Source organism: Pseudoalteromonas aurantia (genome assembly GCF_005886875.1).
Taxonomy (GTDB): Bacteria; Pseudomonadota; Gammaproteobacteria; order Enterobacterales; family Alteromonadaceae; genus Pseudoalteromonas; species Pseudoalteromonas aurantia_A.
Genome location: NZ_PNBY01000095.1, coordinates 1 through 45,433, shown reverse-complemented (window position 1 = coordinate 45,433; position 45,433 = coordinate 1). Strand labels below are relative to the sequence as shown.

Annotated in this window: 44 protein-coding genes; 16 read left to right on the top strand and 28 right to left on the bottom strand. The window is 41.2% G+C overall.

The genetic code is table 11. The features are described 5' to 3' along the window. Positions 1-95: 95 nt before the first annotated feature. The 3 genes from CWC18_RS17610 to CWC18_RS17600 all read right to left on the bottom strand — a co-directional run bounded on the left by CWC18_RS17610 (position 96) and on the right by CWC18_RS17600 (position 2,113). The gene (locus CWC18_RS17610) at positions 96-410 is read right to left on the bottom strand and encodes a hypothetical protein (protein ID WP_138675800.1); all 315 of its coding nucleotides are present in this window, start codon (positions 408-410) and stop codon (positions 96-98) included. 229 nt (positions 411-639) lie between these two features. After that, positions 640-1,302 carry a DUF2987 domain-containing protein gene (locus CWC18_RS17605; protein ID WP_138592042.1) on the bottom strand — a complete coding sequence of 221 codons (663 nt, stop codon included), beginning with the start codon at positions 1,300-1,302 and terminating at the stop codon, positions 640-642. Then, positions 1,292-2,113 (bottom strand): glucosaminidase domain-containing protein, encoded by an 822-nt coding sequence (locus tag CWC18_RS17600; RefSeq protein ID WP_138675799.1) that lies wholly within the window; start codon positions 2,111-2,113, stop codon positions 1,292-1,294. Before CWC18_RS17600 ends, CWC18_RS17605 begins: the two co-directional genes overlap by 11 nt. A gap of 226 nt (positions 2,114-2,339) precedes the next feature. On the opposite strand from CWC18_RS17600, the gene CWC18_RS17595 reads away from it, so the two are divergent. After that, on the top strand, positions 2,340-3,629 hold the full coding sequence (locus tag CWC18_RS17595; protein ID WP_138592044.1) for an anti-phage deoxyguanosine triphosphatase: 1,290 nt from the start codon (positions 2,340-2,342) through the stop codon (positions 3,627-3,629). A gap of 72 nt (positions 3,630-3,701) precedes the next feature. Here the strand turns inward: CWC18_RS17595 and CWC18_RS17590 are convergent, their stop codons facing one another. Then, on the bottom strand, positions 3,702-4,136 hold the full coding sequence (locus CWC18_RS17590; protein WP_249348222.1) for an exonuclease III: 435 nt from the start codon (positions 4,134-4,136) through the stop codon (positions 3,702-3,704). A gap of 262 nt (positions 4,137-4,398) precedes the next feature. On the opposite strand from CWC18_RS17590, the gene xthA reads away from it, so the two are divergent. From xthA to rlmA, 3 genes are read left to right on the top strand one after another with little or no spacing between them, the layout of a single operon-like run. Next, on the top strand, positions 4,399-5,208 hold the full coding sequence (xthA, locus tag CWC18_RS17585; RefSeq protein ID WP_119859738.1) for an exodeoxyribonuclease III: 810 nt from the start codon (positions 4,399-4,401) through the stop codon (positions 5,206-5,208). A 6-nt stretch (positions 5,209-5,214) separates the two neighbouring features. Next, positions 5,215-5,841, top strand: coding sequence for an energy-coupling factor ABC transporter permease (locus CWC18_RS17580; protein WP_138592046.1), 627 nt, complete (start codon positions 5,215-5,217; stop codon positions 5,839-5,841). Continuing rightward, a complete protein-coding gene (gene rlmA / locus CWC18_RS17575; RefSeq protein ID WP_138675798.1) occupies positions 5,838-6,650 on the top strand; it encodes a 23S rRNA (guanine(745)-N(1))-methyltransferase in 813 nt (270 codons plus the stop codon). Before CWC18_RS17580 ends, rlmA begins: the two co-directional genes overlap by 4 nt. 55 nt (positions 6,651-6,705) lie before the next feature. On the opposite strand, the gene yfbV is transcribed toward rlmA, so the two are convergent. Further along, positions 6,706-7,152, bottom strand: coding sequence for a terminus macrodomain insulation protein YfbV (gene yfbV / locus CWC18_RS17570; protein WP_138592081.1), 447 nt, complete (start codon positions 7,150-7,152; stop codon positions 6,706-6,708). A gap of 154 nt (positions 7,153-7,306) precedes the next feature. On the opposite strand from yfbV, the gene CWC18_RS17565 reads away from it, so the two are divergent. The 7 genes from CWC18_RS17565 to CWC18_RS17535 all read left to right on the top strand — a co-directional run bounded on the left by CWC18_RS17565 (position 7,307) and on the right by CWC18_RS17535 (position 13,841). Next, positions 7,307-8,503 (top strand): acetate kinase, encoded by a 1,197-nt coding sequence (locus CWC18_RS17565; protein WP_138675797.1) that lies wholly within the window; start codon positions 7,307-7,309, stop codon positions 8,501-8,503. Position 8,504: 1 nt separating this feature from the next. Then, on the top strand, positions 8,505-10,667 hold the full coding sequence (gene pta, locus CWC18_RS17560; RefSeq protein ID WP_138675796.1) for a phosphate acetyltransferase: 2,163 nt from the start codon (positions 8,505-8,507) through the stop codon (positions 10,665-10,667). Positions 10,668-10,754: 87 nt separating this feature from the next. Then, positions 10,755-11,135: an ACT domain-containing protein gene (locus CWC18_RS17555; protein ID WP_138592050.1), complete on the top strand. Its 381-nt coding sequence runs from the start codon at positions 10,755-10,757 to the stop codon at positions 11,133-11,135. 2 nt (positions 11,136-11,137) lie between these two features. Beyond that, complete coding sequence (locus tag CWC18_RS17550; RefSeq protein WP_138592051.1) at positions 11,138-11,641, top strand: PTS glucose transporter subunit IIA; 504 nt, start codon at positions 11,138-11,140, stop codon at positions 11,639-11,641. Positions 11,642-11,662: 21 nt separating this feature from the next. Then, entirely contained in the window at positions 11,663-12,010 is a 348-nt protein-coding gene (locus tag CWC18_RS17545) for an ArsC family reductase (RefSeq protein ID WP_138592052.1), read from the top strand. Beyond that, positions 12,007-13,149: a succinyl-diaminopimelate desuccinylase gene (gene dapE, locus CWC18_RS17540; RefSeq protein WP_138592053.1), complete on the top strand. Its 1,143-nt coding sequence runs from the start codon at positions 12,007-12,009 to the stop codon at positions 13,147-13,149. Before CWC18_RS17545 ends, dapE begins: the two co-directional genes overlap by 4 nt. Next, on the top strand, positions 13,149-13,841 hold the full coding sequence (locus tag CWC18_RS17535) for a M15 family metallopeptidase (RefSeq protein ID WP_138592054.1): 693 nt from the start codon (positions 13,149-13,151) through the stop codon (positions 13,839-13,841). Before dapE ends, CWC18_RS17535 begins: the two co-directional genes overlap by 1 nt. On the opposite strand, the gene CWC18_RS22000 is transcribed toward CWC18_RS17535, so the two are convergent. The 3 genes from CWC18_RS22000 to CWC18_RS17520 form a co-directional block, all read right to left on the bottom strand. Next, positions 13,789-14,211, bottom strand: a complete 423-nt coding sequence (locus CWC18_RS22000) for an EamA family transporter (RefSeq protein ID WP_434063443.1) — start codon at positions 14,209-14,211, stop codon at positions 13,789-13,791. The two genes, CWC18_RS17535 and CWC18_RS22000, sit on opposite strands and share 53 nt — an antisense overlap. A 674-nt stretch (positions 14,212-14,885) precedes the next feature. Further along, a complete protein-coding gene (locus CWC18_RS17525; protein ID WP_138592056.1) occupies positions 14,886-16,103 on the bottom strand; it encodes a pyridoxal phosphate-dependent aminotransferase in 1,218 nt (405 codons plus the stop codon). A 94-nt stretch (positions 16,104-16,197) separates the two neighbouring features. Then, on the bottom strand, positions 16,198-16,548 hold the full coding sequence (locus tag CWC18_RS17520; protein ID WP_138592057.1) for an Hpt domain-containing protein: 351 nt from the start codon (positions 16,546-16,548) through the stop codon (positions 16,198-16,200). A 113-nt stretch (positions 16,549-16,661) separates the two neighbouring features. Between CWC18_RS17520 and CWC18_RS17515 the strand changes: the two genes are divergently transcribed. Both CWC18_RS17515 and CWC18_RS17510 read left to right on the top strand, forming a co-directional pair. Next, positions 16,662-17,258 (top strand): tRNA-uridine aminocarboxypropyltransferase, encoded by a 597-nt coding sequence (locus tag CWC18_RS17515; RefSeq protein WP_138592058.1) that lies wholly within the window; start codon positions 16,662-16,664, stop codon positions 17,256-17,258. Beyond that, on the top strand, positions 17,255-18,046 hold the full coding sequence (locus tag CWC18_RS17510) for a CLCA_X family protein (RefSeq protein WP_138592059.1): 792 nt from the start codon (positions 17,255-17,257) through the stop codon (positions 18,044-18,046). The genes CWC18_RS17515 and CWC18_RS17510 overlap by 4 nt, the downstream gene beginning before the upstream one ends. Here the strand turns inward: CWC18_RS17510 and CWC18_RS17505 are convergent. The 3 genes from CWC18_RS17505 to CWC18_RS17495 form a co-directional block, all read right to left on the bottom strand. Then, the gene (locus CWC18_RS17505; RefSeq protein ID WP_138675795.1) at positions 18,006-20,483 is read right to left on the bottom strand and encodes a putative bifunctional diguanylate cyclase/phosphodiesterase; all 2,478 of its coding nucleotides are present in this window, start codon (positions 20,481-20,483) and stop codon (positions 18,006-18,008) included. The two genes, CWC18_RS17510 and CWC18_RS17505, sit on opposite strands and share 41 nt — an antisense overlap. 262 nt (positions 20,484-20,745) lie before the next feature. Continuing rightward, entirely contained in the window at positions 20,746-21,333 is a 588-nt protein-coding gene (gene dcd, locus CWC18_RS17500; RefSeq protein WP_138592061.1) for a dCTP deaminase, read from the bottom strand. A gap of 3 nt (positions 21,334-21,336) precedes the next feature. Further along, the gene (locus CWC18_RS17495) at positions 21,337-22,410 is read right to left on the bottom strand and encodes an Mrp/NBP35 family ATP-binding protein (protein WP_138592082.1); all 1,074 of its coding nucleotides are present in this window, start codon (positions 22,408-22,410) and stop codon (positions 21,337-21,339) included. Between the two features lie 170 nt (positions 22,411-22,580). Here CWC18_RS17495 and metG point away from each other — a divergent pair, with 170 nt between their 5' ends. Beyond that, the gene (gene metG / locus CWC18_RS17490) at positions 22,581-24,608 is read left to right on the top strand and encodes a methionine--tRNA ligase (RefSeq protein ID WP_138592062.1); all 2,028 of its coding nucleotides are present in this window, start codon (positions 22,581-22,583) and stop codon (positions 24,606-24,608) included. A 44-nt stretch (positions 24,609-24,652) separates the two neighbouring features. Here the strand turns inward: metG and CWC18_RS17485 are convergent, their stop codons facing one another. The 15 genes from CWC18_RS17485 to yceD all read right to left on the bottom strand — a co-directional run bounded on the left by CWC18_RS17485 (position 24,653) and on the right by yceD (position 39,995). Next, positions 24,653-28,300, bottom strand: a complete 3,648-nt coding sequence (locus CWC18_RS17485) for a sensor histidine kinase (protein ID WP_138592063.1) — start codon at positions 28,298-28,300, stop codon at positions 24,653-24,655. Between the two features lie 63 nt (positions 28,301-28,363). Beyond that, the gene (locus tag CWC18_RS17480; protein ID WP_138592064.1) at positions 28,364-30,226 is read right to left on the bottom strand and encodes an alkaline phosphatase D family protein; all 1,863 of its coding nucleotides are present in this window, start codon (positions 30,224-30,226) and stop codon (positions 28,364-28,366) included. Further along, the gene (locus tag CWC18_RS17475) at positions 30,219-31,004 is read right to left on the bottom strand and encodes a TatD family hydrolase (RefSeq protein WP_138592065.1); all 786 of its coding nucleotides are present in this window, start codon (positions 31,002-31,004) and stop codon (positions 30,219-30,221) included. The genes CWC18_RS17480 and CWC18_RS17475 overlap by 8 nt, the downstream gene beginning before the upstream one ends. 8 nt (positions 31,005-31,012) lie before the next feature. Beyond that, positions 31,013-31,339: a PilZ domain-containing protein gene (locus CWC18_RS17470; protein ID WP_138592066.1), complete on the bottom strand. Its 327-nt coding sequence runs from the start codon at positions 31,337-31,339 to the stop codon at positions 31,013-31,015. A gap of 11 nt (positions 31,340-31,350) precedes the next feature. After that, complete coding sequence (gene holB, locus CWC18_RS17465) at positions 31,351-32,250, bottom strand: DNA polymerase III subunit delta' (protein ID WP_138592067.1); 900 nt, start codon at positions 32,248-32,250, stop codon at positions 31,351-31,353. A 1-nt stretch (position 32,251) separates the two neighbouring features. Next, positions 32,252-32,881, bottom strand: a complete 630-nt coding sequence (gene tmk, locus CWC18_RS17460) for a dTMP kinase (RefSeq protein ID WP_138592068.1) — start codon at positions 32,879-32,881, stop codon at positions 32,252-32,254. Then, the gene (mltG, locus tag CWC18_RS17455; protein WP_138592069.1) at positions 32,871-33,857 is read right to left on the bottom strand and encodes an endolytic transglycosylase MltG; all 987 of its coding nucleotides are present in this window, start codon (positions 33,855-33,857) and stop codon (positions 32,871-32,873) included. Before mltG ends, tmk begins: the two co-directional genes overlap by 11 nt. Further along, the gene (gene pabC, locus CWC18_RS17450) at positions 33,854-34,642 is read right to left on the bottom strand and encodes an aminodeoxychorismate lyase (RefSeq protein ID WP_138592070.1); all 789 of its coding nucleotides are present in this window, start codon (positions 34,640-34,642) and stop codon (positions 33,854-33,856) included. The genes mltG and pabC overlap by 4 nt, the downstream gene beginning before the upstream one ends. 61 nt (positions 34,643-34,703) lie before the next feature. Then, a complete protein-coding gene (gene fabF, locus CWC18_RS17445) occupies positions 34,704-35,942 on the bottom strand; it encodes a beta-ketoacyl-ACP synthase II (protein WP_138592071.1) in 1,239 nt (412 codons plus the stop codon). Between the two features lie 85 nt (positions 35,943-36,027). Then, positions 36,028-36,264: an acyl carrier protein gene (gene acpP, locus CWC18_RS17440; protein ID WP_010364517.1), complete on the bottom strand. Its 237-nt coding sequence runs from the start codon at positions 36,262-36,264 to the stop codon at positions 36,028-36,030. A 219-nt stretch (positions 36,265-36,483) separates the two neighbouring features. Further along, positions 36,484-37,230: a 3-oxoacyl-ACP reductase FabG gene (fabG, locus tag CWC18_RS17435; RefSeq protein WP_138592072.1), complete on the bottom strand. Its 747-nt coding sequence runs from the start codon at positions 37,228-37,230 to the stop codon at positions 36,484-36,486. A gap of 13 nt (positions 37,231-37,243) precedes the next feature. Further along, entirely contained in the window at positions 37,244-38,170 is a 927-nt protein-coding gene (gene fabD / locus CWC18_RS17430; RefSeq protein ID WP_138675794.1) for an ACP S-malonyltransferase, read from the bottom strand. 55 nt (positions 38,171-38,225) lie between these two features. Further along, on the bottom strand, positions 38,226-39,278 hold the full coding sequence (plsX, locus tag CWC18_RS17425) for a phosphate acyltransferase PlsX (RefSeq protein WP_138592074.1): 1,053 nt from the start codon (positions 39,276-39,278) through the stop codon (positions 38,226-38,228). Between the two features lie 11 nt (positions 39,279-39,289). Further along, complete coding sequence (rpmF, locus tag CWC18_RS17420) at positions 39,290-39,460, bottom strand: 50S ribosomal protein L32 (RefSeq protein ID WP_010364512.1); 171 nt, start codon at positions 39,458-39,460, stop codon at positions 39,290-39,292. Positions 39,461-39,470: 10 nt separating this feature from the next. Continuing rightward, positions 39,471-39,995: a 23S rRNA accumulation protein YceD gene (yceD, locus tag CWC18_RS17415; RefSeq protein WP_138592075.1), complete on the bottom strand. Its 525-nt coding sequence runs from the start codon at positions 39,993-39,995 to the stop codon at positions 39,471-39,473. Positions 39,996-40,114: 119 nt separating this feature from the next. On the opposite strand from yceD, the gene CWC18_RS17410 reads away from it, so the two are divergent. Further along, positions 40,115-40,714, top strand: a complete 600-nt coding sequence (locus CWC18_RS17410) for a Maf family protein (protein ID WP_138675793.1) — start codon at positions 40,115-40,117, stop codon at positions 40,712-40,714. Here CWC18_RS17410 and CWC18_RS17405 read toward each other — a convergent pair. Together CWC18_RS17405 and rluC are read right to left on the bottom strand one after the other, a co-directional pair. Beyond that, positions 40,691-41,335 (bottom strand): HAD-IA family hydrolase, encoded by a 645-nt coding sequence (locus CWC18_RS17405; protein ID WP_138675792.1) that lies wholly within the window; start codon positions 41,333-41,335, stop codon positions 40,691-40,693. The genes CWC18_RS17410 and CWC18_RS17405 overlap by 24 nt on opposite strands. 4 nt (positions 41,336-41,339) lie before the next feature. Next, on the bottom strand, positions 41,340-42,290 hold the full coding sequence (rluC, locus tag CWC18_RS17400; protein WP_138675791.1) for a 23S rRNA pseudouridine(955/2504/2580) synthase RluC: 951 nt from the start codon (positions 42,288-42,290) through the stop codon (positions 41,340-41,342). 515 nt (positions 42,291-42,805) lie between these two features. On the opposite strand from rluC, the gene rne reads away from it, so the two are divergent. Then, on the top strand, positions 42,806-45,433 hold a 2,628-nt coding region (gene rne / locus CWC18_RS17395), incomplete at its 3' end, for a ribonuclease E (RefSeq protein ID WP_138675790.1).

The following is a 45,433-nucleotide window of genomic DNA, read 5'->3' as shown; positions in this document are numbered from 1 at the left end:
TCAAGTCTGAGCTAGTACATATTACAGGGTCTATTCGCGCTCTCACCCTGCATTTTTGCTTAACTTTCACACCAAAATCGCCACGGTGTATGGTCCTACTTAGCACCTCTGATAGCCTTGAACGTACAGTTGTCCATTGAAACACCTAACGTGCCATTTGAATTTATCGCGTATGTGGTTTGGATTTTACTAGAACCAATCTCAAGCATGCTAACAAACTCATTACCGACCAAAAGCTGGTGAATAATAATGCTGCTATTCTCGTCAATGGCGTAATGACCTTTTGTTTCATCTATCGTCAATAAATTATAATGACGGCTACTTTGTGACAGTGCGTTACCATAAGTTAGCACCCAAGACACTTCGCCGTTTTCTTGATTAGCAATTTCTAATGACACCGCAAAATTCAAGTAGGCTCAGCGTTGTAGTGAAATAAAGTCACATTCGCCTTTATAAAACCCAGCCTATCTATCAGGGATTGTTGAAGAAGCGTGAGCTGCGCCAGAACCAAATGCAATACTTGAAAATAATATTAGTAAAATTTTTATATAATGAGATCCTTATCTAATCAATTAAAAACAACAAGGGCCCTATATAAAAACAAAAATAAATAGGTCACAAGTGTTATAACTGTTTAACTTACTTTTCAATCCAAGGCTTTACAGTCACAATGGTTGCCCTATCATTACTGGATAATAATTTCGTCGTGCTCTCTTGCCACGTCGAGTCAATTGAAAACTTGCATACCGTATCTTCACACTGTATTTGTTCATGACTAAATGTAACCGGTTCGGAAAACTCAATCACAACGCCTTTTTGCTCCGGTAATAAAAAGTGCATTAATTTACTAACAAAAAAGCCTGATAAATCAGCTAGTAGCTCATCAAATTCAGTATGTAGCTGAAACAAATGTGTAGATGTTAAATGGGATGAGTCAAAATGTTCAGCTTCAATTTGAAATTTCAATTGGCAATTATGTTGTAAGTTTTTAGGCTCTAACACGACCACAGCTTTATCTTTATCTAACTGTTTATCGAAAGGTAACAACAATTTCGCTTGCTCTGTATACACAAGTGGGGCTTCAGTCTTCTCTGTAATTATCTTCCCAGACGCAATTGTACAAGGCGCTAACGTCGCAATATCCACAACGTAGAAGTTCACGCGAGCAAACTCAAACTCCCCTTTTTCAATGACTTTCAATCGGTCATAAAAGCCATCATAAGACACAACAAATTCTTTTGCTTGTGCAACATGACTAAACCCAAATGCGAAAAAAAACGCTACTAACCAATTAGTCTTCATCAAAATACGCCTTGTTATGTCTGATCATATCATTGAGTTCATTTACATATGCTTCACCGCGCTCTGAATAAGCAATTAACCCTGCGGTTAATTGTGTTGCGTCAATAGGCTGCTTATTTGCTCTTAGTTCAGCCCGCTTGGCCCTAAGTCCTGTATAAGCGTCATGTGTATTAATATTTCTGAAGTAAGACTTGACTGCCGCACGTACTGACTTAAACGCCGCAACTTCATGTTCGGCTTCATTATCTCGGCGTTTAGGCACCATGCCACAGCCTTTTTTGTAACACCATTGACCAAAAAAGTTCAACCCTATGCGTGCAAACCTAGACGTGCCCCATGCAGATTCATTCGCTGCTTGCATTAACGCCAACTCTTTTGGGATCACATCAACATGTGTCAATGCATTGCTTAGGCTCGCAACCGAATAGCGCTCCCCTTTTATGCGATAATGGGTATAAATTACATTTAATTTATCTGTTTGTGCAGGGGTCAGTGCTTCACCAAACTGCAACATCATAAGCGCAATCTCTATACTCGCGCGTTGCTGCATAATGTCTTTATTTTCTGCAATAATATGCGGTTTAATAAAGTCGAAAAATTGTTGCTTCTTTTTCGCGGTGCTTTTTATTTCTGAAAACCTAGGCAGAACCACCGTATGTAATGGTTGCTCTACTTTGACGGCAGGTTCTTTAATTACTACCGAACTCTCTTCTTTGAGCTCTATTACGGGCGCTTGCATAAACACAAACGGGTAAGCTAATGCCCACAGTGCCAGGACCCAAATCACTAATTTTACTAATTTGACTTGCATGTCTTTCCTCATCATTGAGCGTACCAGCCTCTATCCATAATTTGACTGTAAGTTACTGATATAACTTGCTACCATCAGTATTTGTGTACACTATTACATCGTTCTTTCATTTTAAAATAACGGCGTATTATACTTAAAGTAGCAATTAAACGCGAGTTTGTGCACACTCAACCATATATGAAAATGTACAACCTGCGTTACTATGCCATTTGATCATGGAGTCATTATGCATTCTGCTTGGCAGCAAAGACTATCTGAACAGCAAAAAAATCGGCCAAACGACAACCGCTCTGCATGGCAAGTAGATCGCTCTCGAATCATCCACGCAGCAGCTTTCAGGCGCTTACAAGCTAAAACTCAGATCATGAGTATAGGCGTCAATGATTTTTATCGTACCCGACTCACTCATTCACTTGAGGTCGCACAAATCGGCAGTGGAGTTTTACGGCACCTTCGTATTCAAAACCCCGACTTTACACACTTTCCTTCCACCAGCTTAATAGAAACGCTTTGTTTGGCGCATGACATTGGCCACCCGCCTTTTGGTCATGGAGGTGAAACTGCTCTAAATTATTTAATGCGAGAATACGGAGGGTTCGAAGGTAATGCACAAACACTCAGAATTGTTTCAAAACTAGAGCCTTATAGTAAAGGCTTTGGAATGAATCTAACCCGACGCACTCTGTTGGGGTTTATAAAATACCCCGCCATTATCGATACTCTATGGTTTAACATTCCTAAACATGATGCAAACCGGCCTTTTATAAAAGCCAAAGATTGGTTACCTGCAAAAGGCGTTTACCGCTGTGATTTAGATGTATTTAATTGGGTACTATCACCTTTTTCTGAATCTGATAGACACTTACTGCAAAAAAATAAGCCCTTTGACGGACATAAACGTAAGACACAATTTAAATCTTTAGACTGCGCTATCATGGAATTAGCAGATGACATTGCCTATGCGGTTCATGACTTAGAAGACGCTATTGCTACAGACACACTAAGTCTTGCCGATTGGCAGAACTATGCCCTACCACAATTAAAAGCCGTTCCTTCGAAATGGCTTACAAACAATTTAGACAGCTTAACTACCCGATTATTTTCTTGTGATGAATCACGCCGTAAAGATGCCATTGGCGAGCTTGTAAACCTATTTATCGTTAACAGTCATTTGGTTATACAAAGTGCTGAATTTGAATCACCACTTCTCAAATACTGCGTAGAAATTGATGCCGAATATGCAGCGATTTTACAAGTGCTCAAAACCTTTGTGTTTGAACGTTTAATTCGTGAACCAAAAATGCAGCAAATTGAATTCAGTGGGCAAAACTTGCTTATTGACTTATTTGAAGCACTCGCAAGCGACCCAATGCGATTACTCCCTTACACAACACAAGAACTTTATGTGCAAGCCAGCTCTAGGGCCGAACAAATGCGTGTATTAACGGATTATTTAGCAGGCATGACGGACGAGTATGCCAGAAGAACACATAAGCGGTTATTTAGCAGTGAATAAAAGACAAAAAAGCCAAGCTGTTGCTTGGCGTTTTATACAATAACTTTTCCCTCATCAAATTGAGGAAAACAATTAAATGGCAGTATTTGCGAACTGTCTAACAAACTCTCTTACAGGTACATCATTACAACGTAGACTACGCGCTTTATGGCCATATTTTGAAATACTTGATAAACCACTTTTAGCCGCTTTTATGCATAATTCAGTCGCTGATGTTGACGTCTTAGCATACAGCGCAACTTGTTTGGTACTGATATTTGTATCATTTGTAAGTTGCTTTGCAATATCACGAATATCTTCGCCATTACACAAGATGCTTTTTGAAAAGCGAGAAATATGAATACCATGTTGTGATGCAGCCAAACGTGCCGCACTCAACCCTTCTTGTGCAGCAACAACGCATACTTTTGATGCCGCAGATGCGTCACCTTGAGTATATTGTAGCGGTGTCGCGTTAACTGACAATGTAGCAGAAAGTGCAAAAACTAAAGAGATAGATTTAAACATAATATACTCACAAAAAATTAATTTATGCGCATTATATAGCCAATTAAAAGTTTGTAAATGCCTAAACAAGCCAAAATTGTGTATTTAATAGCTTATTTACATATTACTAAAGTGCTCTCTGTTCAACAGCAACAAATATATACATTTGCCTCATAAACGATCAAATATTAACCTTTATTTTTTATTCCTAACGATATGCCATAAACACATTTCAGTGGTAGAATATGTGTACCTTAGCGTATAACAATAAATGTTCCTAAATATGAAAGTCATTTCTTTTAATATCAATGGTTTGAGAGCAAGATTACATCAATTGCAGGCAATTATAGATAAACATCAGCCTGATGTTATCGGATTACAAGAAATAAAAGTCCATGATGAAGCGTTTCCCATTGAGGATGTTGAAGCCATGGGTTACAACGTGTATTTTCACGGACAAAAAGCTCACTACGGCGTAGCGCTTATGTCTAAAAAGCCAGCTAAGTCTATTCAAAAAGGTTTTGCGACAGACACTGAAGAATCACAAAAACGCATGATCAGCGGTACATTTGAAAATGCGGCAGGTGAAGACGTTGTGATAATGAATGGATACTTCCCGCAAGGTGATAATATTAGTCACGAAACAAAGTTCCCGTATAAGCGTCAATTTTACGCTGACTTAATGACTCACCTGCAAGCGCACTGCGACCCTAAACAGCACCTGATCGTTATGGGTGATATTAATATCTCTCCGACAGATTTAGACATTGGTATTGGTGAGCCAAACAAAAAACGCTGGTTAAAAACAGGTAAGTGTTCCTTTCAGCCAGAAGAGCGACAATGGTTAGCCACATTGCTTGATTGGGGTCTAAAAGACACCTTCAGAACCCTCACGCCTGACGCAACCGACCTGTATTCGTGGTTTGACTACCGCTCGAAGGGTTTTGTCGACAATAGAGGCTTAAGAATTGACGTTATTCTAGCCACAGAGTCTCTCTTACCCCGTTGTACCATTAGTGCAATAGACTATGAGTTACGTGGTATTGAAAAGCCATCTGATCATGCGCCTATTTGGGCTGATTTCAACGGCTAAGCAAACATGTTTGAAGCGTTTATTACAGGCATACTCTTACTACTAACTTTCAATAAGTCAGAGTGTTATGCCCTATTAACAAGCCCCGCTCGTCAAAGTGGGGTTTTCGCTTGCTCGTTGGTTTTAGCACTACTTTGGCAAATCAAAGCAGGGATATTACCCTATCTCAATATTCATATATTAGGAGTAACAGCCATCACATTGGTGATGGGATGGCGATTAGCCAGTCTTTGTGCGTTGCTCAGTACCAGCCTACTTTGGTATTTTACACCACTGTCGGCAAGCGAATTTGCTCCATTTTTACTGTTAACAGCACTGGCTCCTATCTATCTAAGCTATGGGTTATTTGTACTGTGTTACAATTTCTTACCTAGGCACTTTTTTGTTTACATTTTTGTATGCGCATTTATATGTGCAGGGCTCGTAGGCGCAGCAAAAATTATGCTCAACACTGGCTACTTCTGGTGGTCAGGTGTCTACCCATGGCAAACATTGTACGACAATTATTTGTTTTACTCTGTGCTCATTTGGTTTCCAGAAGCGATGCTTAACGGCATGGCCATAACCTTACTAATTACATACCGCCCTGAGTGGGTAAAAACTTTTTATGACCGGGAATATTTAGATAAATGACCTTGATGTATCGCTGTCCATTATGTGACGAACCTTTGCTTGATAATGACAAAAGCTTACAGTGTAAAAATCGCCACCAATTTGATTTTGCTAAAGAAGGTTATGTTAATTTATTACCTGTACAAAATAAAAATTCGAAACAACCCGGTGATAATTTAGAAATGGTACAAGCACGTCGTGCTTTTTTTGCAACAGAGCATTATGCGTTTCTAAGAGATGCCATTGCTGAGCGTATAACTATCACTGAGCCATCATCTGTCATTGATTTAGGCTGTGGGGAAGGTTTTTATACACAAGCTTTTGCTGAACAACTGCCCGATGAGACACAAGTTTATGGAGTCGATATTTCTAAGTCTGCCGTAAAGTATGCCGCAAAGCGCTATAAAAATGTCAATTTTAGCGTCGCGTCAATTAAACAAGCCCCCTTTGAAAACCATACAGCTGATGTATTAGTTAGTATTTTTGCTCCCATATTTGCCGACGAGCTTCACAGATTATGTCATGAAAATGGCGCCGTGATCATTGTTAGCCCAGGGCCGAAGCATTTATTTGAACTAAAAGCGCGTATTTACGATGAAGTGAATTTGCATGAACCCGTAACGTGTCCAGAAGGATTTGAGCTCAAAAAGCAAACCCATCTTGATCAATGTCAGTCTCTTCCAACCAGTGTGATTGAACACCTTATCATGATGACGCCGTTTGCATGGAAGTTTAAAGCTTCTCATTATCAAGACTTAAACCAAGCACCCGAGCACATGGTTACGCTGTCATTTTATATCAGTGAGTTTGTGCCGAAAAAGTGTAATTAAACGCAATAGTTAAGATAAATAGGCTATTAAAACAGCCTATTAGATCAATCTTCGCCTAAAACTGCTCTTTGGTGAAAGCTTTATCCATTTTGTTAAACATGTCAGTGAGCAATTTTGCCAATTGTCTATACTTCGGCTTCCTAGACGCCAGCGGCATATCATACCCATTAGCAACCATTTTATGGTACAGATCGTTATACCAAGAATTCAAAGACGGGTTTAACGACGTATCTGCGCGCTTTCCTAGCCATAAAAGCCCTTGAACTGGCAGAGATAAAAAGAATAAAGCAATTGCTATTGCTTGTGGTAAATATTCCATACCTAACTGACTGGTCTGAAAAAACACAGTAAAAATGGCCAACATCGGCATAACAGTCAGGCCAAACTCTGTGGCTTTGATCACTCTAAACTCGGCAAACATTGGGGCGAGTTCTTTTCGCATAGGCCATTCTTTGGCATATTGGCGTCCAAGCTGCACTTGTGAAATAAGACTTTTTTGCATCATGGCTCCTAGGTGCTAACTTTTAGGTAAATATTCAGGTAAAATCACTGTCTTAATTAAGTCAATTATACCTTGGTCTAACGTGTAGCTTTAGTGCAACTTCACTATAAGCTTAATACGCGTTTACTGTTCTTGTCAAAAACGGAAAGTCATTATGTCATCTTCGCATGTTCTGGTCCTAAACTGTGGTAGCTCTAGCCTAAAGTTTGCCATTATCGATATTAACTCTGGCGCTGAAGCCCTGTCGGGTTTAGCTGAGCGTCTTGCAGAGCAAGCTCCACTTATAAAATATAAATACAATGGCGCCAAACACAACATTGACTTAAGCTCGGGTGATGCTCACCAAGTCGCTATCGAAAAACTTGTTGAGCTCGTGAAGCAACTAAAATTGGATACCCACCTGATTGCGGTTGGCCACCGAGTAGTGCATGGCGGTGAGCATTTCACCAAATCGGTTCTCATCAATGATAACGTGATTGATGCCATCAAACAAACCAGTGCCCTAGCACCGCTTCATAATCCTGTAAACTTACTTGGCATTGAAGCGGCGAAAAAAGCATTTTCGCATCTGCCACAAGTTGCTGTATTTGATACCGCCTTCCACCAAACGATGGACAAGCAAGCTTTTTTATACGCTATTCCTCATGCATTATATACTGAACACGGCGTGAGACGTTATGGCTTTCATGGTACTAGCCACTATTATGTATCGACTCAAGCACACAAACTCTTAGCACTGCCTGAAAATAACTCTCGCATTATTAGTGCACATTTAGGCAATGGGTGCTCAGTAACAGCCATCAAAAATGGTCAGTCAGTCGATACGAGTATGGGCCTTACCCCACTTGAAGGACTCGTTATGGGAACTCGCAGTGGTGATGTCGATCCTGGTTTATTTTCATTCTTAGTCAATCAACTTAATTATTCTTCACAAAACGTTGATGAACTACTCAATAAGCAAAGTGGTTTGCTAGGTATTAGCGAGTTATCAAACGACTGTCGTACGATAGAAGAAGCCGCCGATGAGGGCCATGTGCAAGCAACATTAGCGCTAGATATTTTCTGTTACCGATTGGCCAAACAAATCGCGGCATTTATTGTGCCTCTTGGCGGTTTAGACGCGCTAATTTTCACTGGTGGAATAGGCGAAAACTCAGATGTGATCCGTGCAAAAGTCGTTTCTATGCTCGAATTTATGAACCTGAGCATTGATAAAGATAAAAACCTTGCGGCTCGATTTGGCAATCAAGGCATTATTACCAGCCAAAACACGCCATGCGCTATTGTGATCCCAACAAATGAAGAATGGGTAATTGCGTCTGACGCAGCCACCATCGCACAGGAGCAATAATATGGGCCGTCGTATTATGCTGATCCCTATCTCTACAGGCGTAGGGTTAACCTCTATATCTGTAGGTTTAGTGCGTGCACTGGAACAAAAAGCCGTTAAAGTTAATTTTTTTAAGCCGATTGCACAACCACGTAAAGAAGATGAAGGCCCTGAAAAGTCCACCGTTATTGTGCAACAGGGGTCGACTATACAACCACCCACACCATTTGCACTCAGCTACGCAGAACAAATGATTGGTGACGGTAAAGGCGACGATTTACTTGAAGAAATCGTCGAACGTTTTGAAAGCGCAATAAATGACGATGAAGTTGCCATTATTGAAGGGATGGTGCCTACCCGACTGCAACCCTATGCTGGGCGAGTAAACCGTGAAATAGCACAAACGCTCGGGGCGGATATTGTGTTTGTTCTCACCCCAGGTAACGACAATAACAGTCAATTAGAAGATAGGTTAGAAATTGCGTCTGGAAACTACGGCGGAGTCGACCATAGTCGTGTATTGGGCTGTATTTTTAACAAAGTAAATGCACCGCTTGATGAAGAAGGACGTGCACGTGCTGATCTTGTTGATCAACATAAGCCTGAAGAACTTGAGAACGAAATTAACCGTTTAGCTTCATTGCCTATTTTTCGTAAGCATCCGTTCAAATTACTGGCGACGATCCCTTGGGATTTTGATCTCGTTGCCCCTCGAGTCATTGATTTAAGTAATTACCTCAACGCCGAAGTAATGAATGAAGGCGATATGGCACATCGACGCCTACGTCGTGTGACCTTCTGCGCTAGAACAGTATCAAATATTCTTAACCACTTTACCCCAGGTGCACTGCTTGTTACACCTGGTGACCGTTCAGACATTTTAGTCGCTGCATGTTTATCAGCAATGAATGGCACAAAACTCGGCGCGATTTTACTCACTGGTGGCTTTAAGCCAGAGCCACGGATCATGAGTCTATGCGAACAAGCAATGGCAACGGGTTTGCCCATTCTTGCAACTGAAGCTGATACATGGCGTACCTCTTTGCTACTGCATAATTTTAATATGGAAGTACCCAGTGATGATGAACAGCGCATTGATAAAGTGAAGCAACACAACGCCAATCATATAGATTCAGACTGGTTAGATAGTTTAGCTCAAGGGGTCGCAAAAACACGTAAATTATCACCACCAGCATTTAGATACCTACTGACTGACTTGGCAAGAAAAGCGAATAAAACCATTGTACTGCCTGAAGGTAACGAGCCCAGAACAATCAAAGCAGCGGCAATATGTGGTGAACGTGGCATAGCTAAAACGGTTTTATTAGGTGAACGCGAAGAGATAGAACGTATTGCATTGCAGCAAGGGGTTGAACTGAATGAGAATGTGACCATTCTTGAACCTCATCAAGAAATTGAGAATTATATTGCGCCAATGGTTGAACTTAGGAAAAACAAAGGTTTAACAGAAGTTGTGGCCGAAGAGCAATTGCAAGACAATGTGGTACTTGGCACCATGATGTTAGCGCAGTCTCAAGTGGATGGGTTGGTTTCTGGCGCGGTCAACACAACAGCAAACACCATACGCCCTCCCCTACAGCTAATAAAAACAGCACCAGGCTCATCACTTGTCAGTTCAGTATTCTTTATGCTATTGCCAGATCAGGTACTGGTTTATGGGGACTGTGCTATTAATCCAGATCCGACAGCTGAGCAACTTGCTGACATCGCAATTCAATCAGCAGACTCAGCCGCAGCATTTGGTATTGAACCACGAGTTGCAATGATTAGTTACAGCACCGGCACGTCAGGACATGGTGCCGATGTTGAAAAAGTACGCCAAGCCACTGAGCTTGCTCAGCAAAAGCGTCCTGATTTAGACATCGATGGACCACTTCAATATGATGCAGCAATTATGGAAAATGTTGCGCAAAAGAAAGCCCCAAACAGTAAAGTGGCCGGTAAAGCGACCGTATTTGTGTTCCCTGACTTAAATACCGGTAATACCACTTATAAAGCCGTACAGCGAAGCGCAGATCTGATCAGTATTGGTCCTATGTTACAAGGCATGCGTAAACCTGTGAACGACTTAAGTCGCGGAGCCTTAGTAGATGATATTGTTTATACTATTGCGCTAACGGCTATCCAAGCCCAGCAAATTATAGAATCAGTCCCTCAAGCGTAAGTCTAGATTAGCCAAACGTTAAAAAGGTTTTAATTTTTTGCGCTTGGCTATACTATTAACTTAATTAGTGTTTATAGAGCTCACGGGATGTCAAAGCAAACCTTACAATTGCTCAATCAAGACTTCACCATTCACAGCCTAGACTGTGATGACACGATTCCGGCGGATGTATTAAATGCGGAGATATTTTTTATCGCAAAAACAGATGAAGAACTCTCGATCGTCTGCCCAAGCAAAATCAAAGTGAATAGTTTTGCTGCGGAAAAACATTGGCGTGCCTTAGAAGTCATCGGCCCTTTGGGTTTCTCACTTACTGGGATCATGGCCGATATTTCTGGCGTGCTTGCTAATGCTAATATTTCTATATTCGCCATGTCGACTTACGACACCGACTTTATCTTAGTTAAAGAACAACAAATAGATGTGGCAATTCAAGCGCTCAAAAAAGATGGCTATATGGTACTTTAAAGATGCAATTTTCCCCTGTTATATCTTATGCGCCGATTAACTCAATTGACCAACCTTTACTGCATTTAGCGAGTCCATTTAGCGGTAAAGTCACTCCCCTCAGCAGTCACCCCGACCCTTTATTTTCGCAAGGGATGTTAGGCCGAGGAATTTGCGTACAATTGAGCAACTTTAAAATCGTTTCACCTGTCCATGGCACAATAGAACAAATAAAACAGCATGGCACCGAATTCATCATCTCAGCGCAAAATGGCCTTAAAATACTGGTGAATATACGTATTCCTCCTGAGTATTCTGCCCCCCAATATCAAACCTTTAATGCCTTTGGTAAAACCACCATACAACAAGGTGAGTTGCTTGCGTATTTTGACATTCCCGCCTCTGTTACCCCAGCAATTGGATCGGTAATACTCATCAATGCAGAAAAACTGGGACCATGTTATTATCCATTAAAACAAGTAAGTGCAGGACAAGATCCGCTCGTAACACTTACTAAATCTGAATAATTTTATGAATAAGGCCTGTTTATGACCATCATGTACGGTATTCCAAACTGCGACACTATAAAAAAAGCCAAAAAATACCTTAATGATAAAAACATCGAGTTTACTTTCCATGACTACAGAAAAGACGGTATTTCTGCAGACCTTATTGATCAGTTCTTTGTACAACTTGGGTGGGAAAACGTTCTAAACAAACGTGGCACAACATACCGAGCACTCACAGATGAACAAAAAAGCACTTTAAATGAAAGTTCTGCAAAACAATATTTACTCGATGCACCAGCAATGATCAAACGGCCAATCGTGATACACCAAGACAGCTATTATTTAGGATTTAAGGCTGCACAATATGACGAGATTTTTACCTTATGAATGACGCAAACGTTAGCCCTGTTATTGCACTTGCTCAAGCGTTAATACAGCGTCAATCGGTCACACCAGAAGATGCAAACTGCCAGTCGCTAATGAACCAACGACTACAAAAGCTTGGCTTTAACATTGAAAAACACTTCTTTGTTGATACGCTCAATACCTGGGCACGTAAAGGCCATAGCCAGCCACACTTCTGTTTTGCAGGGCATACTGATGTGGTCCCTGTGGGGGATGAAGCCGCATGGCAATACCCTCCATTCTCAGGCACTATTGAAAATGGCATGCTGCATGGGCGCGGTGCTGCAGACATGAAGGGCTCGCTTGCAGCCATGGTTATCGCGACCGAGCGCTTTGTCCAAAAGCATCCTGATCATAAAGGGTCTATTTCATATTTGATCACTTCAGATGAAGAAGGTCCCTTTATCAACGGCACAACCAAAGTGGTTGATTTACTCGAAGCTCGCGGTGAAAAAATTGATATGTGCTTGGTGGGTGAACCATCATCCCGAAATGTATTAGGAGACGTGGTTAAAAACGGTCGCAGAGGTTCTTTAACAGCACACTTAACGGTCAAAGGAAAACAAGGCCATGTTGCGTACCCCCACCTAGCCACTAACCCAATTCATAAAGTCGCCCCCTTTATAAGTGCTTTGACTGAAACCGTTTGGGACAATGGTAATGACTACTTTCCAGCGACCAGCTTACAGGTGTCAAATATTGCTGGCGGTACAGGTGCTGGCAACGTTGTTCCCGGCGACGTATACGTACAGTTTAACTTTCGCTTCAGTACACAGGTCACGGCTGATGAGCTGAAAAGCCGAGTTCATAACTTATTAAGCAACTTTGCTCTAGAATACGATATTGAGTGGATAGTAAACGGCTTACCATTTTTAACAGAACCAGGGCCTCTACTTGATGTCACTCTTGACGCTATAAAAGAAGTAACAGGTATTCAAAGTACCCCTGAAACATCTGGTGGCACATCTGATGGGCGATTTATTGCACAAACGGGCTGTAAAGTTATAGAGCTTGGCCCACTTAATGCCACCATCCACCAAATGGACGAATGTGTAAGCACAGACGATCTCGATAAGCTCGCATTAATTTATGAACGAATCTTGGAAAAACTACTGACATAATGCATCAGCAAACTTTTGATACGGATTTAGCCAATATCGCCTGTGGGTTAATACAAACCCACTTGTATGACTACCAAGGTACTTGGTTACATAAAGACATTGTTAGTGACTTTGATAAACTCAAAACTAACGCGATGAATGCAGGTTTTGAGTTATCTATTGCATCAGCCTATAGAGATTTCGAGCGTCAAATGCGTATTTGGAACGGAAAATTTCAGGGAGAGCGCGCTGTCTTAGACAAGCTAAATAAACCGATTGATTTATCACAGCTCAACGAGCTTGATAAGTGTCATGCAATTATGCTGTTTTCAGCATTACCAGGCGGAAGTCGACACCACTTTGGCACAGATCTCGATGTATACGCAGGTAACTTTTTAAAACCGGGCCAGAAACTACAATTAGAGCCTTGGGAGTACCAATCTGGTGGGCCCTTTTATCAGTTCAATAACTGGCTAGATGAAAACTTAGCATCATGTGGCTTTTATCGACCTTATGCACAATACAATGGTGGAGTGGCCGCTGAACCATGGCATATTAGTCACATCAACACTGCAAAACACCTTAACGACGCGCAAAATATCGATAATCTAAGCAATGCAATAAGTCAATTTGAGGTCGCTGGTAAAGACACTATCTTGGCTAATTTATCAGACCTGCATGCACGTTACATACGCAATATATCTTTACCCTAAACATGGCAATTAGGTTCGATTTTGTTTTAAATTCACACCTACCTAAACTAAAATTACTGCTACACACAGCTTGAGTTAGACTAATTGATTCACTTAGCAAAATAAAGCCGAGGAACAACGTAATAATTGGCACTGTCAGTTGTAATGTTGCCGCTGTATCGGCTTTTAGCCATATTAAGCTTTGATAGCACATAACATAACCTAAGCCAGAAGTCATTGCACCACATATTATGGCTAAGCCAGCACTGTACCAAGTAAAAATCATGGACAGTGTAAACAGAAGTTTTATTGGCACAAACAAGCTACATTTGATATGGCTACCTGCGGTACTTTGCGTTGCTCCTCGGCCTCTCTCTGAGCTTTGCACCATGTAAACTATATGCTCCCACCCTAACCCACTGATCATCATAGCCACGACAGCAGGCCAACTTATGTCTGATAAAACGGGGCTTAATAGAACACTCAAACTTAACAAAACCACAACTAATGCCCCACTGGACATCCGATAATCGCTGGCCGAGAAGCAGTCCCCTAACCACCATTGTTAAGGTTACTGATGTAAACAATATTAAAGCGCCAAATCCAGCATCTAATACTGTATAGGCAAGGCTAAAACCAACGAGGTACATGAGTAAAGTGATAGCTACCATAGTCAGACAGTTTCCTAACGCTTTCCCTGGTACGATTAAGATAACAGCATGCATAATAGCATCACGAGCCAACCTCAGTATGGTATATGTATACTCATCGAGTAATAGAGTGTTGATCACATATCATGTAAATAGTGAGTTTAAAGCAGAGCATACAAGTGCACATACCAGTATCAAATACTGCATAATATGATGCCTATTAGGAAAGGGCTACGTTCATATCAATCGTGTTTCATATCAAGTCTTTTTTTATATAAAAATAAAGACTAATATATTTGTTCACACCGTGATTCATAAAATATTTATCACATTTGAAGGAGCCTCTATGCAATGATTTACCTAAAAAATTTACCTTCCAAAGTAAATCATTAGCAATATCACCCGTAGGATCCAACTATGACTGTCGATAACCATCAAAGAAATATTTAATTCTATGCATTGCAGGTTCAAGTTCATCTTTATGAGGTAAGAAGACCAATCTAAAGTGATCTGGCTTCGGCCAATTAAAGGCCCGTCCTGGTACCAACATGATTTTCTCTTCGCGCAATAAATCAAGCATCATTTGCTCATCATTGGTTACGTTAAACTTCGCTAAATCTATTTTTGGAAAAGCATAAAGCGCACCTTTGGGCTTTACACAAGTAATACCATCAATCGCATTAAGGCCTTCTGTTGCAATATTGCGTTGCTCGTAAAGCCGGCCACCGGGCAAAATCAAGTTATCAATTGATTGTATTCCCCCAAGCGCTTGCTGAATTGCAAACTGAGCGGGCACGTTCGCACACAATCGCATGGAAGCTAACATGTTAAAACCTGTAATAAGATCACTCATGGCACTGATTTTACCACTTAAGATCATCCAGCCCATACGCAGCCCAGCTGCGCGATATGACTTAGCTAACCCGTTAAATGTGATCACGGGTAAGTCATCACACAATGCAGCTATTGACGTATGCTCTATGTCGTCATAAATGATCTTCTCATAAATTTCATCACTCAGTAATAACAGGTTATGCTCGCGCGCGATATCAATGAGCCCTTGAAGCAACGCTTTATCATAAACTGCGCCCGTTGGGTTATTCGGGTTAATCAAAACCAACGCCTTAGTGCGAGAGGTCACTTTAGCGCGAATGTCTTCCAAATCAGGAAACCAATCTTGCTCCTCATCGCATAAGTAGTGTACAGGTGTCCCTCCAGCCAATTTAACTGATGCTGTCCAAAGTGGGTAATCTGGTGCGGGAATTAACACTTCATCACCGCTATCAAGCAGCGCTTGAGTAGTCATTTGAATGAGCTCACTCACTCCGTTGCCAATGTAGATATTATCAACATTAATATTCGGTAAGTTTTTTTGTTGGTAATGCTGGTAAATAGCGACTCGCGCTGAATATAACCCTTTGGAATCACAATAACCTTGTGCTGCATGCAGGTTGCGAATAATATCACGGTGCATGTCTTCAGGCATATCAAAGCCAAATACAGCTGGATTACCTATGTTAAGTTTTAAGACTTTTAACCCTTCATCTTCCATTTTTTTTGCTTGATCAAGTACCGGCCCACGAATATCGTAGTACACCCCATTTAATTTATTGCTTTTTGTTAGTTTAGACATTAAGTTCTCCCTCATTCGGTTTTAGAATATCCTAAAAGGCATTCAAATAACCAGAGGGAGCTTGCACTTTTTGGTAGGTTTATTTGTGGCTTAGCTACAGAAAAGCTTTAGAAGAGAGCCATTGTAATAATTGCGCTTTTGAGCCTGCAACTTGTGCAGAGAGACGCGCCACATTATCTTGTACAGCTTGAATGTCTTCATTTATCAAACCTTGCTCAATCGCACGCGCCGCATTACTCAAACTCATAGCACCAAATTGTGCTGCGTTTGATTTTAGACTATGCGCATGACGTATTGCGTCTTGGTCATTTGACGTCAATGCCATTCTCAGTTCATTTTCGAGTCGTTCAAACTCATCACAACAAAAGGTCAGCGTATCTTCAAACTGATCACCCAAAAGTGATTGCATACCTTCTAAGGCGTCTTCATTAATAGTTACATTCATAACAATCCCTTCGTCTTGTTTACTACTTGTTATGCTAGTCAATTCAGTAACTATTAGCAAAACAATTCGCAATATATGGTATTATTTACCTAGGTTTTATCAACGAGTAACTCATGAAACGTTCACTATGCTCTAACTGTAAATACCCACTCACAACATGTGTTTGTAAATACCTTCAAGAACCGATCAAAAATAGAACTAGAATCATCATTTTGCAACATCCTGATGAAACAGTATTAGCAAAAAATACAGTGCGGCTATTGACTCTGCAATTATCAAATATAGAAGTCTTTGTGGGTGAGTCACAACAAGATTTTATGCCACTACAGTTACAGCTTAATTTAGCAACCTGTGCATTGCTGTATCCATCAGAACATGCGGTGACAACAGATACCTTATCAAACTCAGAGCATATTATAGAAACCTTGCTGGTTATTGATGGGACATGGAAAAAAACCAATAAAATTTTAGCACTTAATACATGGCTAAAAACACTCTTTGCCGTAAGCTTTAAAGATATCCCTCAAAATAAATATACCATTCGTAAGGCTGAGCAAATATATAGCTTGTCCACCCTTGAAGCCGTAGGGCTTTTTCTAACCCATCAAGAACAGATAGATTCACAGCCTTTACTATCACTATTAGACGGCATGATAGAAGAACAAACAAAATTTATGCCTGAACATGTTAAGGCAAGATACCAAAGATGAAAGTGACACGCCTGAACAAAGGGTTTCGTCGCTACGGCCCTGATTATCGATTTGGTGATCAGGTTGATTTCGATGAAGTCCGTAATACATTTGGTTTTTGTACCATTTCTATCGGTCATTGGGTCACTAAAACTGAGCGATTCCTCAGTGCTAATTTAGTCTATGATGCACTTGCCGATTTGGCGCAAATTCTTAACATTCCACCAAAGGCTATTGGCTTAAGAGGTACTCTCAACTTTTCTTTTGGCACCGGCGGTCAACTTGGCGTTCAAGCACATTATAATAGTGCGTCTCGCACTTTAGCACTGGCTAAAAATGCTGGTGCAGGCGCCATCGCACACGAATGGTGGCATGCATTTGACCACTATATTTGTAAGCACATGTTCACGTCACCTTCAGCTCACGGATTTGCATCGAGCTACTGGTTAAGCAATATACAAGCTAAATCACATCCATTAAACACCATACTCAGTGAGTTTTATAAAGCATGTTTATTAGACTCCACCACCACCAAGCCCAGTGCTTACTTTAATAACGCTGTTAAGCTAGACAAAGAATACAAACAGCTCTATTTCAGTAAACCTGAAGAGCTGACTGCCCGAGCATTCGAAGCATGCATCGCATATTATGCCGATATACGGAACGAGTTCTTAGTTAGTGGTGTCATTAATAGTGATCTAGAAAAAGCAGGAGGGTTTCCTTGCTCGTTACTTCGCCCTCAACTCTCTCAGCATGTATTTAAGTACTTTAACGTATTAGGTGATGCTTTACATCATCAGCGCGGGTAGCCTTATTTAGCCATACTAGATATTCATCAAACCCCAGTGGACGAGAAATAAAATAACCTTGTCCAAAATCACAGCCAAACCCCTGCAAACGGGTATAACTTGCTAGACTTTCAATCCCTTCCGCCACTACTTTAGATCCTAAGCTATGTGCCATATCACAAGTCGCTTTACAAATGGTTTGATTAGTTCGAGAGCTTTCGATATCCATCACAAATTGCTTGTCAATTTTCAGCTCATCAAACCCTAACTGGCTTAAATATGCCAAAGACGAATAACCTGTACCAAAATCATCAATCGCTACTTTAATGCCAATCCGTCTATAATCATCTACGACCTCTTTTAAATTAGCTTCTTTACCAATTGTCACCGATTCTGTGATCTCCAATATAATTTGACGTGGATTCAAATTAAATTCGTTGATGAGTGTGATCAGCTGCACCGTTAACTCTCGCTTCGCTAAGTCTTTTCCAGAAATATTGAGTGATAAAATATGGTTTGGGTACAACTCTACTATTTGTTTTTGATAATGTAGTCCCTGCTCAATCACCCATTCTGTCACTGAATAAATCATTCCTGATGACTCTGCAATAGGTATAAACTCATCTGGTGGCACTTGGCCTAACTCGGGGTGCTCCCACCTTAATAACCCCTCTGCCCCATGCACCTTGCCAGTCGATAAATTAACTTGGGGCTGCATATACAGTGAAAATTCGCCCTTATCTAACGCGGTTTTCAATGCAGAAGTGACTTTAAGCCTGCGCTCAGACACCATTGAGTTAGCAACATCAAAAAGCTGCCACCGCTCACTGCTTGAGCACTTTGTCGCTAATGCCAGCATGGCTCGCTGTATTAATTTCTCCGCACTTTTTGCATGTACAGGTGAATGAGCAACACCAATTTCTATTTTATCAACCAGCTGATGACCCTTTAACTCGACACCTTCTTCAAACACCGAAGAGAGTAAACATACATATTGCTCTACTTGCGACAACGACAGTTTTCCCACCAAAATTACCGCAAACACCGAGTCATCTAGCCGATAAATATCAGTATGCTTGTCACTGTGCTTAGTGCTGATGGTAGAATTACCATACGTATCTAGTTGTAAATTTAGCTTTTCAAACAGACTATTCAAATGTCGGTCGGCATAATCCATTCCATAATTTAATCGGATACTGTTTAATACCAATGGTTTAAATAACAATAATGTGTGGTGCTGATGACTTGATACAAGTTTGATTAATTGCTGATTAAGTGCCAAACGATTAGGAAGCCCCGTGTCTTTATCATGATTAGTGTAAAAAACAAACGCATCTCTTTGTTGCTTATCTCTTAGGTAAATAACCAACCCAAGTAAACTAACATGTGAGATCACAGCAATTTGACTCATATTCACTAAAGCACTGTTCACAAATATACCTAATTGCATACTCACCCATGTAAAGGCTAAAACAAACATAGGCAGCCAAGCGAACAACAATACTCGAGCCTCTGTTGCATGTTCTTTACCCAATTGTGCATACATGGCGATACCTAGCCCTATCGTCGTTAGTACGCTCAACGCCTGGACTTGCACCGCAATTGGCGAGCCAATTCCAATAGACAATAACCCCATAAAAATGAGTAAACCAGCCAAAATAAGCGTAGGATATGTCAGCTGTTTTGCATTCTTATTGATTTTAAAAAAGGTGAAATGAAAAAGTAAACAAGCTGCAAGCCCCGCGACCAGCAGCATACTACAATGATGAGTGAACCACTGGGCGGCCTTTTTTGGTAAATAATAATAAATACTGCCATTGTTAGCACTGCACTGTAATGCTAACAGCAGTAAATATGTGCCCAAGTACAGAAAATAATGACGACCACTAAATACCGCAACCGACAAAATAAAAAACGCCACAAAGTACAACAAGCCAAGTTCTAGGCCATACCAAAAAAGCCTCGATTGAGAGTGTTCAGCAAAGTCATGAATAGACTGTACTTGATAATTAATCCGAGCATTGAAAGGCGCTTGAAATCGAACATAAACCTGTTGAGGGAACGCGGACGTTTTATATTTAATATGAGGGTAAATACTTTGTAATCGCGGTAGTACTGCATTGTCTGTCGGTAAATTAACAGCAGCAATGATTTGGCCCAATTCGACAACATACATATCAAGTGCGGTTTCAACAGGCTTATAAATAGTGAAGAACGATTCGCGGATTGCTTTGGGTTCTGCAGGAATATTAAATTTTACCCACGTAGACACCGCTTTTGACGCAACAGCACCGTCTTGCTCAATGTTTTCAAACTGGCCATGACCATTGATTATCTCGTTAATGGTCATTTCATTGCTTAAATCGTTAAATACCTGTGATGCATTCGCACTTGAACACACAACGACCATCATAAGCAATGCATACAGCACCTTTAAAGCTTTGTCACATCCCCACATACTCTCTCCTTGATGTCGAGACAGTTCGTCTCGTTCAATCAATATTAAAGTATGTAAACTTTATTCAGTATTGCCAGTCTCAAATAAAAATATTCATATATTAGGGGCTCAAGATACAGATTTAAGGTTCATGTAGATTTCATCAAAGGTCAGCGTTGCACACCTTGAAATTATTCAGTGCTTGGCTTTTATGAGTGTTTATCGCAACGGTTGCTAGGCGCTGCGTAAGTCATTTATCTAATTAAAAGTCCAGCATATAGCCTTACTGTTTATCGTCGCTAATTCGACTCGCTACAGCACTATTTTGCCCTTTATATTTAGCATCTTTCCTTGTGTTATAGGGGGTTTGTGCCTCACAGCTCATCGTTTCAAAACTGAGCGCACCTATCTTCATATTGGGTCTAAGTGCAAGAGGCAATTTACCAGAATTATAAAATTCAAGTACAATATTACCAGACCAACCCGGATCAATACGGTGAGCTGTTACGTGCACCATTAAGCCTAATCTTGCTAACGATGAGCGCCCATCTAACCACCCCACAAGATCTGCTGGGAGCGTCACAGACTCATAAGTTATCGCTAACGCAAGTTGTCCTGGATGTAAAAAAAATGCTTCATTCTCGTCCAAGACAATTTCATCGCTCATAATCGATTCCATTGCAGCATTTAGTTGATCTTTTGGCCCACTTAAATCAACGTAAGGGGCTGCATGATCTTGAAATACTCTAAATTTATTACCTAAGCGTAAATCTAACGTGATCCCAGAGATCATCCCCTCTTCTGGTTTTGGCTCAATAATGATCCGTTGCTCTTCTATCGCTTGTTTTATATGGGTATCTGATAATCTCATTGATTAGTCATCCGTTATCACTATATCGACCGTTGAGGTGGATTGTGTTTGATAATGCAATATGCTGCCAACAAGTTGTGCACAAGCAACATAGTTAGCTGCTTGCTCTGTTGACGCCGTTAAAATATTTTCGCCCTGCTCTGATGTCTCTCGGATATTAATATCTAAAGGCACTTCTGCTATCAAAGGAACACCATGGCGACTTGCTAGATCAGCACCGCCGTGCTGACCAAAAATATGGTTTTTCTCTCCACAATGGCCACATAAAAAATGGCTCATATTCTCAATTAGACCTAAAGTAGGTAAGTTAACTTGATTGAACATCGCAATGCCTTTTTGTGCATCGGCTAACGCTAAATCTTGTGGAGTAGTCACGATCAATGCGCCACTTGCAGGCACTTTTTGTGTCATAGTCAGTTGGATATCTCCCGTACCTGGAGGCATGTCCACAATAAGGTAATCGAGCTCCCCCCACTCGGTTTCATTCAACAACTGATTTAATGCTTGCGAAGCCATTGGTCCTCGCCATACGGTTGCATTTTCAGCAGGCACTAAAAAGCCTATCGATTGAATGCTAATCTCATCTTTTATAATGGGGTTAAGCGTTTTATTATCTTTTGACGTTGGTTTTGCATCCCGCACACCAAAAATAGTCGGAATAGACGGACCGTATATATCAGCATCAAGTATACCTACTCGCCCACCTTCTGCAGACAGTGCTTGCGCTAAAAACGCTGCGGTAGTCGACTTTCCAACCCCACCTTTGCCGGAAGCTACTAATAAAATATGTTTAACTGCTTTATACTTATGTACGTCTGGCAATTTTACGTCAATCGTCAGTTTTACTGATTGACCCAACTGTTTAGTGAGATAATCTGTCAAACATGAATTTACGCTTTTCACAGCAAATGGTATCTGCAGAGCCAGGGTAATTCCATCGTGACATTGAGTATAATTTTCAACCCACTCTCGCTCTATTCCTACAGGAAATACGCCGCTTTTATAAGCTTCTAATACTTCGTATAACCGAGTTCTGTCTGAATTATTTTTTTTAAATAGCTTATTAATACCAAACATAGAAATAAAACGTACTCGAGTGATGAAAAAGACCTCGGAATTATGTAACATTCAACCCATTAACACCAGTCTATTGATGCTTTACACGAGCACAAAGTGGCAATTGTAAACTAAAACTTAGAGGGTTGGCTGTTTCTTAAACAGAACCGCTCAGAATTCACGGAACCGTTATGACTAAGAGAAAAATTCTCATCACCAGTGCTCTACCTTATGCCAATGGCCCGACTCATTTAGGGCACATGCTTGAATATATCCAGACAGATATTTGGTCACGCTTTCAAAAACTACGTGGTCATGAAACATATTATGTCTGTGCAGATGACGCGCATGGCACGCCAATTATGCTCAACGCACAAAAACAGGGCATTACACCTGAAGAAATGGTGAAAAATGTAAGCATCGAACGCCAACGTGATTTTGCGGATTTTAATATTGAGTTTGATAACTACCACAGCACCCACAGTGAAGAAAATAAAGAACTCAGTGCGCTAATATATAACCGCCTAAATGCAAAGGGACATATTAAAAAGCGCACCATCTCTCAGCTGTTCGATCCTGAAAAGAATATATTTTTACCAGATCGTTTTGTAACAGGCACATGCCCAACCTGCGATGCAGTGGATCAAAATGGAGACAGCTGCGATGCGTGTGGTGCAACCTATAGCCCAACGGAGCTCAAAGAGCCACGTTCCGTAATGTCAGGTGCGACGCCCATCTTAAAAGACTCTGAGCACTTCTTCTTTGATTTACCAGCATTCGAAGGGATGCTCAAAGAATGGCTTCATTCCGGCAGTATTCAAACAGAAATGGCTAATAAGCTAGATGAATGGTTTGCTGATGGTCTTCAGCAATGGGATATTAGCCGAGATGCACCTTACTTTGGTTTTGAGATCCCTGGTGCGCCGGGTAAATACTTTTATGTTTGGTTAGATGCACCGATTGGCTATATGGCCAGCTTCAAAAACCTGTGCGATAAAAAAGGCTTGGATTTTGATACTTTTTGGGGTGAAAGCTCTGATGCGGAACTTTACCACTTCATTGGTAAAGATATTATTTATTTCCACAGTTTATTCTGGCCAGCCATGTTAGATGGTGCGGAGTTCCGTAAACCAACGAATGTATTTGCACACGGTTTCGTGACGGTCAACGGTGCTAAAATGTCAAAATCAAAGGGCACATTTATTAAAGCCCGTACCTATTTAGAGCATTTAGATCCGGAATTCTTGCGTTACTACTTTGCCGCAAAGCTTAATGGCGGGATCACTGATTTAGATTTAAATTTAGAAGACTTTGCACAACGTGTAAATTCAGATCTGGTCGGTAAAGTAGTTAATATCGCATCACGTTGTGCTGGTTTTGTTACCAAAAAATTTGATGGAAAAACAAGCGCAAATGTACTTGAGCCTGAACTGATTGCTGAATTCCAAGCTGCTTCAAGTGTGATAGCTGACTATTATGAGCAACGTGAATATAGTCGTGCCATTCGCGAGATCATGGCACTTGCTGATAAAGCAAACCAATTCATCGATGCACAAGCACCATGGGTGTTAATTAAGAATGAAGAAACGCATGAGCAAGCACATCAAGTATGTTCATTAGGCTTAAACCTATTCAAGATACTGATGACGTATTTAAAACCAGTGTTACCGGCGATGGCAAGTAATGTAGAACAGTTTTTAAATACTGAGCTTACATGGGAGAGTGCCCAAACTTTACTAACAAGCCACTCAATCAATAAGTTCAAGGCCCTAATGCAGCGTGTTGATATGGATAAAGTAAATGTCATGCTTGAAGAATCTAAAGAAAGCTTAGCAGCGACAACTGAACCAAAAATTGATCCAAATAGCCCACTAGCAAAAGAGCCTATCGCAGACGAAATAGAGTTCAATGACTTTGCTAAGGTCGATTTACGTGTTGCAAAAATAGCCAAAGCGGAGCATGTAGAAGGGGCTGATAAGCTGCTCAAGCTGACACTTGATTTAGGAGGTGAAACACGCCAAGTGTTTGCAGGTATTAAATCTGCCTATGCGCCAGAAGACATCGAGGGGAAGCTTACTGTCATGGTTGCTAATCTTAAACCGCGTAAGATGCGCTTTGGTATGTCTGAAGGCATGGTCTTAGCAGCTGGACCTGGTGGAAAAGAAATATATATTCTTAACCCAGACAATGGTTCAGAGCCGGGCATGCGTGCCATGTAAACAATAATAATAGAAATGGTCTTATAATAGGCCATTTCTCTATCTTATTGGTCTGGACTGTTTACCTCTTCAATCGGCACTTTGAGTTTTACTGCAATCCCATTACCTTGCTCAGAAAAGCACTTTATTTCTCCTTTTAATAACTGTGTGACCAAATTGTACACAATGTGCATCCCTAAGCCACATCCACCCTGACTGCGTTTGGAAGTGACAAATGGATCAAATACGGTTTTCAACATCTCTTCACTCATACCAACACCATCATCGGTATAGTTAACGTACCAGCTCGTATCATCAAGCGCAATGGTCACCAAAACCTCTCCTTTGCCTTGTTGTTCGAATCCATGTAAGACAGAATTATTTAATAAATTGGTGAGGATCTGATAAATCGCACCGGGATATGTTGTTAGTAACACTGTATCGCTCCCCGTTACACTTACGGTAATATTTTTCCCCTTTATTAATGGAGCCAGAGAATTAAATACATCTTTAATATATGTTTTCAAGTTGATCTGTCGCGATGTTTCACTCGACTGATCAACTGCAACTTGCTTAAAGTTACCAATCAGATTTTGCGCTCTATCTAAATTTCTCAGGATCAACTGATAGCCTTCTGTTTGCTCCTCTATGGCTTTTGTTAAGTCACTTTGTATTAGCGTTCTATCTGCCAGTTTTTTCTCAACGCTTTGCAAGCTTTCTTGGTTATACGTCATCGCAGTTAAAGCAACACCCAAAGGTGTATTTATCTCATGAGCAACCCCCGCAACTAACCCGCCTAACGACGCCATTTTTTCACTTTCAATAAGCTCTTGCTGAGTTTGCTTCAGAGTGAGCATCGCATGTTCAAGAGTTTGATTCTTGGTATATAACTCGTTAGTACGCATCTCAACTTTAATCTCTAGCTGCTCATTAAGCATTTGCAAAGCATTCTCGTGCTCTTTAAGCTGCGCAATATCTTTTAGTGCCCCTGCGATCCTAATTGCTTGTCCATTTTCATCTCTATCGACCACTTTTCCTCTATCGAGCACCCATGTCCACTTACCACTTAAATCTTTAACGCGTATGGCAATTTCATAACTTTCAACATTGCCTCGAATGCATGCTTCTACTTTGTCTTCGAGTAAGATATTGTCTTTGGGGTGCACAAACTGAATAAAGTCATCTAGTTCCATATGACTTTCAGCCTTACCATAATCCACTCTGGGCGAAACGCTATGTCGATATATCGCTTTCTTGTTTAAATGCCAATCCCACAATTCATCACCACTGGCCCAAAGCGATAACTCTAAACGTTGGCGTAATTCACTCATTTTTAAGTTATCAGCAACCACTTGACGATATCGCTTTTGTCTAATTATTACAGTGATTAAAATTAATGCGAGTAGCGCCAATACATAAACAGATTTTGCATATATATTCCACCACCACGGCGAATTAATTATAAGAGAAAAATGGTGTATAGGGGACTGAACATTAAACCGATTTATCGTATAAGACTCTACAGTATAATGTCCTGGTGCCAAACGAAGTAGGTTAACTTGTCTCACTCCTTTAGCAAGTTTCAACCATTTGTCACTGAGCCCAATAACACGATAATAAAATTGCTGCTGCTCTGAGCCATACTCTAAGCTGGAATATTGCAAAGAAATAATATCTTGGTCATAGCGTAACTCTATGCTTTTTGCCAGCTCTGGTGCTGTTTTCAATAACCCTGTTTCACTTGGCTCTAAGCTTTTACCTAATAGCTCAATGTGACTTACAAGTAAGGGACTTGCAGAGTTGTCTACTCTCAGTTTTTGTGGGTAAAACTGATTGAACCCCATCGCTCCCCCAATAAAAATACGTCCATCGGGTGCAAGCCATGCGGCGTTATAGTTAAACTCGTTGCCTTGTACGCCATCAACGGGGGAGAAATTATGAATACTCAAGTTACTGGTGTTGATTTGGCTCAACCCACCACTACTCCCAACCCATAAATGGTTTAAGTTATCAAATACTAAGCCCCATATCGCATTATTTGCCAATCCATTTTGCTGCGTAAAGACTTGTTCAATCTCAAACTCTTTAGACACAAGTGATAGGCCCGATTCACTTGCAACCCACACCCTGCCATATTGATCTTGTTCAAGCATAAACACCAGATCAGAAACTAGCCCCTCAGTCGTTGATAGCTGCTCAAGAGTCCCTCCCATATCTCGATACAAACCATTACCTATCGACCCAAACCACAGCTTACCGTCAACTACCGCCATAGAAGAAACATGACTGGGAGGGTTCTGTTGTGGTGTGTACATAGATTGCAAAGTTTTGCTCTGCTCATCGAAGTACATCGCACCCATTGTTCTTGAGCTGATGAGTACTTTCCCATTGAATAGCATAACATCATTGAAGCTAAGCTCCGGCCCGTTGCCAATATCTGGCTTTAAATGAATAAGCTCTTTAGTTGTCAAATTAAATGAAACGACCCCATTACCCCGCGTGGCAGCCCACAACCATTCTCCATGAAAAATAATACGTGTAATAAAACTACCATTGAGTACTTTGAGTTCTGAAAAATAATGATTTGCGGGTTTAAACCCCGTGCCATCAAAAACATGCGCGCCATTTGACGTAGCTAACCAAATACGATCTTCACGATCAATTGCGAAATTACGTATATCCGCAGTTTTCATTGGCGAATGGGGGTAGTTATATTCGCTCACATGACCAAACGACTCACTGAGCTGACTGAAGAAGTGCAACCCTCGAGTTTCAGTTCCTATCCATAGATCGTGGTTTTTGTCCCGCATGACAGTCAAAATATTATTATCTTGTAAGCCTGCTGTTTGCCTATCTCTTTTATACCAATGATTCAGCAGCTTTCCCTGTAGATCTAACAAATAGACCCCATGATCACTGGCTACAAGAATTTCATTGCCATTTATTTCTAAACTGTGAAGCGTAATATTTTGAACAGTGTCGAAGCTACGTGACCAAAGCACTCTTTGATACAAGGTGTCATAACTGATCAACCGATTTGACTTACTAACGAGCATTGCGCGCTGACCTTGGTAGGTCATTTTTTTAAATTCACCGGCAAGTAACTGGACGGACGTTTTCGCTTGCTTGTGATATGCCATAAAACCCATATCACTTAAATAAAAATAATTATCACCACGCTGTACAACGTTGCGAATATAATTACCTTCGATATTAAGGGCATGTGGAACGAGAGTTGATTTATCAACTTCGTAGGACATATTGTCTTCGGTCGAGATAACGACATGCTCACCTCTACAATCTATCCAGCTTACACGATCAGATTTAATCACCTGTTGATCTTTTGATAACAATGACGTAAATCGCCCATGTATTGTATGATAAACGCTCAGCCCTGTGCTGGTGCCAACCCAAACCTTGTCATTACTTACACACAAGGCTGTAATAAAGCCACCCGCTAAACTGTTAACATCCTGCTGTTGTGAGACAAATGTCTTGAATTCATGGCCATCAAAGCGATTGAGTCCTGCTTGCGTACCAATCCAAATATAGCCAAACTGATCTTGCGCTAAAGCGGTAACAGTGACTTGGCTTAGTCCTGTACGATAGTCATAATGTCTCATCACTTGGGCTGTATCTGTGAACTGAGGCACAGCCCATACTTGTTTACATATTAAAAATAATAGCCAGCCGAAATACCAAGCAGTTTTCATAAACAGCCAAAAAACGAGAACTAATTTATAAAATATAGCAAAGCCTATAAAGTATAGGGTATTTTATTCCGACTCTAGACTAAACTGGCTAATCGAACCGTCTCCATGCCACAACTCATAATGTGCTAACTTCCCTTGCTCTAAACTGATCAGACTGATCGCACTATTAGAGATTAAATAAGGCTGTTTATTCGTGGCTCCTTCTAATGGATGTTTGTTGACCTCCATTTGCCAGCGCTTAGTAAAAAAGTTAAGCGGGCTCCACGGTCCATAAAAAATAGAATCTAATTTATCTAAGCAAGCAATTAACTTTTTAGGAAACTCATTTTTAATACCTGATGCTGTTAACTGCCAAATTCGATTATGATGTCGACCAAACCGAGACTGTACTGAAAAACAAAACGAATAATGTACATCTCCTGACAAAATGATTGTTTCCTTCGGTGTATCTGCACGCTTAAATATATCTAATAGCTTTTTGGCAGATCCCTCATGGGCCATCCAGTTTTCTACATCAACCATTAAAGGCTGACCGCATATATTAAAAGCAGCTTGGATCGCTTCAATTGATTTAACGCCGAAAACGGGAGGGGGTGATACTAAGATAACAGCTTCATGATTAACTAAGGTCTCTTGCAATTCCATTAACATTTCCCAATCCATCAAACCACTGGGCTCTGCAAAGTTTTGTTCATTTCTCCAACGATGTGTGCGCGTATCTAATACGACGACTTTAGGGAATGTATCCAAACAAAAATGCCACCGCCCAAATCGTTGTAATTCTTTATCTAAACTTAAAAATAGCCACTGGCCTTCAACTAAACTCTCTTCAAAAGGCGCTAACAAAGTTTTCGAATGTACCATTGCATCATTGCCTAAGCCCTGAAATAACCAATAGCTCAATAAACCATTATGAATAATTCGGCTACTGACTGAATTACTGGCAATGGCTTGCTCCCACTGCGCTGTTAAATTCCAATCATCCGTTACATCATGATCATCGAACATCATTAATGTAGAAATGTTTGCAAATAAGCGCTGAGTATTAGGCAGCCCAGTGATAAACTCCTGTAACACTCGCCATTCATCGTAAAACTTTCGTCGCTTAGCGGTGTGTTCCTCTTCATAACTAATTTTATCCGTTTCAACCAATGTCCACACCACAGGACTAAATGCCAACAAATAATAGGCGATAAACTCTTCAAAGTGCATAAGGTGGTTGCACGCATGCATACTCGTAAAGTGTGCATCATCTGTTTTTGTCCAATAGCGTAAAGAGCGCTTAGAACATGCTTGCCAGGGTGTTTTTGGTAATAGGTGTTCTCGATTGAATAATTGTTTTTGGATCTCTTCAAGCGGGCCTAAGCCATTGAGCGTTTCTTTATATAACCCAAGTTTGTTTATTAATTGATGAATAGCCAGTAACATCGCACCTGCCACGTCATCCGCATATATCTGATCACCCGACATCAATAATAAGCTTGGGCCACTTTGACCTTTTTGCCGGAACCCCTCTAACTGGGTATCAGCCATAACCAAGCTGTCTTTACTTGAATGATGTGGATTTCTACAAGAACCATGTAACACTTTAGAGAGTTGCTTAGGGATTATGAACTGTGGAGATGATAGACCTCTATAACAAAATTCATCTAGCCTTTGAGCTTTATCGTCAAAGTAGACGCCATAACCCAAGGCTTGATCTGCTATAAAATCGCCTTGTAGAGGTGTCACTATTACAGTGTGCAGATAACAGTGCTTTCCCAATGTAAGCGTTGTTTGTTCCGAGTGAACATCGTATCCAGATACTGAAAAAGTGACCTGAGTAGCACAGCTTGTCACCAGTTGGATACATACTTGATGAGGCTCGGCTCGACGGATCATCGGGCCAAGTAGCATCATAGGCAGAGTTTTTTTACAATCAGACATTCACTTTTGGGGCTAAATTAAATAGTTGATAAAAGTTATCCGTTGTCGCTTTTGCCAACTCATTAAAAGTCAGCCCTTTCAAATCAGCAATATAGTAACCGACATCTTGCACATAAGCAGGCTGGTTTGTTTTACCGCGATAAGGCACGGGCGCTAAATAAGGAGAGTCGGTTTCAATTAATAATCGGTCTAACGGAAGCTGTTTCACCACGTCTTTTAATTCAACTGCATTTTTAAACGTGACAATACCCGAAATTGAAATATAAAACCCCATATCAATGGCTTTTTTCGCCATAGTCCAATCCTCGGTAAAACAATGCAGCACACCACCACACCGCTCTGCGTTATGGGCTTTCAGTAACGCAATCGTATCTTCCCGTGCATCACGCGTATGAATAATAAGAGGCTTATTTAGCTCGTTTGCTACTTCAATATGGCCAACAAAACTATCTTGTTGAACTTGATGAGTATCTTTTGAATAATAATAATCGAGTCCAGTTTCCCCTACCGCAACGACACGTTCGTGCCCAGCTAACTGACGTAACAAAGCTTTATCTAATTGATCTTTTTGATCTAATGGGTGAACGCCACATGATGCGGAAATATCTTTATAGGGAAGGATCGTGTCGAGCATACTGGGGAACTGTTCAAGCGTCACGCTCACACATAAAAAGTGCTCAACCTGCTTTGCTCTTGCAGCTTGTAAAATATCAGGTAAGTCCTGTCCTAGCTTGTCAAAATCAAGCCTGTCTAAATGGCAATGGGAATCTACAATCATAACTACTCTTACATGGTGTAGGTGGGTTTATCGGCGTTAAGCATAGTGCCTAATAGCTTAATTATTTTGTCGTTAACACGGTCTTTATCTTCGACAAAACCAATGCCAACTCCGGGTGGATTGGAATTTTGTGCACCCTGAGGGGTGATCCAAACGACCTTGCCCAAGACTAAATCATGTTCTAATGCATCAGGTAGCGTTACGCGCATGTTCGCTGGCTGCCCCAGTTCATAACGTGTATTGGTCTTTACAAACAAACCACCATGCTTTAAAGCGGGCATATAACACCGATACAGTTCATCTAAATCTTCAAAATCTACTAATAACTCTTGCACAATGTTACATCCTATTTTATTGCGTTTTGTAACGTATATATCAGCTTAGCTAACCCTAATGATTGATTTAAGCCTAGGATCTGTTGTGTATCTAACATAAAGCGGTGCATCGCTTTTTGCGCATCATTATATGCACTAAAAGCCAAACCGTGTTGTAAACTAAATTTAAGCTGTTGATTGATAAATACGTAAAATACAGAGACCAACTGGGCATGCTCTGTCAAAATCTTTTGTACTTCGGCAAAATTATGACTTGCTTTTAAGTTACTTGCAAATAAGTACAGCGTCTCGATTTTTTCTAACAGCCCCTCTTGATGCCACTGCACTAACTTTAAGGGCTGAGAATAAAACTGTGGACCCCAAGCAAAGTCATGCAGCGGAATATGTTGTTCTGCTAACCAAGCTTGGGCATGAGATCCGTCAATTACTGCGACGGCTTGTTGTCCACAACGACTTAGAACCGTTGCAGGTAACTGGCTTTTATCATTACATGTTAATAAGATATATCGATTTAAATTTGGCTCTTCAAGGGTTTTTAACAACGCGTTAGCCGCAGAGTGCGTCATTTTCTCTGCATCTTTGATTATGACGACTTTATTGCCACCTTGCAGCGCAGAGTGATGTACAAAGTCACTTAAACTGCGAATCGCATCAACGCCGATGCTATTTGCTTCAGCATTTATTAACAGCCTATCAGGGTGTGTCCCGGCAGCCAGTAATCCACATGTTTTACATGTATTACAGGGTTCAAAACCCTCTGGCCGCTCACAGAGTAAAGTACTCGCAAGCTGGTTAGCTAAATCAAATTTACCAACCCCAGCTAAGCCAATAAATAATTGTGCATGATGAAAGCGGTGTAACTGAAAACTATCTTGTAATTGTTGCCACACGCCTTGTTGCCAAGTATACATATTATGCTTTCACACTAAGATAAAAAGTGTGTAGCGCTGCGACAATATCTTGATGTACGCACTCTATTGATTGTTCAGCATTGATAACAACACACTGTTCATTAGCATTCGCAAGCGTTAAATACCGCTCACGCGTGCGTTCAAAAAAGCTCAGCGCCTCACGCTCAATTCGGTCAAGTTCACCACGACCTTTGGCCCTAGCGAGTCCGACTTCCGGTCTAATATCCAAATAAAGCGTCAAATCAGGCTTTAACCCTTTCAATACGATGTCCGATAGTGTCGCTAACGTCTCCTGCGATAGGCCCCGTCCCCCACCTTGATAAGCTTGTGAAGACATATCATGGCGGTCACCCAGTACCCACTTATCTTGGCTAAGTGCTGGCGTAATTACATTATATAATAACTGCATACGTGCTGCATACATCAGCATAAGTTCTGTTTCTGGCGCTATATTTTCTTCATGCTGCTGTTTAATAAGATCTCGTAACCCTTCTGCTAATGGGGTACCACCTGGTTCACGTGTCTGAACAAAATCAATGGATTTGTCAGCTAAAAACTGCCGACATGCCTGCATTGCGGTAGATTTACCTGCGCCTTCAAGGCCCTCTATTACGATGAATTTAGCTGTCATTACGTCTCTTTAAAATATATTTTTGTACAGCACGGTTGTGCGCTGTTAAATCTTTTGAAAATTGATGCTGGCCATTACCCTTTGCAACAAAATAAAAATAATCCGATGCTTCAGGGTTTAATGCTGCCCGAATCGCATCTTGCGAAGGCATAGCTATAGGAGTCGGCGGCAGACCTTTTATCCTATATGTATTATATGGCGTGTATTGTCGCAAGTCTTGGCGTTTTATATCCCCATCAAATTGCTCTCCGAGACCATAAATAACCGTAGGATCTGTCTGCAATCGCATTTTTGCATTTAGCCTGTTTATAAAGACTGATGAGATCAACCCTCGCTCCGGTCCATATCCTGTTTCTTTTTCAATAATTGACGCCAATATTAATGCTTGATAAGGCGTACTTATCGGCAAATTCTGCGCGCGATTATTCCACTCCACACCTAACACTTCATCCATTTTACTTTTTGCTCTATGAAGAAGTGATACCGCACTAGTACCTGCAGTGTAAGCATATGTTTCTGGCAATAAATAACCCTCAGCAGAGCCATCTAGTCCGAGTTGTTCTATAAGTGTTTTTAACTCAACATCATATGTAATATAGCGACTTTCCTTCAACTTCTTGAGTACCACCCGAAGTTGCTCACCCTCAATAATGGTAAAGAAAAACTGCTGTTGCTGGCCTTCATTTATTTTCTCAATAGCAGCAAGTACTGTTAAATTGCTGATATCATAAACGCCTGCTTTCAATGTGAACTTCTCAGGGAATAGTTTAGCGTAGAATCTATAGGGAACGCAGGATACTAAATACTGTTCATTTTGCCATGCTCGACATAGCTGGTTAAACCCGGTGCCTGGCTTCACATGAAATAAACTTTGTACATTGTTAAGTGGTAGCGACTTAAACTTAGCGACTTGGTGTGTAAACAATATCGTTACGACAACGATTAAAGCAATTACTACCAGAAAAATTTTTTTCAAGACTGTACCTTGTTATTGAGCATGCGAATAGCACCAAGCACGATGTCTAAATCATATGCTTTTTCACCTAATTGCGAAACAGGCATGCATTCCATTAGGCTATTACATACCACAACTGCATCCATCTCAAGTAGTTGCTCTAATTTAATTTGGGTCGGCTTGATCAAGTTGTGCTGAGCTAAGTGCTTTAGGTATACCCCTTCAATACCACATTTATCTAACCTTGGCGTATAAAACACCCCCTCCTGATAGCCAATAATGTTTCCAACAGAGGTTTCTATAACATGATTATCAATATCCATAACGACCACATCATCATGATTACATTGCATCGCATCTTGCTTTATTAAGACTTGTTCTAGTCTATTGAGTGTTTTTAAACCAGCCAACAATGGTTGGTGTCCTAACTGAATGTTACTAACGCCCAAGCACAAGCCTGTTTTGGAAAGTTGTGTATAATGCATTGGGAATTCGCTGACGGACACGGTCACCGTTGGTGTTACGTTTACTGGAGGCGTATAGCCTCGTCCTCCCACACCACGAGTAATAATGACTTTTAATACAGCTTGTTGGTGTATTTTTGCTACCTCAATACAATGGTCGGTGAGTTCTTGCCAATTAAATTCTGTAAACCCTAACCTTTGTTGGCATTGCTGCAATCGTTGTATGTGTAATGACCATAATGCGAGTTGCCCCGCTTTGATTTGTACCGTCGTAAAAAAGCCATCCCCGTACTGTAGCCCTCGATCTTTGCAAGAGAGTGTGTCTGTCATTATTATATTCATCTAACACCTACAAAAAAGCCCGGCATTGCCAGGCTTCTAATAATTCCTTACTTATTAGATATTATACCTTTTTAAACAGTAAAGAACCATTGGTCCCACCGAAACCAAAAGAGTTACATAACGCATACTCTAATTTTGCATCTCGTGCGGTGTGGGCAATATAATCTAAATCACAGCCTTCATCAGGGTTATCTAGGTTAATCGTTGGTGATACTTTTTGTTCTTGTAACGACAACGCAGTGATTATTGACTCCACAGAGCCAGCAGCACCCAATAAATGCCCCATCATAGATTTAGACGACCCGACCATCACTTTATCAGCACCATTACCAAATACAGATTTAACAGCCTGTGTTTCCGCTTTATCACCCGCATTGGTTGACGTACCATGAGCGTTGATATAACCGACTTGATCAGCATTCACACCAGCATCATTCAATGCATTAACCATTGCTAATGCTGCACCAGAACCATCTTCTGGTGGCGAAGTCATATGAAATGCATCACCACTCATGCCAAAACCTACCAGCTCTGAGTATATTTTAGCACCACGTGCTTTAGCATGTTCATACTCTTCAAGTACCATTACGCCAGCACCATCAGACAAAACGAAACCATCTCGGTCTTTGTCCCACGGTCTTGATGCCGCTTGAGGGTCATCATTGCGTGTAGATAATGCTCTCGCCGAACTAAAACCACCCATACCAATAGGGGTTGATGCCTTTTCAGCACCACCGGCTACCATAGCATCTGCATCGCCATACGCAATCATACGTGCGGCATGACCAATATTGTGTAAGCCAGTTGTACATGCTGTAACTATAGAAATGTTAGGACCACGAAGCCCATGCATGATAGATAAATGACCCGAGATCATGTTAATGATGGTCGACGGCACGTAAAATGGAGACAATTTACGTGGACCACTGTTTAATAGCTTAACGTGATTCTCTTCTATCAGTGTCAATCCACCGATCCCAGAACCCACTGCAACCCCAATACGTGCTGCATTTTCGTCTGTGACCTCTAGACCAGAATCTCTAAAAGCTTGAATACCCGCTGCGATACCGTACTGGATAAATAAATCCATCTTCTTAGCATCTTTCTTTGGCATGAACTGTGTAACATCAAAGTCGTTCACCAAACCAGCGAATTTAGTTCCAAAGCTCGAAGTATCAAAGTGAGTAATGTTTTCGATGCCACTACGGCCATCTAATAAACCCTGCCAGGTTGATGATACATCGTTACCTAGCGGCGTAAGCATACCTAAGCCAGTTACTACGACTCGACGTTTAGCCACGGTGACCTCCAAAAAAGGGATTATTATATTGTATGAGGGGATATAAAGACTAAGGGCAGCGAACGCTGCCCCTGTGATTAGTCACTTACTCTGCGTGAGCTGTAACGTAATCGATCGCTGCTTGAACAGTTGTAATTTTTTCTGCTTCTTCGTCAGGGATCTCAGTGTCGAACTCTTCTTCTAAAGCCATTACTAGTTCTACGGTATCAAGAGAGTCAGCGCCTAAGTCGTCTACAAAAGACGCTTCGTTTTTAACTTCTTCTTCTTTAACACCTAGTTGCTCAATAATGATTTTCGTTACGCGTTCTTGGATGTCGCTCATTCTTCTTTCCTTTATTTAAACGCACTTGCGTTATTTTCAGATTGCGGCGTAGTGTACGGCGCATAATACTGTGATTCAAGGATTTGCTCAGAATTTTTTATCTGGTCAAACCTGTTACGAAATATTTTGTTCTTTTATCGCCTATTTTGAGTGCAATTTCAAGACTGTTTGCAACACGATCACAAAAAGTTAAATTTATTATTGCACTCAATAGAGCCTTTAAACCATGTACATTGCACCATTTACATGCAATGTTTCACCAGAAACATATGCTGCAGCATCAGATGCTAAATAACACACAGCTGCTGCAATCTCCTGCGGTTGACCTAAACGACCTGCAGGTACATTAGCAAGTGTTGCCGCTTTTTGCTCATCAGTTAATTCATCTGTCATATCTGTTTGAATGAAACCGGGTGCAACAACGTTAACAGTAATGCCACGAGACGCGACTTCACGAGCTAGAGACTTAGTAAAGCCAATTACACCTGCTTTTGCTGCTGCATAGTTCGCCTGACCCGCATTCCCCATCGTACCCACAACAGAACCTATATTGATAATACGACCAGATTTTTTCTTCATCATTGGGCGCAGTACTGCTTTTGATAACCGGTAAACTGAACTCAAGTTTGTGTCAATAATATCATCCCACTCGTTCTCTTTCATGCGCATTAAAAGATTGTCACGAGTAATACCTGCATTATTAACAAGTACATCAATGTCACCCAAATCTGCTTTAATCGCAGCGAGTGTATCAGCAATTGAGTCTGCATCAGTAACATTTAGCACATATCCTTTTCCTTGTTCTCCAAGGTATGTGCTTATCTTGTCAGCTCCTGACTCACTTGTTGCAGTTCCAGCAACAATTGCACCTTGCGCTACCAATTCAGTTGCTACTGCTTTACCAATGCCACGGCTCGCACCAGTGACTAGTACGACTTTACCTTCTAATGAAAATAGATTACTCATATTTTTTCTCTAATTATTTTGCAGATCCGATAGTAGCTGTGTCATTCACTGCGCTACATACCACTGATTTATCAATACGTTTAGCTAGCCCAGTCAATACTTTACCAGGGCCAAATTCATATGCTTGGGTCACGCCCAATGCCGCTAATTTTTGGAACGTTTCAGTCCAACGCACAGGGCTATATAATTGACGAACTAACGCGTCTTTAATTTCTTTTTCTGTGCCAGAAACTGCCACATCAACATTATTAATGACATCAACTTTAGCATCGTTAAATACTAACTGCTCTAAATCTACCGTTAATTTATCTGCTGCTGGCTTCATTAAGGCACAGTGTGAAGGCACACTCACAGATAAAGGCAATGCACGTTTAGCGCCTGCTTCTTTGCACGCCTCTGATGCGCGAGCAACAGCTTCTTTATGGCCTGCAATTACCACTTGACCAGGTGAATTGTAATTTACTGGTGATACAACCTGCTCTTGTGAGCTCTTAGCACATGCATCAGCGATTATTTTATCGTCTAACCCAATTATTGCCGCCATTGAGCCTATATCTGCTGGTACGGCTTCTTGCATGTATAATCCACGCTTTTCAACCAACTTAACTGCTTCATGTAATGTAATCACTTCAGCACACACTAATGCTGAATATTCACCTAAACTATGGCCTGCCATCACGACTTCACAGTCAGGATTATTCGCACGCCACTGACGATAAATCGCAACACTTGCCGTTAAAAGAGCAGGCTGTGTGCGATGTGTTTGATTTAGTTCTGACTCAGGCCCATTTAAAACCAACTCTGTTAAGTCATAGCCCAATGCCTCTGAAGCCTCTGAGAAGGTAGCTTTGACTATATCTGATGTAGCAAGTAACTCTTCAAGCATGCCGATTGCTTGAGAACCTTGCCCTGGAAATAAAAGTGCGATTTTTTGTGACATATTGTGCTCTTAAAATAGATAGTTTTGCCATTTCCGCTCGACACAACTTTACATTTTAGTTTTCGAGCGAGGATGACGAATTTTCTTGCTTTGCTGTGATCTGTGCAAAAGTAGCTTGGATTTTATCCGGAATACAACGCTCTACTTCTCGTGAAGCTTCCTCAATTGCAGCAAGAAATGCTTTATTTGAAGCATTTCCATGACTTTTCACAACAATACCCCGCAATCCTACCAGACTTGCGCCATTATACTGGTCGGGGTTCACACGTTTATACAGCTTTTTTATTATAGGACGGAGCGCCAATGCTAACAAACGGTAAAATACATGTTTTTTCAATGCTTTTGTAAACTTATACATAATAAGTTTCGCTATTCCTTCGCAGGTTTTTAATGCGACATTACCGACAAAGCCTTCGCACACAATGACATCTGCTTTACCTGAAAACATATCACTTCCTTCACAATATCCTTGATAATTGATTTGAGGAGTTGCTTTCATCATCTGCGCAGCATGCTTAATTGTATCATTGCCTTTAATTTCTTCGGACCCAATATTCAATAAATAGACTTTTGGTTTATCGATATTTTGAGCTTGGCCAGCAACAATTGACCCCATGACACCAAACTGAAATAGCGTATCAGCGTCACAGTGCACATTCGCACCTAAATCTAGTAAATAGACAGGTTGCTTCTTTTCTGTTGGCACAGCTGATATCAACGCAGGGCGTTTAATCCCCGGCAGCATCTTGAGTACATAATGTGCCATGAAGAACAATGCGCCCGTGTTACCCGCACTGACACATGCTTGCGCCTCACCTGATTTAACGAGTTCTAAAGCAACCCGCATCGAAGATGACTTTTTATTTCTTAATGCTGACGCAGGTTCACAGCTATTAGTCACAACTTCAGAACAGTGCTTGATGATCAATCTAGGGTGATTTAACGAATCGAGATCTGATAGGCGTTCACGAATAAGTTTTTCGCTGCCACATAGAAGTAGAGTTAGATTTGCGTGTTTATTTACCGCAGAAACTGCAGCAGGAATAGATGAACGGGGGCCGTAATCGCCCCCCATCATATCTAACGCTATGGTTAGATGAGTTAGCATCAAGCAATCTCTTATTTAGAAATTACTTGAACGCCTTTGTAGTAACCATCTGCAGTCACATGGTGACGACGATGAGTCTCGCCTGAAACCTGATCTACAGTTAAAGCTGGTCCACTGATCGCATCGTGTGAACGACGCATACCACGTCTTGCGCGAGACTTTTTGCTTTTTTGTACTGCCATGAGCCTTCTCCTAAGAATCTTTCTTAAGTTGTTTTAAAATGTCAAATGGATTTGGTTTACTCTCTTCTGCATCTATTTCTCCGAAGCTGGCTGGCTTCTCAGAATAAGAACAGTTAACTTCGTTATGAGTAGGTACTATTGGAATCGCTAAAATCAATTCATCTTCGATTAATTCTCGAAGATTAATTTCACCATCTTCATCCAATTCTACTATATCGTAGTTATCAGGAAGTTCGTCTGACTCTGTATCCGCCTTAACAGGAGAATACATAAAGTCTTGGACCAAATCCAACCCTAGTTCATCATTACAACGCTGACAAATAACAGTCAGTTGTGTTTGGATAGAACCATACACAACTGTCAACCCTTGTTCATCATTTTTGCAATGAATTTGTACCGCTATTTCACCGCTTTGATCACGCACAACTTGCTCTAAACGAGAAAGTTCTTCGAGTTGAACAACACCATCATAACTGAGTTGGCGCTGAGCTGCTCTGCTTGGATCAAGAGTGACGGGAATTTTCACCTTTTGCATAGGGGCTGCATCATATAGATTGTTAGTATGTTAGTCAAAATAAATATCAAACTTTCCTTTGTTTTTCGCTTGATTGCGCCCTATCCTAGCAACAAGTTTACAATGACTTCAGAGTATTTATGAAAATTCCTCTAATTCTAGCCTCTAGTTCTGAATTTAGGCAGTCTATTTTTAAAAAAATCAACCTACCATTTTCATCTTTCCGTCCCGAAATTGATGAAACCGCGCGAGTCAATGAGACGCCTGAACAATTAGTCCTTCGTTTAGCAGAACAAAAAGCACGCACCGCCACAAAACACTATGCGCAAGGCCTCGTGATCGGTTCAGATCAGGTTGCTGTCCATCAAAACCAAATTTTAGGTAAACCCCATACAAAATCAAATGCAGTCGCGCAATTACAACGGTTTAGTGGCCAAAAAGTAACGTTTCTTACGGGGCTGTGCCTTTATAACATTGAACAAAATAAAAGCGTGTCGATTGTCGAACCGTTCAATGTTTATTTTCGCAACCTAAATAAAAATCAAATCTCTGCCTATTGCGACGCAGAGCAACCCTATCAATGTGCAGGGAGCTTCAAAAGTGAGGGGTTAGGCATTTGCTTATTTGAAAAATTAGAAGGCAATGATCCAAATAGCCTCATCGGGTTACCCTTAATCCAATTAACGCAAATGCTTTTAGATCAAGGAATCGATATATTAACTGAAAATAGTACTGCGTAACTCATCATAGTCATCACACACTGTTAAAGCGTTTGTTGCTGATAGGGCTAATTTATCAGCAGCTCCCCAACTCATTGCCACAGCGTCTACATTTGCATGCTTTGCCATTTGCATATCTAACAATGAATCACCCACCACAAGCGCTGAGCTGGCAGCGAACCCGAGTTCACTGAGGATCTGCTCAAGCATATCGGGGGCGGGCTTTGAGCTTGCTTCATCTGCCGTGCGACTAGTAATAAAATAATGGCTTAACCCAGATTCTTTAAGTACCCGATCAAGGCCCCTGCGACTTTTACCAGTAGCAACAGCCAATAACATTCCCTGAGTACGTAATTCCATCAGCAACTCAGTGGTCCCTATGAACATCACAGGCTCTAAAGTAGTATTGCTTTTATAGCTGGCTTGATAACCAGTAACTAGCTCAGGCCACATAGCTCTATGTTTGGGAAATAAAGTCGCGATAGCGACCTCCAATGAAAGCCCGATAACCGCAGCGGCATCCCCCGTTTTGGGCTCTGGTACTCCTATACGCAATGCAGCCTGTTTAAGGCAGTTGACAATTTTTGGTATGGAATCCATTAATGTGCCATCCCAATCAAAAATTATCAGCTTATATTTCATAAACTTAACCTCTCAGAACCTTTAAGCAATTCTTTAACGTTTTGTCCAATGGCGCTTCAACACGCAATGTGGTCTCCGTTTTAGGGTGGAAAAAACGAATATCATGGGCATGCAAAAATAACCGGTTTAAACCGAGTTTACGCATTTTACCGTCAAATACTTGATCTCCATACTTATCATCACAGGCAATAGGGTGCCCTTGACATTGAGTATGAACCCGTATCTGGTGAGTACGCCCCGTCACCGGAGATGCTTGCACTAAAGTACAATCGTCAAAGCGTTGCAACACTTTAAAACGAGTATGAGAGGCTTTACCTTCCTCATGATCAACTCGTACAACACGTTCACCTGACTGCAACGTATTTTTTCGTAGCGGTTCAGTGACATTTTTTGTTTTTGATTGCCACTCTCCTGTTACTAACGCCCAGTAATTTTTCTCCATCGTTTTTTCACGCAGCTGCTCGTGTAAACTTTTGAGGACCGAACGTCGCTTTGAAATCAATAAACAACCTGATGTATCTCGGTCTAAACGATGTACCAATTCCAAGCTTTTTTCATCAGGGCGAAGTACGCGCATTGCCTCAATTAACCCATAGCTTAAACCACTCCCACCATGCACCGCCATTCCTGAAGGTTTATTTATAACAATTAGATATTTATCTTCATAAATAACGGCATCCTCAAGCCCTGCAACCTTATCTAGATTTTTTGGTACAAACTCTTCTCTTTCAGCCACTTTAACTGGCGGAATACGTACTAAATCATCAACTTGGAGTCGATATACTGGTTTAACGCGTTTTTTGTTAACTCGCACTTCCCCTTTGCGCAAAATTTTATAGATGGCACTTTTTGGCACCCCCTTTAAATACGTCAACAAGAAGTTATCTATTCGTTGACCATCTTGGTCTTCGTTGATAGTTACAAAGCTAACTTTTAGAGCCGGTTTTTCTGACATTGCCTAATCACTGATTTGAGTAATAATTTAGTTGCTATCACGAGTATATTAATGGGATAATCGGCTCGCAAATTTTTGCGAATTTGCTTTTTATCGCAAAAATCGACCGTGATGCACATCTTGGGTGCCAGATCATACAGATCGAAGCTTGGATCTCCAACGCTTTTTAGCCCCAATTAAAACACGTGCGTTTAGCCCACTGCGTTGTGCGTAATAGAACTCAGTGTGAATGCTAAGCATGGTAAGAAATAAAAAAAGCAAAAAATAGAAGATATACGTCAGATTGTTTAGTAACGAGCCCTTTGGCCCGTGCAAACACCGAACGCAAATAGCGATGCTCGCAGGTGCCAGTAATATAATGGCGAAAAAAGCCAATAATAAGGCACTGTGATGCCGGTACTACTGATTGTTCCCATTTCCCCAGTCGGGAGACTGTATTAAATACCTTGGAACGCTGAATGTAGGCTCGTGATATCAATCAGACTTAACTAAAAATTGAAATGTAGAGTAACAATATGAAACGTATGCTAATCAATGCTACGCAGCAAGAAGAAATGCGCGTCGCACTGGTTGACGGCCAACGCCTTTACGATCTAGATATCGAAAGCCCAGGTCACGAACAGAAAAAAGCCAATATATACAAGGGTAAAATTACCCGCATCGAACCATCTCTTGAAGCAGCATTTGTTGATTATGGTGCTGAACGTCACGGTTTCCTTCCTCTAAAAGAAATAGCAAAAACTTATTTCCCTTCTGGATACACATTCAATGGTCGCCCAAATATCAAAGATGTGATCAGAGAAGGGCAAGAAGTCATTGTTCAAGTTGATAAAGAAGAACGAGGCCAAAAAGGTGCAGCTTTAACAACGTTTATTAGCGTTGCTGGTAGCTACTTGGTGCTCATGCCAAATAACCCTCGTGCTGGCGGTATTTCTCGCCGCATCGAAGGGGACGAACGCATTGAATTAAAAGAAGCACTTAGCCGCCTTGATTTACCGAAAGGTATGGGCCTCATTGTTCGTACAGCAGGTGTAGGTAAATCTTTTGAAGAACTTGAATATGACTTGAAAGCGCTATTGGTGCATTGGCAAGCGATTCAAGAAGCAGCCAACAGTGGCAAAGCGCCCTTTTTAATCCATCAAGAAAGTAACGTGATATTCCGTGCTATTCGTGACTACTTACGTCGCGACATCGGTGAGATCTTGATTGATAAAGCGCGAGTCTTCGAAGAAGCAAAAGCACACATCGAGCGTTTTCGTCCCGACTTTATGAGCCGAGTGAAGTTATACCAAAACGATGTACCGTTATTCACGCATTACCAAATAGAAAGCCAAATAGAGTCTGCGTTTCAACGTGAAGTTCGTTTGCCTTCAGGCGGTTCAATTGTTATTGACCCTACTGAAGCACTTACCTCAATTGACATCAACTCTTCAAAAGCAACCAAAGGTGGTGACATTGAAGAGACTGCGCTGAATACAAATTTAGAAGCAGCGGATGAAATTGCTCGTCAATTACGTTTGCGTGACTTAGGTGGCCTGATTGTCATTGACTTCATTGATATGACCCCTCCTCGTCACCAACGTGAAGTAGAAAATCGCTTGAAAGATGCGGTAAGGCCAGACAGAGCTCGCGTTCAAATCGGTAAAATTTCACGCTTTGGTTTACTTGAGATGTCACGTCAGCGTTTGCGTCCAAGTCTTGGTGAAGCTAGCCAGCACTCTTGCCCTCGTTGTAATGGACAAGGTACCATTCGTTCAAACGAGTCAATTGCTCTGTCAATTTTACGTTTAATCGAAGAAGAAGCGATTAAAGAAAATACTGCGCAAGTGAATGCTCAAGTACCGGTACGTGTAGGCGCTTATTTACTTAATGAAAAACGTAAGTCTGTTCATCGTATCGAAAAACGGCACAATTGTGACGTAGTGATCATTCCTAATCAGCACTTAGAAACCCCACATTACGAAGTTGTTCGTTTGCGCAAAGATGAAACGTCTGAAGCGGCAAGTTACGAACAGATGAGCGTACCAGAGCCTGAGACTATTGAAGTTGCCCGCACGGTTACTGCAGTTAAAGAAGAGCCGGTTCTTAAAGGCGTCGTAATGCCTTCAGCACCTGCGCCTCAACCAGTTGCCGAAACGACAGAGAAACCCGCCAATGCACCGATAAGTGCAAAGCCAAGCTTGCTTTCTCGTATAGGTACTTGGTTAAAGGGTTTATTTGAGACTGAAGAACCGGCTCCAGAACCTAAACCAGAACCTAAGCCAGTTGATAAAAAGCCGCGTCGTAACAATGACAATCGCCGCCGCAATCAGCGCCGCCGTAACTCAGGTAAAAAACGTGATGAGCATGGCGATGCAGTAAACACTGAGCAAAACCAATCTTCTGTTACAAATATTGACAGTAATGAAAAACCTGAAGGTCGCAATAAGCGTCGTCGCCAGAATAATCGTAAACGCAACGACCAGCAAAAGCCAGAACATGAGGTTGAATCAACGTCAAAAGACACGACAGAAGTTAAAGAGCCTAATTCAAAACCACGTCGTCAGCGTAGAAATATGCGTAAAAAAGTCCGTGTTGTTGATGAATCTGTTGAGCAAACAGCTGATACAAACACAGTTCAAGCACAAGAGACAGTTCAACAGACTGAAAAGCCAGTTGAAAAGCCTACTAAGCAACGAACTCGTAAAGAAGTGCAAAGCACTCATGTGTCTGTTCAAGCGAAAGTTGGAACTAAGCAGCCTGAGGCGCCAACACCCGATGCTCAACACCCTGTTGCACAAACAGCTATAGCAACTGACACAATAGTAGCTGATACAGTAACAACTTCGTCGCAAGACGACTCGGATAAAGATGCACCGAGAACGCGTTCAAGGCGCTCACCTCGCCATTTGAGAGCTGCAGGCCAACGCCGCCGTAAGCCTGAAGTAAATGAGACAGCTGAAGAGCCTGCATTTGTTCCTGTGGCTGACCAGGCCGCTGCTGAATATGAAGCTCAGTTAAAGGCAACTGAAGAAGTTTCTCCATCTGCCCCTGCGGCTGATACGCCAGTTGTTGAAACACCAGCTGTTGAAGCGCCTGTAGCTGAAACGCCAGCTGTTGAAACACCAGCTGTTGAAGCACCTGTTGTTGAAACACCAGTGGTT

Bases quoted from the DNA above. Each gene is read 5' to 3' on its own strand.
- fabD (WP_138675794.1), bottom strand. From the start codon at position 38,170: ATGTCACAAAAAATCGCACTTTTATTTCCAGGGCAAGGTTCTCAAGCA.
- CWC18_RS17595 (WP_138592044.1), top strand. From the start codon at position 2,340: ATGCATTCTGCTTGGCAGCAAAGACTATCTGAACAGCAAAAAAATCGG.
- plsX (WP_138592074.1), bottom strand. From the start codon at position 39,278: ATGCTAACTCATCTAACCATAGCGTTAGATATGATGGGGGGCGATTAC.
- CWC18_RS17600 (WP_138675799.1), bottom strand. From the start codon at position 2,113: ATGCAAGTCAAATTAGTAAAATTAGTGATTTGGGTCCTGGCACTGTGG.
- CWC18_RS17520 (WP_138592057.1), bottom strand. From the start codon at position 16,548: ATGAATGTAACTATTAATGAAGACGCCTTAGAAGGTATGCAATCACTT.
- yceD (WP_138592075.1), bottom strand. From the start codon at position 39,995: ATGCAAAAGGTGAAAATTCCCGTCACTCTTGATCCAAGCAGAGCAGCT.
- CWC18_RS17525 (WP_138592056.1), bottom strand. From the start codon at position 16,103: ATGTCTAAACTAACAAAAAGCAATAAATTAAATGGGGTGTACTACGAT.
- pta (WP_138675796.1), top strand. From the start codon at position 8,505: ATGGGCCGTCGTATTATGCTGATCCCTATCTCTACAGGCGTAGGGTTA.
- rpmF (WP_010364512.1), bottom strand. From the start codon at position 39,460: ATGGCAGTACAAAAAAGCAAAAAGTCTCGCGCAAGACGTGGTATGCGT.
- CWC18_RS17410 (WP_138675793.1), top strand. From the start codon at position 40,115: ATGAAAATTCCTCTAATTCTAGCCTCTAGTTCTGAATTTAGGCAGTCT.
- CWC18_RS17605 (WP_138592042.1), bottom strand. From the start codon at position 1,302: ATGAAGACTAATTGGTTAGTAGCGTTTTTTTTCGCATTTGGGTTTAGT.
- holB (WP_138592067.1), bottom strand. From the start codon at position 32,250: ATGTATACTTGGCAACAAGGCGTGTGGCAACAATTACAAGATAGTTTT.
- CWC18_RS17485 (WP_138592063.1), bottom strand. From the start codon at position 28,300: ATGAAAACTGCTTGGTATTTCGGCTGGCTATTATTTTTAATATGTAAA.
- CWC18_RS17590 (WP_249348222.1), bottom strand. From the start codon at position 4,136: ATGTTTAAATCTATCTCTTTAGTTTTTGCACTTTCTGCTACATTGTCA.
- tmk (WP_138592068.1), bottom strand. From the start codon at position 32,881: ATGACAGCTAAATTCATCGTAATAGAGGGCCTTGAAGGCGCAGGTAAA.
- CWC18_RS17565 (WP_138675797.1), top strand. From the start codon at position 7,307: ATGTCATCTTCGCATGTTCTGGTCCTAAACTGTGGTAGCTCTAGCCTA.
- rluC (WP_138675791.1), bottom strand. From the start codon at position 42,290: ATGTCAGAAAAACCGGCTCTAAAAGTTAGCTTTGTAACTATCAACGAA.
- CWC18_RS17555 (WP_138592050.1), top strand. From the start codon at position 10,755: ATGTCAAAGCAAACCTTACAATTGCTCAATCAAGACTTCACCATTCAC.
- rlmA (WP_138675798.1), top strand. From the start codon at position 5,838: ATGACCTTGATGTATCGCTGTCCATTATGTGACGAACCTTTGCTTGAT.
- CWC18_RS17550 (WP_138592051.1), top strand. From the start codon at position 11,138: ATGCAATTTTCCCCTGTTATATCTTATGCGCCGATTAACTCAATTGAC.
- CWC18_RS17475 (WP_138592065.1), bottom strand. From the start codon at position 31,004: ATGATTGTAGATTCCCATTGCCATTTAGACAGGCTTGATTTTGACAAG.
- yfbV (WP_138592081.1), bottom strand. From the start codon at position 7,152: ATGCAAAAAAGTCTTATTTCACAAGTGCAGCTTGGACGCCAATATGCC.
- CWC18_RS17480 (WP_138592064.1), bottom strand. From the start codon at position 30,226: ATGTCTGATTGTAAAAAAACTCTGCCTATGATGCTACTTGGCCCGATG.
- CWC18_RS17515 (WP_138592058.1), top strand. From the start codon at position 16,662: ATGAAACGTTCACTATGCTCTAACTGTAAATACCCACTCACAACATGT.
- CWC18_RS17580 (WP_138592046.1), top strand. From the start codon at position 5,215: ATGTTTGAAGCGTTTATTACAGGCATACTCTTACTACTAACTTTCAAT.
- CWC18_RS17535 (WP_138592054.1), top strand. From the start codon at position 13,149: ATGCATCAGCAAACTTTTGATACGGATTTAGCCAATATCGCCTGTGGG.
- dcd (WP_138592061.1), bottom strand. From the start codon at position 21,333: ATGAGATTATCAGATACCCATATAAAACAAGCGATAGAAGAGCAACGG.
- xthA (WP_119859738.1), top strand. From the start codon at position 4,399: ATGAAAGTCATTTCTTTTAATATCAATGGTTTGAGAGCAAGATTACAT.
- CWC18_RS17495 (WP_138592082.1), bottom strand. From the start codon at position 22,410: ATGTTTGGTATTAATAAGCTATTTAAAAAAAATAATTCAGACAGAACT.
- CWC18_RS17510 (WP_138592059.1), top strand. From the start codon at position 17,255: ATGAAAGTGACACGCCTGAACAAAGGGTTTCGTCGCTACGGCCCTGAT.
- pabC (WP_138592070.1), bottom strand. From the start codon at position 34,642: ATGAATATAATAATGACAGACACACTCTCTTGCAAAGATCGAGGGCTA.
- CWC18_RS17545 (WP_138592052.1), top strand. From the start codon at position 11,663: ATGACCATCATGTACGGTATTCCAAACTGCGACACTATAAAAAAAGCC.
- acpP (WP_010364517.1), bottom strand. From the start codon at position 36,264: ATGAGCGACATCCAAGAACGCGTAACGAAAATCATTATTGAGCAACTA.
- CWC18_RS22000 (WP_434063443.1), bottom strand. From the start codon at position 14,211: ATGGTGCAAAGCTCAGAGAGAGGCCGAGGAGCAACGCAAAGTACCGCA.
- CWC18_RS17405 (WP_138675792.1), bottom strand. From the start codon at position 41,335: ATGAAATATAAGCTGATAATTTTTGATTGGGATGGCACATTAATGGAT.
- metG (WP_138592062.1), top strand. From the start codon at position 22,581: ATGACTAAGAGAAAAATTCTCATCACCAGTGCTCTACCTTATGCCAAT.
- dapE (WP_138592053.1), top strand. From the start codon at position 12,007: ATGAATGACGCAAACGTTAGCCCTGTTATTGCACTTGCTCAAGCGTTA.
- fabG (WP_138592072.1), bottom strand. From the start codon at position 37,230: ATGAGTAATCTATTTTCATTAGAAGGTAAAGTCGTACTAGTCACTGGT.
- CWC18_RS17505 (WP_138675795.1), bottom strand. From the start codon at position 20,483: ATGTGGGGATGTGACAAAGCTTTAAAGGTGCTGTATGCATTGCTTATG.